The organism is Pseudomonas sp. JY-Q (assembly GCF_001655295.1).
Classification (GTDB): domain Bacteria; phylum Pseudomonadota; class Gammaproteobacteria; order Pseudomonadales; family Pseudomonadaceae; genus Aquipseudomonas; species Aquipseudomonas alloputida.
The window spans coordinates 6,109,794-6,167,464 of sequence record NZ_CP011525.1 but is presented as its reverse complement, the minus strand read 5'-3'; the positions used below and the strand labels follow the sequence as shown (position 1 = coordinate 6,167,464).

The following is a 57,671-nucleotide window of genomic DNA, read 5'->3' as shown; positions in this document are numbered from 1 at the left end:
TGATCGATATCAAGGTCGATGAGCAGAAATTGTTGGTAAAGGCCGGCCGCAGCCGCTTCACCCTGTCGACCCTGCCTGCCAATGACTTCCCGACTGTGGAAGAAGGCCCGGGTTCGCTGACCTGCAACCTGGAGCAGAGCAAGCTGCGCCGCCTGATCGAGCGAACCAGCTTCGCCATGGCCCAGCAGGATGTGCGCTATTACCTCAATGGCATGCTGCTTGAGGTTTCCCGCAACACGTTGCGCGCCGTATCCACCGACGGTCACCGCCTGGCGCTTTGCTCGATGAGCGCGCCGATCGAGCAGGAGGATCGACACCAGGTCATCGTGCCGCGTAAAGGTATCCTGGAGTTGGCGCGCCTGCTGACCGATCCTGAAGGTATGGTCAGCATCGTGCTGGGCCAGCATCACATCCGCGCCACTACTGGCGAGTTCACCTTTACCTCCAAGCTGGTGGACGGCAAGTTCCCGGACTACGAGCGCGTACTGCCCAAAGGCGGTGACAAGCTGGTTGTCGGAGACCGCCAGGCGCTGCGTGAAGCTTTCAGCCGTACTGCGATTCTTTCCAACGAAAAGTACCGCGGTATTCGCCTGCAACTGGCTGCCGGTCAACTGAAGATCCAGGCTAACAACCCTGAGCAGGAAGAAGCTGAAGAAGAAATCAGCGTGGACTACGAAGGTAGCTCGCTGGAGATTGGTTTCAACGTCAGCTACTTGCTGGACGTGCTGGGCGTGATGACTACTGAGCAAGTTCGTCTGATCTTGTCCGATTCAAACAGCAGTGCGCTGCTGCAGGAAGCTGGCAATGACGATTCTTCCTACGTTGTCATGCCGATGCGCCTGTAACCTGTAGCAGGCGAAATGTCCCTTCGACGTATCATGGTCACCGCGGTGCGCAACTTGCACCCGGTGACACTCTTACCCTCCCCCCGCATCAATATCCTTTACGGCGCCAACGGCAGCGGCAAGACCAGCGTGCTAGAAGCCGTGCATTTGCTCGGGCTGGCCCGTTCATTTCGCAGCACCCGCCTGAATCCGGTTATTCAGTACGAACAGGCTGCCTGTACTGTGTTCGGCGAGGTTCAGCTGACGGAGGGTGGTACGAGTAACCTGGGTGTGTCCCGTGAGCGACAAGGGGAGTTTACTATCCGCATCGATGGGCAAAATGCGCGCAGCGCCGCGCAATTGGCTGAGTTACTGCCGCTTCAGCTCATCAACCCAGACAGTTTCCGGCTGCTTGAAGGCGCCCCCAAAATACGCCGCCAGTTTCTGGACTGGGGGGTGTTCCACGTGGAACCTCGTTTTCTGCCAGCCTGGCAACGCCTTCAGAAGGCGCTGCGGCAGCGGAACTCATGGTTGCGTCATGGTACACTTGACCCAGCTTCGCAAGCCGCCTGGGACCGGGAATTGTGCCTGGCTAGCGCGGAAATAGATGAATACCGTCGCAACTACATCAAGGCCTTGAAGCCCGTCTTCGAGCGAACCCTGAGCGAACTGGTCGAGCTGGACGGGTTGACCCTAAGCTACTACCGAGGCTGGGACAAGGACCGGGAACTGCAAGAAGTGCTCGCCTCCTCCCTCCTTCGCGATCAGCAGATGGGCCATACCCAAGCCGGTCCGCAGCGTGCTGATCTGCGTTTGCGGTTGGCTGGCAACAACGCAGCCGACATCCTGTCGCGTGGTCAGCAAAAGTTGGTGGTATGCGCATTGCGCATTGCCCAAGGCCACCTCGTTAGTCAGGCTCGCCGCGGTCACTGTATTTATCTCGTGGATGACTTGCCGTCCGAACTGGATGACCAGCATCGCCGCGCACTGTGCCGCTTGCTTGAAGAATTACGCTGCCAGGTGTTCATCACCTGTGTAGATCACGAATTACTGAGGGAAGGCTGGCAGACGGAAACGCCAGTTGCTTTGTTCCACGTGGAACAAGGCCGTATCACCCAGACCCACGACCATCGGGAGTGAAGGCATGAGCGAAAATCAAACGTACGACTCCTCCAGCATCAAGGTGCTGAAAGGTTTGGATGCCGTACGCAAGCGTCCCGGCATGTACATTGGCGACACCGATGATGGTAGTGGCCTGCACCACATGGTCTTCGAGGTGGTCGACAACTCGATCGACGAAGCCCTCGCCGGTCACTGCGATGACATCACTGTCATCATCCACCCGGACGAATCTATCAGTGTGCGCGACAACGGTCGCGGCATTCCGGTCGATGTGCATAAGGAAGAAGGCGTTTCCGCAGCCGAGGTCATCATGACTGTGCTGCACGCCGGCGGTAAGTTCGACGACAACTCCTACAAAGTATCCGGCGGTCTGCACGGTGTAGGTGTGTCGGTTGTGAACGCCCTGTCCGAGAAGCTGGTTCTGACCGTTCGCCGTAGCGGCAAGATCTGGGAACAGACTTACGTTCACGGTGTTCCACAAGCGCCTATGGCGGTTGTCGGTGACAGTGAAACCACGGGTACCCACATCCACTTCAAGCCATCGGCTGAAACCTTCAAGAACATTCACTTCAGCTGGGACATCCTGGCCAAGCGCATCCGCGAGCTGTCGTTCCTCAACTCGGGCGTTGGCATTCTGCTGAAGGACGAGCGCAGCGGTAAGGAAGAGTTCTTCAAGTACGAAGGCGGTCTGCGTGCGTTCGTCGAGTACTTGAACACCAACAAGACGCCGGTCAACTCCCAGGTGTTCCACTTCAACGTTCAGCGTGACGATGGCGTGGGTGTTGAAGTCGCCCTGCAATGGAACGACAGCTTCAACGAAAACCTGCTGTGCTTTACCAACAATATTCCGCAGCGTGATGGCGGTACCCACCTGGTGGGCTTCCGTTCCTCGCTGACCCGTAGCCTTAACAGCTACATCGAGCAGGAAGGCCTGGCCAAGAAGAACAAGGTGGCAACCACTGGCGACGACGCCCGTGAAGGCCTGACCGCAATCATCTCGGTGAAGGTACCGGACCCGAAGTTCAGCTCGCAGACCAAGGACAAGCTGGTCTCCTCGGAGGTGAAAACCGCCGTGGAACAGGAGATGAACAAGTACTTCGCCGATTTCCTCCTGGAAAACCCGAACGAGGCGAAGGCCGTCGTTGGCAAGATGATCGACGCGGCTCGCGCCCGTGAAGCCGCCCGTAAAGCCCGTGAGATGACCCGCCGTAAAGGTGCGCTGGATATCGCGGGTCTGCCGGGCAAGCTGGCCGACTGCCAAGAGAAGGATCCTGCTCTCTCCGAACTGTACCTGGTGGAGGGTGACTCTGCGGGTGGCTCGGCCAAGCAAGGCCGCAACCGTCGTACCCAGGCAATCTTGCCGCTGAAGGGTAAAATCCTCAACGTCGAGAAAGCGCGCTTCGACAAGATGATTTCGTCCCAGGAAGTGGGCACGCTGATCACTGCGCTGGGCTGTGGTATCGGCCGTGAAGAGTACAACATCGACAAACTGCGTTATCACAACATCATCATCATGACCGATGCTGACGTTGACGGTTCGCACATCCGTACGCTGCTGCTGACCTTCTTCTTCCGTCAGCTGCCGGAGCTGGTCGAGCGTGGCTACATCTATATTGCCCAGCCGCCGCTGTACAAGGTGAAACGAGGCAAGCAGGAGCAGTACATCAAGGACGATGAGGCCATGGAAGAGTACATGACCCAGTCGGCTCTGGAAGATGCCAGCCTGCACCTGGACGAATCGGCGCCAGCAGTTTCGGGTGTGCAGCTGGAAGCGCTGGTGAATGAGTTCCGTAGTGTCATGAAGACTCTCAAGCGCCTGTCGCGCTTGTACCCGGAAGAGCTGACCGAGCACTTCGTCTACCTGCCTGAGGTGACCCTGGAGCAGTTGGGTGACCACGCAGTGATGCAAGCCTGGCTGGCCCAGTTCCAGGCGCGTCTGAACTCCAGCCAGAAGTCTGGCCTGGCTTACAACGCCAGCCTGCGTGAAGACAAAGAGCGCAACGTATGGCTGCCTGAAGTGGAAATTACCTCTCACGGTCTGGCCAGCTACATCACGTTCAACCGCGATTTCTTCGGCAGCAATGACTACCGTACCGTAGTCAACATTGGTGCCAAGCTTTCGAGCCTGTTGGGTGAAGGTGCGTACGTGCAGCGTGGTGAACGCCGCAAGGCAATCGTCGAGTTCAAAGAGGGCCTGGATTGGCTGATGAACGAGACCACCAAGCGCCATACGATTCAGCGATACAAAGGGCTGGGTGAGATGAACCCGGACCAACTGTGGGAAACCACCATGGACCCGACCGTTCGCCGTATGCTCAAGGTCACTATCGAAGATGCCATCGCCGCTGACCAGATCTTCAACACCCTGATGGGTGATGCAGTCGAGCCGCGTCGTGACTTCATCGAAAGTAACGCGCTGTCGGTGTCGAACCTGGACTTCTGATCAGGTGTAGGTTCACAGAAAAGCTGCACGCTTTCACAAATAGATGACCGGCCGGGCTTCAACCATGGCCCCTGTCGGTCACCATCAAGCCCGCCTTCGCGGGCTTTTTTTTGCCTGGAATTCCTGCCGGGGCGCCCTACTCCGCTCATTGGAAAATGATGCAGATGGGGGGATTTGAGGAAGTGATTTGATGGGGCGCTGGAAGTGCTGAGAGGGTCGGCGGGCGGATCTGAGCAGCAGAGAGATTGAGAGGACTTTAAAACTAATATTTGAACACCTTAATAGTTAATTAAGCGTACGTGTTAAGTATTAATTTGAACAATTTAGTATGGAAATGGAATTTGGTGGAAGTTGCCATTTTGGATTTTTTGTAGATTTCGAAGGGATGTTGGAATAAGATCTATGACCAACTTTTCCGCTTTGCACTGAAGATTTTCAGCCAAATCAGCTGTTTGAAGCGAGAGCTTCAGACCTGATCCAAATTGCTCCAGCGATCACGAAGTGGCCGTTTAGAAATAAAGAGAGCAAGCCGATTGCTTTAGATTCTGATCAGTCATGAGAGTCATGACCAATGAGAGAAAAGGAGACCTGAAAATGTAGAAAAACGCGATCAATCCCGAGAGGACTGACCGCGCTTAGCGAAGCAGACTTGCGTCCTCAGAACCCGCAATGTCTGCTTTTTCGAAGCGACTGTCAATCCTCTCCCATTTTTTCGACCTTAGCGAGGTTACTCGACGGCACAGTGTTGCCTGTCGAAAGGCCTCACTTCGCCCGCCCTGCGCCTTGATTTTTTGGCGCAGCGTCGGCGCTCGTTTCGAGATTTTCGGAGGTGTTTCATGACAGTACGAAAGGTGGTCACGCGGCGGTCCAACCATTACCGCGGCTACTTCCCATCGCTCAAAAATAAAAAGCCTGTGCCCTGGGAGTCCCAGCTCGAAGGCGCTCTTTTTCGGCTTCTTGAGCTGTCTCCTGCGGTCATCGGCTACGTCCCGCAGCCCAGTGAGGAACGTGTTCCATCGCTCCAGGGCTACTTCAAATATTACCCAGACGTACAGGTTTTCCTCGCGGATGGGCGCGAGTGGTGGTTTGAAGTGAAGCCTCACGACCGACTGAAGATTGCCAGCGTCAGGCAGCGACTGGATGCCGCTGAGCGCTACTTCAACGCCACTGCCCGTAACTTTTCGGTGATCACTGAAAAGTTAATTGAAGCTGAACCCCTGGCTACCAATCTTAGAAGGCTGATGTATCACCGGCGCGGTCCAGAGCTTTCGCATCAGGCGTTGGAGGAGGTAATGGCGACCTTCAACGAATGGCCGCCTATGACCGTTGCAGATCTGCTCTACGTGGTTGGTGAGGGGAAAGCCTGGCGCTTGTTAGGCCTTGGGGTGGTGGGCATTGACCTTGATAGGTCAATTGACACTGACTCCCCGGTCTTCCTGCAAGGGGGGCACCGTCATGCAAACCTTTTCCCTTAGGGTGAAATTGGTCGTCATCGTTCGTGGCGTACTGATGGTGCTTGAGAAGAGGCTTATTGACCGGAAGCTGCTCTTTTTCGATGAGCTTGGTGAGCCCACGAAGCTATCCGAGAAGGAGTTCTATGAGGCCTACGAGAAGCGCGAGATCGAGATCTCCGCTGATCAGCCATACCTTGGGAAGGTTCCGTATGTGCGGAACGTCCCTCCAGATATTTCATGCTTCCCCAAAAAACATGGAGATGAGGCATTGCGTCGACGCAAGTATCTGGACGACCTAACTAAGCGCGGTAAATACAAGCTACCGGGTGACGAAGACATGATCAAGAAACTTAGAGATATCGCCAAAAAGATTGGGGATGCGTGCGCACCCTCGGTTTCCACTATTCGACGTTGGGCAGCCAAATACATTGGCCAGAACGTAGTAAAGCTTATCCCTCAGCATGCCAAAAAGGGTCGGGCTGCCGCGATACAGGGAGAGCTCGAAGTTATTCTTGAAGGGGTGATTAATAAAACCTACCTGCAGGATACGATTCCAGCGGTCAGCGTGGTCGTTTCAGAATTCGAAGATCAGATAAAAGAGAGGAACAAAAGTCGTTTGCCTTCGGATCAGCTCAAGATCCCAAGCGGAATGACTGTCCGAAGGTACATCGCCAAGCTGGATCCGTACCTTGTGGATAAGGAGAGGCTCGGAAAACACGCAGCAGACAAGAAGCACCGTGTTGCGGCGGGTGTCCTACGTGTCCATGAGATTTTGGAACGTTGGGAAATTGATCACACCTTGTTGGACGTCCAGCTTGTGGATGAAACCTCGGGGCTGTGCATTGGGCGCCCCTATCTGACGATCGTCCTCGACCGCTTCTCTCGAATGGTGATGGGATATTTGCTCCACCTGTCGGCGCCAAATACGGAAACCGTGCTTCGTGTGATCGAACGCTCAATCCGTCCAAAAGCCGAATTGCTGAAGCGCTTTCCGAAAGTGAGAAATGAATGGTGGGCACGTGGGCTGCCGGCTCGAATAGTCCCAGACAACGCAGCGGAATTTCACGCGGGCGATCTCATCATGGGATTCAACGAGTTGGGTATCGAGATCATGTATCCCGCTTCAAGGGCCCCTCAAAGGAAAGGTGCCGTCGAACGCTTTTTCAGCACACAGAACCTGGGGCTTATCCACAACCTCCCGGGTACCACCTTCTCGAATATCCAGCAGCGTGGCGATTACGACTCGGAGAAGAATGCATGTTTCACGCTCCCTCAATTGGAGGCGGTGGTAGTGAAATGGATCGTCGATGGTTACCACCAGACTCCTCATCGGGGGCTGGACAACAGAACACCGGCTCAAGTCTGGGGGACTAGCGAGGCGAACCATGTCATCAGCCTTCCCGTCGACCTGGACTCGTTGGAGTGCATTCTGGCCAAGCGGGCCTCGGTGAAGGTTCACCATTACGGCATCGAGGTTGCCAAAGTGGGCTACCACTCTACGGAACTTGCTGAGCTCCGTATGCGTTTGGCAGACGGAGAAAAGGTAAACGTCCGCTATCGAGACGAAGCCGGGCACGTTTGGGTTCACGACCGCTTCAGAAACTTGTTCTTCAAAGTGCCCGCCAAAGATGAGCGAATGGCCGGTAAGAGCAGGGAGGTGTGGAAGGCTGCCGAGAAAGCGCTGCGAGAAAAATATAATGAGCAGCCTAGCTTCGAGGCTACGCACAGGTGCTACCAGGAAATTATGGAAGATGCAGACGAGGCCCGCCGTTCGCAGACGCTCAGAAAACGACGCGCAGCTGCCATAGCGAAAATCGACAAGGAGGGTCGAGTGACCGAAAGCACGCCTCCACCCAAGGTACTCGCTGAAGTGGAATGGACCGGTGACTCTATTCCTAACATTCCGCCAGCAGCCTTCAAGGTCTCGGTTCGTCGCCCTGCTGGGAGTTCTAAGCCATGAACGCCATCAATCTGTACGAATGCTACGAGCATGGTGAATACAGCTTTACGCTCCGCGATCGTTTTATTCACAGCCCTCAAGTCGAGCGAGCGTTGACGCGACTAGGCGATATCCACGGCGATAGTCGGCGTACCAGAGCAAGTAAAGGGTTGCTGATCCAAGGTCCAAGCGGAGTGGGCAAGAGCACATTGGTCAAGGAGTACATTCGGTCATTGGAGGAATTGGAGAGCCATGACCCACAGAAGCGGACAGTTCTGTTCGTCGAGATGCCTTCGTCTCCAACCAAAAAGAACCTGGCAGCAGCCATTTTGGCAGAGCTGAAGGATCCCTTCGCAGAGGCACGAGGACATTCGGCAGAGGTTAAATTTGCGCGAGTAGTCCTGCTGCTGAAGAACCTTGGCGTGGAGATGTTGGTCCTCGATGAGGCGCAGCACCTGGTCGATTATCGTCGTAATGGTGCGTATGAGGCAGCAGACTGGATCAAGAGTCTGATGAATGAAACCAGTATCGCGTTTGTTCTGATTGGGCTGAAGCGCACCGAAAATCTCCTGCTAGCAAACGAGCAACTGCGACGCAGGTTTTCGGCCACGGTGGCATACGATCGCTTCACCTTCTCCGCTAATACGTCTCTTCATTTCGTGATGTTGTTGCAGGCAATCGAGGGCGAACTGCCTGTTCAAACCATCAGTTTTGTAGAGCCAGCGATGATTAAACGCTTCTACCTGGCTTCCTATGGATTGATCGACTACCTCATCAAGATTGTGGACAGGGCTGTTTGGCTGGTTCAAGTCCAGGACCTTGTCGGGATTGAACTTCCTGTGCTGGCCCAGGCTTTTGAAGACGAGGTTTGGAGCTACGCCACCGAGGATCGAAACCCCTTCAGTGCGAGCTTCAATTTCCAGCCTCTGTTCGGGAAGCGGGAGCCGTTTGAGACGTTCGAAGAGAGCAGTACCTGACGGCCAAGGGCCGGGCTTATCGGCCCGGCTCTACTCCCCTGATTTTTATGTCTTCGATTTCATGGATGTGTAGGAATGTTTGGTCTTTTAATCAACCCACGACCACACCAAGACGAAAGTCTTTTGGGGTACCTGCAGCGCCTGGCGAAAGCCAACGGATTACCCAGAAAGGAACTGCTCACCGCCTTTGCACGAGCCGACGAGACCGATGTTGCGGACTGGCTGCAGATGATGGAAGGACCACTGAGCTGGCCTGCGGTATCTGCTGAGTTTCGTGATCCAAGGCCCAAGGGGGTCAAGTTATGGACGACTCATCACGCTCGTTACTGTCCGATCTGTTTGGGCGAAGCCGGTTATTGGAGAGAAAGCTGGGGCTTGACCCTGGTTACGACGTGTTCTGTCCACGGCACTGAACTCCACGGGCGGTGCCCCAACTGTCTGAAGGAAACCGATCCAAGCGCAATGAGTGCGAATAGTTGCCAAGCGTGTGGCACCTCATTGAGTGGGACCAATTTTGAGATCGCGCCGGCGAGTGATACGGCCGCCTGGCTCACCTCTGGCTTTGAAGATAGGTTTTACGCCGACTCGTTGCCAGCTGACGCGGGATTGGCGGCCCTCACCTACGAACAGTTTCACGAGTTGTCATCGCGTCTCGCTGTCAGAAGTTTGCCTACGGAAAGAACCCAGCCGCTGAAGGTTGCTGATTCGGGTTCGCTAGAGATATCGCGGCTTATGGCAAACGCGGCGGGCGTGGTTCTCATGAACTGGCCTCTCGCATTCAGAGAACTGCTGAGTGGCCTCAAGGCAGTCCATTCCGATAACGAACATTGGACGCTCAGCAGATCGTTCGGCCCGATATACCACGACATCCACCGTGATCTGGATGACTCTTGTTTTGACTTTCTTCGTCGAGAGTTCGAATCATTTCTGCAGCATGCGTGGGAAGCACCGTTAGCGAAGCGAAATCGCAATTTGAGTGAGGAGACGATTGAGAGACATCGTTGGGTGTCGTTCGATTCTGCTGCTGAAGCTTGTGGTCTCGGGGTATCAGTCATAAAACGCCTTCATCAGGAGGGACAAATCGCCTATCGGGAGAAGGTCCATGAAGATCGAGTCTTTACGGTCGTGGACCTGGATCATTTGAAGGCAATCTCGCAGCATCTCCAGGGCGTGGCTGATATGAAAGAAACCTCGACTTTGCTAAGCCTCTGTCGCAATCGGGTTAGGCAGCTGCTAGCTGGTGGTACCCTCCAGTTCTTTGGTGGAGAACCGCGCCCAGGCGAAAGGTGGCTGATTGACTGCCGCTCGATCAACGAATTGATTGATGAGAAGCTGCCTACCAGCTCTGACCAGAGCCTGGTGTCGATCAACTACTTGGCCAAGCATTCTCTGCCCAAGGGGGGTGGGTTGGTCGAGTTGGTTCAGGCAATACGTGCAGGTGAACTTCGCGCTTACGGCCCAGCTGAGAATGGCTCGGTTGCGGTAGGGGCGTGGTTACTCAAGCCGCAAGATTTTGCAGCGTGGCAACAAGCCCGAGCTGAGAACAAGAGTCCGGTCTTTCCCGGCCTGTCGGTAGTCAAGGCTGCTGCGCTGTTAGGCGTCAAAGAACAATGCGCATACGCGTTCGTTCGACTGGGTCTGCTATGGAGCACTGCTGTCGAACGAGGCCGGCGTACGCAATTGATGGTTAAGCCTCAAGCCATCGACAGATTCAGGCGTGGCTATATCTTGGGACCGGAGATTGCGGTGTATTTGGGGAAGTCGACCAGGGAGGCGTTCAAGCACCTTTGGGAGGCCAGGTTTCGCCCCGTTGCGGGGCCATCCATTCCAAACGCGGCTTGCCGGCAGTACGTTTGGGTAAGAAGCAAAAAGCTGATCGATTACCTCGCAAGTGAAGCCGCCCAGATCGACGATCCTGAAGCCATCACGTTTTTATCCACACCGATCGCTCAGCCTCGTGATTGCCGATTCAGGCATGTGGGATCAAGATAGTTAGCACGCTTTCTTTCTTGATTGCTAAAATCATCGAACCCATTTTGGAGAATCTTATGTCCCGTCTCGCTGAATTCCGCCTGCTCGAACAACAGCTCGCAGCCCAACTGGCGGAGCTGGAAGCGCTGAAAAATGACTCTGCCCTGAAGCAGGAAATGGAATTTGAAACGAAGCTGCGCAGTTTGCTCAACGAGTATGGCTACGGCCTGCGCCAAGTGGTGCTGATCCTCGATCCGCAAGCGGTGGCTTCCACTGATATGGCCCCAAAAACCTCTCGGAAACCACGCGAAGTAAAGGTCTACAAGAATCCACACAGCGGAGAGGTTGTTGAGACCAAGGGTGGTAATCAGCGTACGCTTAAGGCCTGGAAAAACGAGTATGGCGCTGAGGTAGTCGAGTCTTGGCTCGCCAATTGATTGCACTGCAGGCGGCTTCTGGCACGAGATGAATCGTGGTGCGCCCCGAATGCAAATTCCCATTCTGGGGCGTGACGAAATTTTCTGCGGGTGGTGGTGACACACAGTTTATGCGCATTAAATAGAGGTCCACTTCAAAAAATGGACTCTCCAAAATGCGGAATGCTCTCGTCTCAATCTCAGTGAACACCATCGCAAGCCTCCTGACTGCGCTTGTGCTTCACTGGATCACCCGTCCTCTTTCCGACCTCTCCATTCAGCCAATCACGGCCTCAAACTCTGGATCCAAGAGCTCTTCGTGCTCTTCGTAGATGAGAAATCTGGACCAGACAGCACGTTTCTGAACCACCCCATCAGAGCAAGCGTTCCCCTGGATTGAGCTATCTGGTGACGATTCGTTGAGTTTCTTCTCACTGCTAGGAAGAGCTCTGATTAAAAATTCGTGCTTCCTCAGAGGCTTAGCGATGGTGTCTGTAGAGGCTTTTCTGGAATGACGAGTAAGCTCCTGATGGAGGCGTTTTCTGCACTCCATCCCTCACGGGGACCGCTTGTCAAATCGAAAGGCCCTGCTATACAGTTCTTGTCAAAGGATTTGTCAAATGATGTAGAATCCGGTCCCTCGTTGGGCGCGGTGGAGGAGTTAACATGTCAGAACGCGAAGGGGTCTTAGCAAGGGCGCCGCTTATCTATGCGTTGAGCGTAATCAGATTTGCCCCGATTCTTAAGCTGCCAAAGCTGATCCCAGACATTCAGCACACGATCCGTCAGAGCCTCCCGGGCTTCTTCCAGATGGTCAAGGGCGTGCCGCCTGGGGTGATGCACAGCGGAGAACCGAATTCTTGGGCGTTCCTTAATCGGGATGCTGACTACGCGTGCGTGCTGGCCATGGATCACATGATCCTGCAAAGCACAAATTATCTTCATTTTGATAACCACTTAGCGCTTTTCCGTGAGTGCATTGAGGCGCTGGTAGGGCAAGCAGGTGCATTGGATATCACCGCTATCGGGATGCGGTACGTCGATAAAATTGAACCAGCTGAAGGTGAGACCCTAGCCGACTACCTTCCGGAAGCCATGCTCCCACTTAAATGCGATGAGCTAGCGGCGCATGGGAAAGTCCCCAAGGAGCAGCTTGGAATCTCTACTACCACCTACCATCTAGATCCGGAGTATCTGCACATCAGATGCTGGCGGCAGACTGGTATGTGGATACCGGAAGATTTGGTCGAGCCGGCCATGGTTTTCGAAATTGCTAAGCAATCGAGGAATTCATCCAAGCATGGTGCTCCTCTGCAAGGTGCATTTGTGCCTGTTAGCGAAAATGGTGCTCTTCTCGATACGGATGCGCATTGGCCGCTGCAGTTAGCCGAACGACTGGGAACCGAGGAGATCTGCACGAGACTCGACGGTTTGCATAAGACTGCTAACTTTGCTTTTAGGACAGTCGCGAAAGATCATGCCTTTGAGGTTTGGGGGAAGGCGAAATGACTACAGCAATGAATGGGCAATGGATTGATCCTACCGGGGCTGCTGTAAGCAGATCTTCTACTTGGGAAAACCCTGAAATTGCTCCGCGTGTAGGTAGCACGACAGCAAACCCTGTATTGGCGATTGCTTTCACAGCGATGCTGGCCGTTTCGGTAGTAGTCGCTCCTGGGACTGCCTCCCTGCCCTATCCACAACTTATCGGCTCAGCAGGCATGAGCTTTCATGGCGTGCATGCTGGTGCCTGGACCGAGGTGGACACCAGCCAGGATGCCAATGTTACCGAAGACGTAGCGCCGGCCTTAATCGAGGAGCTTAGGAGCGACTTCAAGTTGTCAGATAGCTCCATCGCGCAGATCTTCAACGTGTCTCGTCAGACCGTGTACAATTGGCGGACTGGAAAAACCGCCACTGGTTTTCCCGAGAGGCTTGCGGCTTTAACTGAGGCGTTGCGCCAAGTTAACGCCGAAGAAGCGCAGTATCTGCATCGGGTGCTTTTCTATCCAACCGCCGATGGCCGCCTGATTCAGGATGCGCTTTCGGATGAAGCGTGGAATCGAAATGGCGCTAAAGGTGTGTACGGAATGGTTGCGGAGTTGGCTGGCAAGGCGCAGCAGCTACGTGATAGGGACCTCAAAACCATCGCCAGGTTAGAAAAATCGGGCGGTTCGAATTTGGTTTGATTATGGCTGATACACCTGAGCAAGAGATCGTAAGTGCCATTAGCGCTGCTGGTTGGCTGCAAGGAGATACCGTCTCAGGTGACGCCTTGATTGAACACATATCCGAGGAGGTCCTGAAAGGCCAATTCGAGGGGGTGGCTCCAGCTTATTGGATGTTGGCCTCCCATTCCTGCACGGTGCATGCACGCAACCTTTGTGATGCGCCGTGGATAGAGTGGATTGCCGTTAAGGTAAAGAAAAAGGCCTTTGATAAGCAGCTGCACGCCCTCAATCCACGTACGCTGCACCTGCAGCACGCGGAAAAGCAGGTTTTGGAGCTCAAGATTCACAAGCGTGTGTGGACCAAGAGAGCCGTGCTTCCGACGCTCCACCGAAATCCGGTAATCACGCTGAGCGAAGAAAACGGTCAGTATTTCTCATACTGGATGTCCCACCATTACAACCGTATTGCGATGCCGGACGAGTTGGTCAACCGCCTGAAGGCAGACCAAGGTGACGACGGCATGAAGGGCATCGCCGTGCTTGTCGACGATTTCCTCCATCAGAACAACCAATTTTTCGCTAGTGCTTGGGTTTCCTTCAACCCCAAGGGCGAGATTCGCGACCCGGCTGAGCCCTACGAGGTGGTGTTCCGGTTTTTGACCAAACGAGAGCACGCCAGGCGCGCAAATGAGCTGCACGACCAGCTGAATGAATTGCTCGGGGTGGCCAGAAATCTCAACGATGGGCTGTACTTCGGTGGAGCAGACGTCACGGTGCTCCAAGACTTTACCATGCTCGATGCGGAAGACTTCGTGCGGTACAACCTTCACGACTGGCTCAGTGTTGGGGATACCGATGAAGATGAAGAAGGTGCCGATGATGCTGACTGAGCTGCTATCGGCCTCCCCTTTAGGATCTGGGTTTGACCTTAGCTGACCGGCTGCTCTACAAACCAATTGATTTTCTCCGGAGCCGGTGTCACTGTCGCTCCAAGAATAGCCCCCACGCCTCGGGCAGGTCCCAGACCTGTACTGCGCACCAGGGGGTTAGTTGTTTCTAGGGCCCGCCCAGGTCGATCAGGCATGCTTTGGGCGGGCCTCAAACCAGTGGGTGACCACCAAAAGGGTCAGTTAGGCCTACTGCTGCCTATCCTCGCTCGTTACCATCCAGAGACCCTCTATTGATACGGTTTCAGCAAAGATGGATGTCTATAAGGTCCGCATCGAAGACACAGAAAGCAAGATCATCGACAAGGAAGGTTTCGAGGCCGAGACCTTCCGCAGAGATCCATGGTACCAGCCTGGAAGTGCCGGCAAGCTAGCTCAGTTTGCTGTATGCCCGGCATGCGACAACCCTGTCCAGCTGGTTGGGCTGTATGAGCTACCGCCTAACGTGAAGAACCCATTCGGGAAACATGCTACTAAGAGCATTCGCGGCATCGCTCCATTTGATAGTGAGGCCCGTAACGATTGCCCGTACTTCCAGCCTCGCCAGCACAAGAAAACAGAACGAAAAACCAGGTTTGACGGCGTCCCACGGAAGATTCTCAAGCTATTGATCGAACAGTTCGATCGCGTGGTTTACATCCTGGAGAAAGAGACCCAACTGGTCCTTTCCGAGAACGCGTTGAGAGGCATGCTGCAGCGTTACAAGGGAGAGCGTGGCTACCTCTATACCGGCGCGACGCTTCGCAATGTGCCATGGATCTTTGCTTACATGTCGGACGCCACCCGCCTGTTTGGCCAGAAGGTCATTGGAAATGCTGAGCTGGTGAAAGCTATTGCCGCTGAGGTGCCAGGGGCGGAAATCAGCAGCACTGGTCGGCTGGAATCGAAGAAGGTGCCTGGTTCGAAGGCGGCATATTTTGATCTCAAAATGAGTTTCATCCGCCATCGAATCGTCAAAGACAGTGAAGCGTCCGGCTTGGTTGAAAGCATGGAGTTTGTAGTGTCACAGCCTCGCGGAGGTGAGCTTGAGCACATTCACAAGGAAGTCATCAAATTCGATTCGGCTTGGTTCGAATCCCTTATCCGGATGCCGGTTGATCATCCTTATCGCAGAATGGATAGAGTGAAGATGGCCCGGGAGGAACTGGGCGATCTGCTGGAGCTGACTCAGGCCTGAGGAGGCCTGTTGTAAACCACTTTTTTTCACTGTAACCACAGTGGTTTACAGTGAAAAAAAGTGGTTTACAACGTAGCTACGACACGCGCCCTGGCCACTCCCCAGGCCAGCGCGCTCCTCATTGATTCGTTCAGTCGGGCGTCGAACACCTATGCTGCTCGGGGCCTTGCCACGCCGCGGTGTCCTATAATTCATCTTCAGCTGAATGGAGCAAAATGTTGTGAAGCGCACATTCATTGGAATGGTCGAGGCTGGTGAGCCACTGATGAGGCAAGCGCTTGAAGCTATCCGACAGGCCCACGAAGCGGAGGCTGCTGGATTGCCAGACCTTGAGGTACAGCGTCTTCACCCATTGGCAGATTCGCTCTATCAGGCGGTCATTGATTTTCAGCTCCTCAAAGCAGGTAAACCACCGTCGACTATCCAGTGAGGACCTGCCGCTACATGACGAAAAAGATGCCAGCTCTTCTCCCCGACCACCCCATGTATACCGACGCAGTGGATGCGATGAAGCAATACCACGAGGCGCAGGCTTCTGGCTCATCTGCCGAAGAGGTTGAGCGCCTGCGTCAAATCGCAGAATCACAATTTCGGGCTGTCAGCGAGTATCAGCTCAACGCTCTGGGATATCAGTCTCGTCGTCCGCACTGAAGGGATAACCGATCCGGAGGTAGCTTCAGAATCCATCAAGCCAAGCGGAAGACTCACGACGCGGTCCGATTGATCAGCGAGACGGTCGGGAGGGTTTGCACACAGCCCCAAAAAAAAAGCAGCTCCCGAGAGCTGCTTTTTTCTTACTCCCCCTTTTTGTGCTTGTGGGGTTTCAGGTCCGGATGGTCCTTCTGCTTTTCAGGGGTGACTCGCTGCCTTTTGTCCGGAGTGCCATCTTCATTGGTGCGCTTTGGGCCTGGCTTGATGCTCATGCAAAACTTCCTTTTCCGCTTGGGTTGTTGAATGCAGCTATGTAATTAGTCCAGCTTCTCTCAGCTGTCAAAGCAGGCTGGTGCAGAACCGCCTGGCCGATGATCCGGTCCACATCGAACATTCAGAGGCCAGAATAAGAGCCTCCGACAAAGGGCTTACAAGGGGCAGTGAAATCCAGCGCTGAGCGATACGAAGACGTCTGGACGTTCATCATGCCGAGCACGGTGTGGAACAGGTTGTCGTGGCTCAGCGGGGACGTGGTTTGAGCTTTCAAACAACCCACGTTGACCTTTTCGCTCTTCGCGAGCGAGTCAGACATCCAAAGTACCAACGGCACCTTTGTTTGCTCGTCAGGAGCCATCGCGTAAGGCAGCCCGTGTAGATAGAGCCCACCCTCCCCCAGCGATTCGCCGTGGTCCGAAACGTACATCAGCGCAGTGTCGAACTTGGTGTTGGCCGCCAGGATATCGATGAGATTTGCAGTCACATAATCGGTGTAGAGGATTGAGTTGTCGTAGGCATTGACCACCTCCTCCTGCTTACATTTGTCGAGCTCGTTGGTCTCGCACACCGGTGCGAATTTCTTGAATTGCGAGGGGTAGCGCTTGTAGTAGGCCGGGCCGTGACTGCCTTTGTAGTGGAGCACCAGGACAGCATCGCCTTCCTGGCGCTTGATGAAGTCTTGCATCTCCGTGAGCAGCACCCCGTCCTTACACTCCTCGCTGGTGCACAGTTGGGAATCCGCGTGAGAGGCAGCCTTGTGGTTGGGAACCCTGTCGCAGACCCCTTTGCACCCCGAGTTGTTGTCAGTCCACATGACACTGATGCCAGCGCGTTGAAGCACGTCGAGCAGCCCTTCTCGGCTCTTGGCCAAGCCATCTTTGTACTGGGCCTTACCCACGTCCAGGAACATGCATGGCAGCGAGACCGCGGTAGCGGTACCGCAGGAGCTCACGTTCGTGAAGCTAATGACATTTCGCTTTTCTAGTTCCGGATTCGTTTCACGGGAGTAGCCGTTGAGGGAGAAGTTGGCGGAGCGAGCGGTCTCTCCTACTGCCAGTACCAGCAGCCTGGGTTTACGAGCCGCACCCTGTCGATTAACTACCGCATCAGTACCAATGGCCGTCAGCGTTTTAGGTGAGGCCAGCTGACGCTTCAGGTACCCATGGCCAGCCGCAAACAAGTTGGTAGGTACCAGAATCAGCCGGATCTCCCGATTGTTGCGCAGCAAGGAGGCATACGACTGGTACTGACTCAACGCGATGCCAGATAAGGTCAACAGAGCGAGCGACAGAGCAATGAACCTGCTGACCAAAGCTTTGGCCCAAGGCTTGCGCCGGAGGGGAACCCGGGCAATCAGGTAGACGGGCAACACCCCAACCATTGCGACCCAAAGACCGAGCTTCCAATTCAGCAGCTCGGTTGCCTCAGCGACGTCGGTCTCCACAACGTTGGTGAACATTGTGTAATCGATCACGATGCCGTAGGCATTCATGAAGTAACTCGCAAAAGACGCGCTGATCAGTACCAGGCACAGTATGGGTTTGGCCAGCCGCCCCCATGACAGCAAGCTCAGAACGGTAAACACCCATGCGAATACTATGACTGGGAGGCTAGCCGCTAGCTGCCAGTTCACTTCATCGGTTTTGAATACCAGCTTCCAGAGCACGTTCCAGAGCTCAGCGTTCGCGAATAGCAGTAACCAAAAAGTCACCAGGCCGATTAGCAAATTAGTACTGATGCCTTTCTGCCGCGCATTGCGAATAGCAAAGATCCATTTGCTTAACAGGGTGTGAACAATGGATTTGGAAGGTGTCATTATCAAACTCTGGAAGCTGCTTATCCATGGCGGTAGCTATGGAGTTAGCGGGAGCTACAAGGCAAACCGTCGACAGATGCTGAGCGATTGCGCAATGTGCGGAGCGTCAGAGGCCTTAGGCCCCTAGGCGTTGGGGACGCTTAGTATGTGTGAGGCATAGGGATAAAAAGAGAAATGAATCTCGCTGAGCGCATTATTTCCGGGACCTGATAACGACACGATGACCTCGGGATTACAATGCTGACAGAAATCCAATTACTGCTGTTTTGATTGTCATTGATCACGCTATGATCAAAATTAGGGGAATACTACCCACCAAAAGCAATGCTCCGCTCAGCTAGATAAATTTAATTTCACAAACAAAACGGTTTCGTTTTGTCGTAGGCTAATTTTGAACTTTCAATTCAACTTACAAGTCTTTCTCGCGAGCAGAACATAATTTTCAACTTTTGCTCGTTAATATGTCACCCATCAATGAGGGGCGAATACCATGAGCTTTTTCAAAAACATCCTGGGCGGGCACCATGGCCGTGGAAACCACGGTGGAGGCAAGCACCACAGCGGGGGACATGGGGCCGAGCAATATGATCGCCATGGCCGGCAGCAGGGCTGCGACGGCGGTAATCAGGTGTATGACGGCGGGCGCCCTCCCACTCCTGCCCCCATCAAAGATCTGCAGGGCTGCAGGCAGTGCCGGACGGCCAACGATCCGTCAGCACGCTTTTGTCTAAACTGCGGAACACCGCTATCGAGTGGTTGCACCGCCTGCGGCTCGCTGCTGAGTGCAGGAGCAAGATTTTGCAGTCAGTGTGGCCAAGCGACGCTCTAAGGCTAGGTAGACAGGAAGGCCAACGAGACCACAACCCTGCGCAAGGAGAAATACGTGGGTTCAAATCATGACCATGGCAGCGCTGCAGTACGCGAGGGGCATCAGAAGAAGCTAATCATGGCGCTCGGCTTGACTGGCAGCTTCATGATTGCAGAAGTGATCGGTGCGTGGATTACCGGCAGCCTGGCGCTGCTGTCGGACGCATCTCACATGTTCACAGATACTGCCGCCTTGGCGATCTCACTGATTGCACTTCAGATAGCCAAGCGGCCGGCGGATCAGAAAAGAACCTTCGGCTATGCGCGCCTGGAAATTCTGGCTTCGACGTTCAACGCCGTGCTGCTCTTCCTGGTGGCGATGTACATCTTGTATGAGGCCTACCAGCGCTTCTTCATGCCGGCGGAGATCGCTACCGGAGCGATGATGTGGATCGCAATCGCCGGCCTGATCATCAACCTAATTTCGATGCGCCTTCTGGCATCTGCGAGCAACGAAAGCCTCAACGTCAAAGGAGCCTACCTCGAAGTTTGGAGCGACATGCTCGGCTCGCTTGGCGTAATCATCGCGGCACTTATCATCCGCTTCACCGGCTGGACCTGGGTCGACACGATTGTCGCTGTGGCGATCGGCCTTTGGGTTCTGCCGCGGACGTGGCAGTTGCTTCGCGAAAGCCTGGGGATCCTCATGGAGGGTGTCCCGAGGGGGCTCGACGTTACGGCAATCGAGGCCACCATCCTCGGAGTAGATGGCGTGACGGACGTTCATGACTTGCACGTGTGGGCTGTCAGCAGTGGCAGTAACGTGATGACGTCGCACGTAGTGGTTCGGGATTCTGCAGATGGGGATGCTGTGTTGGCGGCCGTCGTGGATGCTGTCAGCGATGCATTCGAAATCCATCACTGCACCATCCAGATCGAGCGGGCAGCTTTCCACGAGAGCGTTCCCTCACCCTCGCACTGACCGATCGGTAAACACCATGCAAACACATCACCCTCCTGGCTGAGGGTGATGTTGCAAAAAAAATGCGGTGAGGGATGCCGTAAACGGCAGGAGCGCTTCAAGGGGGTTGGTGAATGGCTTCGCCTGCCCTCGTCAACAACCTCCAGAAGGCTCAGCGATGGCCTGGATCATCACGAAGTACCTACTCACTGCCGGTATAGTGATTCTCGTGTCAGAGCTGGCGAAACGCAGCGACAAGCTGGGCGGCTTGGTCGCCGCCCTACCCTTGGTCACGGTCGTGACGTTGGTCTGGCTCTATTTAGAGAACCAGAGCATGGAGAAGATCTCCAACCATGCTTGGTACACGTTCTGGTACGTGCTTCCGACCCTGCCGATGTTTATTGCTTTTCCATTGCTGCTACCTAAGCTCGGCTTTTGGCCGACACTGATCAGCAGCATCCTCATCACAATGGCCAGCTTCGGAGGCTTCGCCATACTGCTGCGCCGGTTCGGCATTGAGCTTCTATGATCCGGTGGCCGCAGGGATCATCTTGATGAGTCTTAACGGCTATTAACACACTCGCCCTTCACCAGGTAGCGAACCATGTGCAGTTCGCCTTTCGAGTCTTCGTAGGTCATCATGCTTCTTACATTACCGCAGTACCGCACATTGGGTGATACATACACCAACTTACCAACGTCCAGGTCCATGCCATAGGCGTAGTCTTCTAGTTGAGGCATGGGCTTTTTTACGCGTTGAGCATAATCCGCTGTAGCCTCTCTAGCAGTACGCTCGATGTGTTTATTGATCTCCATACCGCTTTGGGCATTGGCTGTTAGTGATGTAAAGAGCATAAACACGGCGATCGCTGATACAGTAGTGTTCATAAGAAGTCCCTTAATAAAAAAGCGCCCGTAGGGGGGCGCTAAAATTCACCTACCAAAGGAGCGTATGGTTTACAGGTGAATGCACTGGCGCGAACAACTGCTCGGTGCTCTTGCCAAGCTGCTTTGAAATGAGACAATTTCCAAAGCAGCGATGCCTCTTCCGCTGCCCTTAAACTAGCAAAGGAGGCTAACACCAAGATGATCGTGCAATTACAATTTGGACATGTAATAGATTGTAAGATAATTATTCGAGAGAATATCGAGCCGCCACGTGAACTAATTTGCAGAAAGGCGCTGCGGTTTGCGGCCGTGCATGGGGTCTGCCTGCGTGGCGCCCTCGATCCAAGGCCAGTACCAGTCCTTGCAAGCTAACGACCGAAATGCTGCCTGTCCTGGCCGATTCCACCTGCCAGGCGAATCTGTCATACACCGCCGCAGGCCCCAGAATCCGCTATGCTTAGGGGTGGAGCCTGCATGACTGTCAGAAATCTTGCGGCTACATTACAAATTTGTAGGATTTCGCCGCGGCCAGCTTCTTCGCGTTAAGATTCAAGCGTCCTCAGGTGACCCGGCGTATGGACAGAGGTAGGGAATCTCCGAACAAGCCTTCAGTTATGCGAGAATCCCCGCAACACCTGATCCGAGCCGCCCATGAGCCAGATGAGCTTTTCCGACTTTGAGTACGCCGGCAAGCGCAAGCAAACCCGCCGAGAGCGCTTCCTCGCCGAAATGGATCAGGTGGTGCCCTGGGCAGGCCTGCTGGAGCTGATCGAACCGTTCTACCCCAAGGCCGGCGGCGGTAGAAAACCCTATCCTCTGGAAACCATGCTGCGCATCCATCTGTTGCAGAACTGGTTCTCCCTGAGCGACCCGGCCATGGAGGAAGCGCTCTACGAAATCACGCCCATGCGCCAGTTCGCACGCCTGACGCTGAGCGCGCCAATCCCCGAAGACACCACGATCATGAACTTCCGGCACTTGCTGGAGAAGCATCAGCTCGCACCGGCAATCCTTGCGGTCATCAATGGTTATCTGCAGGAAAAAGGCCTGTCGCTGCGCCAAGGCACCATCGTCGATGCCACCATTATTCATGCCCCCAGCTCGACCAAAAATAAAGAAGGCAAGCGTGATCCCGAGATGCACCAGACCAAGAAAGGCGGTCAGTATTTCTTCGGGATGAAGGCGCACATCGGTGCCGATGTCGAGTCCGGCCTGGTGCATCACGTCCATGGCACCGCTGCCAATGTGGCCGATGTCACGCAGGTGGCTGAACTGCTGCATGGCGAAGAAAACGCCGTGTATGCAGATGCCGGTTACACCGGTGTCGAAAGGCGCGAAGAGCATGAAAATCGGGGGGTGATCTGGCAGATTGCAGCGCGTCGCAGCACCTATTCCAAGCTGAACCAGCGCAGCGTACTGTACAAAGCCAAGCGCAAGATCGAGTTCTGCAAGGCTCAGACACGGGCCAAGGTCGAGCATCCGTTTCGCGTGATCAAGCGGCAGTTTGGTTACGTGAAAATACGTTTTCGTGGGCTGATGAAAAACACGGCTCAGTTGACCACGCTGTTCGCCCTGGCAAACCTGTGGAGGGTTCGAAAACAGCTCATGGGTATGGGTGAGGTTCGCGTTTAACACGGAGAACCGGTCGAAAAAGCTCTCCGTACATGATTTTTCGGTCACTTTTCGTCCAATGACGCTGTAGGTGCCTGGAAAATTGCAACTTGCCGCGGCTGCACGACAAGTTGATCGGAGCATCCGTAGCGACTACCACATGCCATACCCTCAGCCAAACTTTCGAACAGCCTGCAACCATAATCTTGGCGGATTAGGCCAACTCCTTCCTCACACCTTGAGATAAGTTATGCGCGTTCTAGTTGTGGAAGACGAAATTAAAACTGCCGAATATCTTCAGCAGGGCCTATCCGAAAGCGGGTATGTCGTAGATATCGTGCACAACGGTGTAGATGCTCTGCACTTGTTCAACACTAATGTCTATTCGTTGGTCCTCCTGGACGTGAACCTCCCGGGTATCGACGGCTGGGACCTGCTGGAAACCATCCGTAAGACCAGCCGGGTCCGCATCATCATGCTGACCGCCCGCGGACGCATCAATGACAAGCTCAAGGGCTTGGACGGCGGCGCGGATGACTACCTTGTGAAGCCATTCGAATTCCCTGAGCTGCTTGCTCGCATCCGTTCGCTGCAACGCCGTGGTGATGAGTTAGTCGAGAAGAGCTCGCTGAAAATTGCCGATCTGGAACTCGACTCCGTCCGCCATCGCGTCTTCCGCGGTGGCACACGCATCGATCTCACCACCAAGGAATTTGCGCTTCTGCACCTGCTCATGAGCCGAACGGGCGAAGCGCTGACTCGCTCTCAGATCATCTCGTTGGTCTGGGATATGAATTTCGATTGCGACACCAATGTCATCGATGTAGCCATCCGGCGCTTGCGCTCGAAGATCGATGACCCGTTTGAAACCAAGCTCATTCACACGCTTCGTGGCGTTGGGTACGTTTTTGAGGAACGCGCATGAGGCCATTCAGCCTGGCTGCAAAGCTGGGGTTAAAAGTTGGGTTGATGAGCGCAGCGTTGCTGCTTCTGTTCGCCACCTTTGGCTATCTGATGGTAGGCAAGGCTCTGGAAAGAAATGCCAGAGCAGACCTGGAAGTAAAGATGGCGGGGATGGCTCACAACCTGTCCACCATCCCGGACATCTCCGGCGTCAACGCGGATGCGCATCAGCTTGTCGATTTGGTCATGGGCCACAACAACCTGTATGTGAGCATATTCGATACCTCACAGAATCAGACTCCCCTGCTCTCGATTGGCTCGAAACAGGTCAATCTGGAGGTGCACAAGTTTCAGCCGGCGGCCCAGCCCAAAGAGCACGAATGGCGTGATACGCAGGACCGTCCTCTGCTGAGTGCTTCTCGAATCATGCGTTTGGGCGATGGAACAGAGGTCAGCGTCTATATGACCATGGACCAGTCATCCAGTGAGGCGCTGCTCGATGCGTTGCTGACCTGGGCCTTGATGATGTCCCCCGTCATCCTCGCACTGATCTTGGCCATTGGCTGGTGGACTGTGCGCAGAGGCCTGCTACCACTGACCAAGTTCCTCAAGATCGCCTCGAAAATCTCAACCGAGAGCCTCGACCATCGCCTTCCAACTGATGGGATGCCGGCAGAACTCAAAATGCTCGCCGACGGCATCAACATCATGCTGGCTCGCCTGGATGATGGGGTTCAGCAGCTCTCGCAGTTTTCTGACGACCTTGCTCACGAACTTCGAGCACCGCTTTCCAACCTGATGGGCAAGGCCCAGGTTGCCTTGACCAGAGAACGATCGCTTTCCGAGTACCGGGAGGTTCTGGAGTCGTGCACAGAAGAGCTGGACCGCATGAGCCGCATGGTTTCCGACATGCTGTTCTTGGCCCAGGTCAGTCATCCAGCATCAATGGTGGAGTTCGAATCCGTCTCCTTGGTCGACGAGGTTCAGCGAGTGTGCGATCTCTTCAGCATTTCAGCAGAAGAAGGCGAGATTCAGCTGCAGATCTCCGGCAGTGATGACGTGGTGCGCGGGAATCGCCTGATGGTTCAACGTGCCGTCTCGAATCTGGTCTCGAACGCGATCCGTTACTGCCCTCGCGGCCGCACGGTCTACGTTAAGGTGCAGCATAGTGCGAGCGGTACGACGTTGAGTGTCGGCAACCCCGGCCGTGGTATTGCCAAGGAACACCACGCGCACTTGTTTGAGCGGTTCTACCGTGTGGACAAGAGCCGAGCACGGAGCGAAGGCGGTACCGGTCTTGGCTTGGCCATTGTGCAGTCGATCATGAGTCTGCACCAGGGATCGGCGAGCGTGGAGGTGACCGAAGAAAACTTCACCTGGTTCCACCTTCACTTTCCGGAAGCCCAGCAAATGCAGCCGGCAATGACCGCCGCTTAAATTGCGCAGACACGATTAGGCCCGTCAATCGACGGGCCTTTTGTTTGCCTCAATGCATCAGTGCCGAAGGACCACAGGGTCCATGGGCGACCGCAGAATCACCGACTTAATAATCTTCTGTTCGTCAGGATTGGCGTTTTTCCACAGGTGTGAGAAGTACTGAGCATTCACTTTCTCTTGAGCACTTACGCTGCCGGCGGCATCGATCAGGCGCATGGTCGAGTAGACACAGATCAGCGCCAGAATGAAGAACGCCGTGGCGACCACCATCACATAACGCTTGGCCAGCACCGGTGCCCGCTTGAGCTCCTGGATAGAGGCGTCCGCCGCCTTTGTCGCTGCTGTAAGCTCCGAGATCAGTGGCTGGATGGCGGTGTCGACTCCGCGGCATGCAGCTGAATACGCTGATGCAGCGGCGCGCAAGGCAACCTCCTCCGCGTTCGACCAAGCCTTCTCCGCCTTTCGCACCTCCTCCTGAATCTGCCGGCCGACAGCGTCCACCTGCTCCACCAGTTCGTTCGACCTCTCCAGAACAGCGCTGGAGGTGCGCGTCTGCGAGGTCAGCTCATCGAGCTGGACAGTGAGTTTTTCAGTGCAGCGGCGAAAGTCACCGATAGCAACTGCCCAGGGCTCTATGTCATTCATGGCTATCTCCTAGGGCGGCCAACAACGCCGCGCTGAATTAACGCGCTAGATATCAAAATTGTAATTTAAGAGAAAATTCGAAGTCGCCCTCGACAGTGCCGAGATAGACATGATCCTTCCAGATTTGAAGATTTAACGCATCCTATCTGCAGCCAAAATTACGGAATTGTAATTATTGACTCACCTTGTCGTTAGCTTCGCGTTCCTAAACTACAAACCAACAAAGGCCGCTAATCAGGTTGGCCTAGTATGAACCGAGGTTCACAATGAAATTTGTCAAATCTATCGCTATTGGCAGCCTGCTGCTGGGTCTCATGGGTACCGCTTACGCTGAAGGCGGCTTCGAGCGAACGAAACAGTTCAACGAGAACTTCCGAACCGAACAGGCTCGCCTATGGAGCGATGACTCTTCGGACCAGAACAAACAACAAGTCGCTCAAGAGCAAAAGAAAGAAAGCAAGGATGGTAAGGAACAAGCCGACAATTAATCGGCGGTTAAATAGGACTTCAAATGACGAAAGAAATCGACAAAAAAGCCAGGGTAAAACCTGGCTTTTTTGTGCTTGGAATTTAGCCTTCGTTCTTGCGAGGCGTTTCCGCATTGCTTTCTCCGGCCAGACCCTCGGCACCTTGTGCGGGGCGTTTCCAATGGCACAGCAGGAGCTGGCTGGCGTTCGCTTCGGTGATCGATGTGCAAGCTAGATCAGCGGGCAGACCATCCTTGCTGTCTCGCAAGCGCCTGGACAGATAGAACGAGCCATCCCGCGGCCACTTGGCAGGATCCTTGATGTTCTCGGACTTCCCGCTGCTGTAAAACTCCGACGAGTATGAGCGGCGGCCAGGATAGATCAGGGGAGCGGAATGAGCAGACTGCACATTGAGCCAGGCTTGAACCACATCCCGCTGATTCTGAGGGCGCTCCTCTAGTACCCCGGCGTAGATGATGCCCGCACCGATGATTGGCAACACCAATGCGCTCGCAGCGGCAGCCCAGGTGGTCTTCGGGCCAACTTCGCTGACCCGTGCAGACAGCAGCAATGCCCACGCTGGCAGCGCGGGTAGCAGGTAGGTCCACAGAATGTTGCCTGCAAATGTGAAGAAGACCGGTGTCGCCAAGGCCCACAGCCAGAGGTAGGCTTTGAAGCGCTGCATCGATCCACGCTTGCGGATCAACAGTGGTAGAAACAAGGCCCATGGCAGTAGCGACAATCCGAGCTGGATCCAGATGCTGCCGTACGGCTTGGCATGAGCACTACCATAGAGGTCCCCTGCCCAGTTACTGACGACGTAGCGGCTCCAGTGCTCACCAACGAAGAAGTACTCCATGAAGCCGGGCGTTTTCATCTCGGCCGCGACATACCATGGCACGGATATACCGAACATGAGTACAAGGCCGCTAATCCAGGGAAGCCTCAGTACCCGTCCCCATTCCTTGTAGATAACGAACCAGGCGAATGCCGGCGCCCCCATAAGCACCAGGGTCAGCGGCCCTTTGGCAAGCAAGCCCAGCCCGAGACCTGCGAACATCAGGTAGGCATCCGCCTTGCTGGCGCACTTCATCCAACGCCAGAAACCGTAGCTGGCCAGCAGAATCGAGAACGACAAAACAGGGTCAGTCAGCACAACACCGCTGGAGACCAGGCCAAGTGTGGTGCTGGAAAAAATAATGGCAGCCCAGATGCCGGCGTTACGAGAAATCTGCTGCGTGCCGAGTTTGATGATGATGAAACAGCTTGCCAGGTGGAGTAGCCACGCTGGGAAGCGCGCAGCGAACTCGTTAACGCCGAAGACCGTCATGCTCGCGGCCTGGGTCCAGAAGGACAACGGAGGCTTGCCCCAGAACGGTACCCCGTAGTCGAACATGGGCGTGATCCAGTCATTCAACTCGACCATCTTGCGAGCCATTTCAGCGTAACGGGCCTCAGATGTGTCCATCAGCGGGTAGATGCCCAGCCCCACCAAACGCAATAGCAAAATCGAACCCAGGACCCACCACAGCGTCCTCTCGTTCTTCAGGTTCAGCATTTCTTACCCTCGATCGAAGCCATCGAAGGGTGGAGTGACACGGGATCTGCCTTGTTGCTGTGCTTCAGGAAATAGAGAGGCCGGCGCTTCACTTCCGCGAGTGTCACGCCCAGGTACTCCCCCACCATGGCGACACCGACGCACATGAATGAAGCCATTCCGACGATCAGGTGATGGATGTCGAAACTGCCTGCCACAAGCGACGCAAGCATGTAGCAGATGCTGGAGACGAAAAGACCGAAACTGATGAGGCTGAAAATGCGCAGTGGTTTGCGAGAGAAGCTGACGATGCTCTCGATGGCCAGATTGAACAGGCCAGCTGCATTCCATTTGGTGCTCCCGGCATGGCGAACAGTGCGATTGTAGGGCAGTTCGATGGTACGAAAGCCTACCCAGCCGATCATGCCTTTGAGAATCCTGGAGCGTTCATCCAGGGCCCGCAGGGCTGCCAGCGGCGCAGGCCCAATCAATCGGAAATCGCTGACATCGGCCGGCATGTCCACCTTCTCCACCAGGCGCTGCATGACCCAGTAGTAAGCCCGGGCACTCATGCGCTTGAACCACGAATCACCGATTCTCAGGTTGCGCTGCATGTTCACCACGTCGTAGCCGCGTTGCCAGTAGTCCACCATGGCCGCGATGAGCTCTGGTGGATCCTGCAGGTCGACATCAATGAAGATCAGCGCACTGCCACGGGCATGGTCTATCCCGGCGCTCAGTGCAGCCTCTTTGCCGAAGTTGCGACTCAGGGACAGGCAACGTACAGATGACCCATCCTGATAGTGGCGAAGAATGTCGGCCGTCCGGTCATTACTGCCGTCGTCGACATAGAGGATTTCGCAGGAGACGGGTAAGCGCTTCACCACGCGGGTGATTCGCTGGTGGAACTCGGGGATGGTTTCCTCTTCCTGGAAGCAAGGGACCACGATGGTTAACAAGGGATCAGGGCGCTCGGGAAAGCGATGTAATGTCTGCATGATTGAATGTCCAAAAACGATGTGCAATGAATCCAAGTGCAGTGAGGCTTAAGGTCACTACGACTTGGGAGATGAGCGGTGACAGATTCGACTTGATGAGGAACCACATACCCACGCCATTGCCGAAGTTTGTGGTTAACGCGACCAGTGCAAACCTGACAGGCTGAAACTTACGAGAGCCATCTGCCACAAAACAGAGCGCCCTATTTCCAATGAAGCTCGCGATTGCGCCAACCATGCCGCCACAGATACTGGCCAGTAACGGAGTAACGAATTCTGTCGTAACCAGCAATAGGAACACCGCATAATGGACTCCCGTTGCTATGAAGCCGATCCCCAGATAACGAATCAGTAAGGTAGTAAGAGGTGGGGTTTGATTTTCCATGCCCAAAGCCTATGGAGGCAAAGGTGAAAAAATAGTGAACTAAATGTAAATGCGTAATTAGCCGAATCTATATATGGTAAGTAACAAGTCGGCGCACTAGGCTAGCACGCTACAATATCAGAGGGATTGCCTGAAAATTACGCTTTCGAAATAAAAGCCTTCCGATAACGCATGCATGACCCGTGGATTACAATGTTGACAAGATAAGGAAACACCGGGTGGCATTGAGATAGATTCCCCGAATTAAGGGGGACCTAATGGTTACACAAAATGAAACATATACAAGCACCGTTGTTCCTTACAGCCCTGACATATTGGATGATTTGCCAATTGATGATCAGCTGGCCGTAGAGTTTTTCGCAACAGCACGTTGTGCCAGTTTCAAACAGGCTGCCCGAGGGCTCAATGTGCCAGTGGTAGGCCTGCGGAAACGCTTGGAGAAACTGGAAGAGCACATTGGTGCTCCCGTGTTTGTCTACAAACACAACAAGCTTGCCCTGACCCGCACAGGCGAGAGGGTCAGCCATTACCTGTGCCAGCTCTTCGGCCCAGACGGCCTTGGCAAGTCCGGTGAAAAGGAAGTCCCCAGGCTTACCATCGCGATCACAGAGCCAGTGCTGAACGACATCGTAAACCGCGATCTAGTCGCCTACGTGCGTGATCATGCCGAAATGCAGCTGGAAATCCATTCAGAATGCACAACGCAGATGCTTTCTGAGTGTGAAGTCGATGTGGGTATCGCTTTGGTGAGCCCAGATGATAAAGGCGCGCTTGATCGCCATCCTACGTATAGGTTTGAACGGCTTGGCCGGATTGGGCACGCCCTGTTCATTTCCAGCCGCTATTCAAGAAGCGTCACCCTTCCAGTGGAGAGCTTGGATTTGCACAACTTCATGCTCGTTGTCCCTTGGGATGAAGAGATCTTGGCGGGCTCACGAAAGTGGGCATCGATAATGGCTGAGCATCAGGGCGGTACCACTCGGGTCAAGAGCTACAACCTATCACGAGGCCTTGTCGTTGGCGGTGCGTGTATTGGAGTGCTGCCCGACTACAGCCGAAAACTGGAGAGAAATATCCTACCCGTGCCGGGTTTCCTGGACGACCTGGAGGAGAAAGATGTCTATCTTGTTATCAAAACGAAGCTTGTCCGCAATCCGCAGGTTTTGGAAATTCGAAGATTGATCAAGAAGAGCTTCTTTGATAAGAAGGACTGGCTTGTTCGGTAACAGTTTTGTTAGGTTTGAAACTCCTCCGTTAACACTACAGAAACACAACTGTCATATTCGCTTGCAACCTAGTCAGAGTGCTTAGAACAAAGGCATCTTGTTACAGCAGGTGACAACCGTGGCCTGCTCCCATCTGCAAGATAAATTTAGGCCGGCGCAGGGCGAAATATAACGTCGGTAGCTAAGCACTTAACATACGAGAGGCAAGCAATGATCCGTTCTTCGAACATGCGGGAAAAGCTGTTGGCTGCCGCAATAATAGGCACATTTTCCTCGCAAGCATTCTCCGGAACAGTAACCACTGACGGAGCTGACATCGTTCTGAAGACCAAGGGCGGTCTTGAAGTATCGACTTCTGACAAGGAATTCAGTTTCAAACTGGGCGGCCGAGTTCAGGCCGACTACGGCCGTTTCGATGGTGTCTTCACCAAGAATGGCGATACCGCTGACGCAGGCTACTTCCGTCGCGCCTACCTTGAGCTCGGTGGCGTGCTGTACCGCGACTGGAAGTATCAGCTCAACTACGACCTTTCCCGCAACACGGGCAACGACTCCGACGGCTACTTCGACGAAGCCAGCCTGACCTACACGGGTTTCAAGCCGGTGCAACTGCGCTTTGGCCGTTTCTACACCGACTTCGGTCTTGAGAAAGCCACCAGTTCGAAGTGGACCACCGCCATGGAGCGGAACCTCTCGTACGACCTGGCGGACTGGATCAACGACAACGCCGGCATGGGTGTTCAAGCCACCAGCACCATCGCTGACATGGCTTATGTTTCCGGTAGCGTTTTCAGCGAAACCAATAACAACTCGGATGGCGACAGCACCAAGCGCTACAACGTACGTGGCGTGTTCGCACCGCTGCACAGTGATGGCAACGTCCTGCACGTCGGTGCTCAGTACGCTTACCGCGACCTCAAAAACAGTGCGGTCGATACCCGGATTCGTTCGCGTCTGGGCGTCCGCGGTGTAGATACCAATGGCGGCGGCGATGCCGGCACCAACGGCAACCGCATGCTGTTTGGCGGTGCTGCTGCACAAGATGGCCTGTGGAAGGACGACTCGGTCTGGGGTCTCGAAGGTGCCTGGGCCACCGGCCCGTTCTCGGTTCAAGCGGAATACCTTCGCCGCAAGCTGAAAGCTGACCAGGCCAACAACGACATGAAGGCCTCCGGTTACTACGCCCAGATGGCTTACACCCTGACCGGCGAGCCGCGTATCTACAAGCTCGATGGTGCCAAGTTCGACACTATCAAACCAGAGAACAAGGAACTGGGGGCCTGGGAAGTCTTCTACCGCTTTGACGATATCAAGGTCGAAGACGGCAACCTGGTCACCGCGGCGGACCAATCGAACGAGCGCAAGGCCAAGAGCCACACGGTGGGTGTGAACTGGTACGTCAACGAGGCGGTGAAAGTCAGTGCCAACTACATCAACGTGCGCACCGACAACAACGAGAACACCGTGGGCGACGACAGCGGCAATGCCATCGTGACCCGCCTGCAATACGTCTTCTGATCCCTCTCATCAGTCTGACGTGAGAAAGCCGGAAGCGCTCAACGTGCTTCCGGCTTTCCTGTTTCTGGAGGTGATCAAGCATGGAGCGCCCTCCTCCTACCTGCTTTCGCTTACCGATGACCGCTCTTGCCAAAGCTCGGCGAATCTGATGTGATTGCCGCGTCGGGCTTTGCATGGTGGCCGTGCAAGCAAATCAAACCTGACTCCTATTCATGATTGAACCTGATTCGACGTCCAGCTTCGCGTCTAACGGCCCTACAAGCGCAGCTACCCCAACGTCGCTCATTAGGGGATAGTCATGCCTGCAAAAAAGCTGCTTCAACCTCTCGCTGCTCAGCTGCACGCCTCGTTCTCGGCTTCTGGCCGCCCGTACTCTCATCTGCACCTCCACCAGCTGTTCCACGCGGCCATCGGCTCCGTTGCACCGCAAGTTGCCATCCAAGACAAGCTGCCAATTCAGGTCTGTCGTGACAACGAGACACGGCAGTACAACCTCTACGCGGCGGTCGAGCGGGCGAAAACGTGCTTAGGATTGACCGATCTTCAAGCAGTCGGTGTGGCTGAAGAAGTCATTGAGGTGCTACGAACTGCGGGAATCGGCGTGAACCAGGTTCGCCTGCTCCTTGACCCCTCCTTCAGCTCGAAGACTCGCAAAAAGGCCTTCAAGGCTCTCTGCAAGAACCTGGATCTGAACGAGCTAGGCGATCGCTTCGTCCCCAAGACTGCCACGTTGGCCATCGCTGCTGGTATTGCGCCGCCTCCCAAAATGTCGTGGAAGGATCGCTTCGCCCTGGCTGCAAATTCCCCCATGCGGGGGCCAAGCGAGCTCATCAGCATGGTCAACCGGGATGAGTGTTATCTGTGGGTATTCCCACCGACTGACCATCATGCGACGGCTCCAGCGACGCATGACCGTTTCTTTGGTGAAAAGACCCACCCGAGCGCAGAAATGGGCATGGGGTTCAGCATCATCGATTCCGGCTGGACCCGCCCCAAGTACCCGCTATCCAGGCAGTCACAAGAGACCTTCATCCAGTATTCGCTTTCTGCGCCGATGTGGTCCTGGCGCGCACAAAGTGACACCTGGCGCCTGGGAAACATCCTGCGTTCAAGAATCCTTGACGGGGCTCCTTGGCATAACGAGCCTCTGAGTGACGTGCTTCCGAGCGGCCTTAAATCCCTGCCCCGGATCTATGGGTGCGAAACCTGCCGAACGCTGTTCATTGAGAATCACAGCGACTACCCGGATGTACCCACTCAGTGCCAATGCGGTGAGGCGAGCAGCACGGGTGACCAAAACGAGTCATCTGCTCTCAATAGCTGATTTTCCTTACGGTGGCGGGCTGAGCCCCCCGTTAGGGATTGGCTATGGGAGCGGGATTCGCTCACCCCAAACCTGAAGGCGCCGCCACCTAACCGAGCGATATGAGCTGAATGCTCGCGGAGTAGATATGCAAAAGAGTAAAAACAAACAGGACACCCTGGCGGCGATCAATGCGCTTGTCGAGATTGCGTATGATCAGGGATTTGCGGACGGACACGGAGTCGGCAATCAAGTCGGTTTCGTAGCCGGTGTCATGAGCCTCAAAGCTGCATTGGCCTGCGGCTTACGGCATGGCTCACCTGAGTGCGGAAAGGCCCTTGAAAGCCTCAAGCGCATCGGGATCGACGAGTGAGAGAAAAGTACGGGTCGTGCGCTGATCGCGCACGACCCGTACTTCTACTTCAGGTCATTTCCCTGCTTAGCTTCATGATTGAAGCTCAGGGATCAGGTGCTTCTGCGGTAGGCCAACAGGCGCAAGGCGTTGAAGACGACCAACAGTGTGGAGCCCTCATGGATCGCAACAGCGGCACCAATGCTCAAGCCCATGATGGTGGACGGAACCAGGATGGCCACAATCCCCAAGCTGACGAACAGATTCTGGTGGATGATCGATCGCGTGTGACGGCTCAGCCCCACCGCAAATGGGAGTTGCCTGATGTCGTCAGCCATAAGCGCGATATCAGCCGTTTCCAGGGCAACATCAGATCCAGCAGCCCCCATTGCGATACCAACGCTCGAACTGGCCATGGCAGGGGCATCATTGACGCCGTCACCCACCATGGCCACCTTGGCGCTAAGGCGCAGGTTTTTGATGGCCTTGACCTTGTCTTCCGGCATCAGGTCTCCCCACGCTTCATCTAAGCCAACTTGTTTGGCTACAGCCTCTGCAACGCGGTTGTGGTCTCCAGAAATCATGACCATGCGTTCGATGCCCATCTCTCTAAGCTTCTGGAGTGCCTCTTTGGCCCCCTCCCGGGGTGTGTCCAATAGCCCGATAGCGCCCAGATCCTTGTCAGCACGCCGTACCACCATGGTGGTACGGCCTGACTGACGTAGACGCTCCGCAGCCTCCAGGGCTGCCTTGCTGAGTGCGGGAATACCATTGGTACCGAACATCTCGACCTTGCCAATCCAGACGAACTGCCCATCAAGCTCAGCACGCACGCCGCGGCCAATCATGTTGCTCATGTTCTTGGCTTGGAATCGGCGCCGTGTGCCAATCATCTCTTCACCGTCACGCACAATTGCCGCAGCCAGCGGATGGTCGCTCATCGACTCCACAGCGATGGCGACGTTTAGCAGATCCTCGATCTGCGTGCCGCCTATGGGTATTACATCGGTGATACGTGGGCGCCCTTCGGTCAGGGTACCGGTCTTGTCGAATGCCATGGCATTCAATGATCCAAGCTCTTCAAGTGGCGCACCGCCCTTGATCAGCACGCCACCTCGGGCTGCCCTGGCGATGCCAGAGAGAATGGCGCTTGGTGTAGCGATCGCGAGCGCGCAGGGGCTGGCTGCAACCAGTACGGCCATCGCCCGGTAGAACGAGTCACGGAACGGCTCGTCAAGGAAAATGCCGGCAAATAGCAGCCCGACTACCAGCAGTAAAACCAACGGGACGAATATGCGTTGGAAGCGGTCCGTGAATCGCTGGGTCGGTGACTTCCTGACTTCGGCTTCACTGACCATCTTGATGACCCGCGCCAAGGTACTCTCCGTAGAGCGCCGGGTTACCTCAACCTCGATGAGCGTTTCGCCATTGATGGTACCGGCGAAGACTTTCGAGGCTGCATCCACTGCATCTGGCTTGCTGCGTGCGAGTTCGGCATCAGGAACAGGTTGCTTGTCCACGGGGACGCTCTCACCGGTTACTGGCGCCTGGTTGATACTTGAGGAGCCTACGACTACAAAACCATCGGCCGGCAGGCGGTCATTGGGGCGCACGATGACAACGTCACCGGGAACCAGCAGCTCCACGGGCATCTCCACCGTGCCATTTGCTCTGCGTACGATCGCGGTGGCTGGTGCGAGCTTGGACAGTGCCTCAATCGCTTTCTTGGCCCGCCCCATCGCGTAGCTTTCAAGGGAATGCCCCAGACTGAACAGGAACAGCAGCAGAGCCCCCTCCGCCCAGGCGCCGATGCTCGCGGCACCGACTGCGGCGAGAAGCATCAGCGAGTCGATCTCGAAGCGTTTCTGACGGATGTTGGTAACCGCTTCCTTAGTGGTGAACCATCCACCGAACACGTAGGCCGACACGTACAGAATCAGAGGCAGACGATCAATCAGGCCAAGTTTTCCTGCGAGAGCTCCGGCACCCAGGAGAGCACCACAGATCAGCGCGAAAATCAGCTCTGTGTTCATTCCAAAAATGCCGCCATGCTCATGGCTATGACCTTCATGCCCGGCTTGGTCATCAGGGCGTTCAAGCAAACTCTTCATAACTCGTCCCTTCTGGGGTCAAGGCTTCCAATTGCCCTCTGCAGTTGGGGAGCCGTCTCTGTTGGTTGGCTAAGATCTATTGCACGGTTTGCCCGAGCCCAGGCGTTAACATTTCGAAGCTATGGGGTATCGGGCGTAATAAAAAATGCCAGGCACTGCCTGGCATTTATGAATTCTCTAATTGTTCTGTTCAAATCGTTTACTACTTGTTGTTGATGCATTGCGAATACATCGAGTAACGAACAGTCTTGAGCGTGCCCTGGGAGTCCTCGAAGGTCATCAACCGTGGATAGACCTGGCAGGTACGGGGGTCCTGCGACTGACGTACGAATTTCGCAACGTCTATCTTCATGCCATATTTGTAATCCTGAATCTCTGGCATTGGCTTGCCATTTTTCTCCGCGTACTTGGCCACTGCGGTCTGGTGTTCCTTGGTGTATTGAAGCTGCTTGCTCTCGGAGAAAGTGTTGGCCTGCGAAGCCACCGAGAAAACAACAAGTGCAGCAGCGATAATTAGCTTTTTCATAAAACCCGGCGGTTGCAGGAGCTGAGTGCAACACGGTTATTGAATTGAAACCGGAGCATCATGCCGCATTGCCATGGCATTTTGCATGACCTCTCCCATCACCTCGATGGGGCATTTGAAGTCGAAGCGCTTGCGCGGTCGCATGTTCAGTTGCAGCGCAATGGCGTCCAGCTCCTCCTGGCTATGTACCGACAGGTCTGTGCCCTTGGGCAAGTACTGGCGAATCAGGCCGTTGATGTTTTCGTTGCTGCCGCGCTGCCAGGGGCTGTGCGGGTCGCAGAAGTAGATCGCCACGCCGGTTCTTTGGGTGATCTCGGCGTGTCGCGCCATCTCCCGGCCCTGGTCGTAAGTCATGCTCTTGCGCATCTCCAGCGGCATGCTATTGAGCGCGGCGCTGAAGCCTTCCAGCGCCGAAGTCGCCGTTGCGTCGTTCATCTTCACCAACATCAGGTAGCCACTGGTGCGTTCCACCAGCGTACCGACGGACGAGGCGTTGGCCTTACCCTTGATGAGGTCGCCTTCCCAATGCCCCGGCATCAGCCTGTCTTCAATCTCCGGCGGGCGCACATGAATACTGACCATCTCGGGGATCTGGCCGCGCCGATCCACGCCACCAGAGCGCGGCCGGCGCGTCGTCTTGCCTTGGCGCAGACAGATGATCAGCTCCTTACGCAGCTCACCCACTGGCAGGGCATAGATCGCGTTGTAGATCGTCTCGCGACAGACGTAGGCATCTCGCAGGTTGGGTATGTTCATGCTGCGCAGCTTGCCGGCAATCTGCTCGGGAGACAAACGCTCACGCAGCATATGGGTCACCAGTTCGAAGCGCTCGCTACCCGGCAACAGTTTTCGCATCGGTCGACAAACCTGGCGGCGGGCCTGCATTTGCTGCTGAGCCAGACGGGCCGAGTAGCCACCGCAAGCACCTCGGTTACGGCGCAGCTCACGGCTGATGGTCGAAGGGGATCGGTTGATCAAGCAGGCAATCCTGCGCAGGCTGAAGCCTTGGGTACGACCGATTTGAATGGTGGCGCGCTCTTCAACGCTGAGTTCGGTATAAGACATAGGGGCAGCACCGTACCGGAAAGGTCAGGTGTTGCACTCAGTTTTTGCCGCCGCCCCCTCTCAATTTCAAAACTTCTCGGGCGTAACCTTAGCAATGCATAGGCATCACCGGCATGACGAGAAACTTACAATTTTGAAAGGTAAGTGCATCTACTTCACTTTAAACAAAAAAGCCCACAACACGTGTTGTGGGCTTCTCTTTAGCGGAGGCTGTTAGCTAACCACTTCGGCCTCGTCGCCGTCTTCATCCTTGCGGTGTGCCCAGTGATACAGGGCAGGCAGTACCAGCAAGGTCAGTGCGGTGGAGGACAGGATCCCGCCAATCACCACCGTCGCCAATGGCCGCTGAACTTCGGCACCGGTGCCGGTGGCCAAAGCCATCGGGATGAAGCCCAGGGACGCTACCAAGGCTGTCATCAGAACAGGTCGCAGACGGGTCAATGCACCTTCATCGACTGCCTGTCTGAGCGTTCGTCCCTCCTCCCTTAGCCCGCGGATGAAGGCAATCATCACCAGGCCGTTCAGTACTGCAACGCCGGACAGTGCAATGAAGCCGACACCTGCCGAGATCGACAGTGGGATGTCCCGCAGCCACAACGCCACAACACCACCGGTGAGTGCGAATGGAATACCGGTGAAGACCAGCATGCCGTCCTTCAGGTTGTTGAACATCAGGAACAACAAGGTCATGACCAGCAGCAAGGCGACTGGAACAACGATCTGCAGGCGTTTGGCAGCCGACTGCAGCTGCTCGAACTGGCCCCCCCAAGTCGTCCAGTAGCCCGCAGGGATTTGCACCTTCTTGTCCAGCGATGCGGTCGCCTCCTCAACGAAGGACCCCAGATCGCGGCCTCGAACGTTGGCGCTGACGATAACCAGACGTTTGCCGTTCTCGCGGCTGATTTGGTTCGGGCCCAGTTGCAGGTCCAGATTGGCGACCTGGGACAGCGGGATGAAGCCGATCTGATTGGCACCCTGTGCCGCATTGGCAGGTACCGGGATCAGCAAGCTGGACATACCCGCTACGTCGGTGCGAACGGTCTCTGGTAGGCGTACTACCATGTCGAACCGACGGTCGCCCTCATACAGCGTGCCGGCCTGACGGCCACCCACGGCGATAGCGATCGAGTTCTGAACATCCGCGATGTTCAGGCCGTAGCGTGCTGCTTTTTCGCGGTCAATGTTGATGGTCAGCACCGGCAGGCCGGATGTCTGCTCAACTTTCACTTCCGATGAGCCCGGGACCGCTTTGAGCGCTGCCGCGATCTTGTTGGCGGTGTTGTTGAGCACGTCCATGTCATCGCCGAAGACTTTCACAGCGACGTCACTACGCACGCCCGAAATCAGCTCGTTGAAACGCAGTTGGATTGGCTGCGACAACTCGTAGTTGCTTCCTGGAACACCCGCTGCGGCCTTCTGCACTTCAGCAATCAGCTCATCACGAGGCTTCTTCGGGTTAGGCCACTGATCCTGAGGCTTGAGCATGATGTAGGCGTCAGAGGCGTTCGGCGGCATCGGGTCAGATGCAATTTCTGCGGTACCCGAGCGTGCGAACATCCGCTCAACTTCAGGCACCTGCGCAATCACCGCTTTCTCCAGACGCTGCTGCATCTCGACAGATTGAGTGAGGCTCGTTCCAGGCACACGCATGGCCTGCATCGCAAAGTCACCCTCACTGAGGCTTGGGATGAACTCGCTACCCATACGACTTGCCAGCAAACCACTGAGCACGACCAAGGCTACTGCGGCCGAGAAAGCGATGTTCCGATGTCCCAGCACCCATTGCAGAACCGGTTCATAGCGCAGTCGAGCTGTGCGCATGACCACGCCTTCCTCTTCCTTCACCTTGCCAGTGACGAACATGGCAATAGCTGCAGGAACAAAGGTAACGGACAGGACCATTGCACCCAGCAGCGCCATCACAACGGTGAAGGCCATCGGGTGGAACATTTTGCCTTCGACGCCGGTGAGGGCGAAGATCGGCAGGTACACCACCATGATGATCAGCTGACCGAAGATCAGCGGCCGGCGAGCTTCTCGCGCCGCGGCAAAGACCTCGTGGAAGCGTTCGGTTTTGGTGAGCATGCGGCCATGCTTATGTTGCGCATGAGCCAGTCGACGGATCGCGTTTTCTACAATAACCACGGCACCGTCGACGATGATGCCGAAGTCGAGTGCCCCCAAACTCATTAAGTTGGCACTGACCTTGTTGTTGAACATGCCTGTGAAGGTGAACAGCATGGACAGCGGAATCACCATCGCGGTGATCAGAGCCGCACGGATGTTGCCGAGGAACAGGAACAGAATGGCGATAACCAGGATCGCGCCTTCCACCAGGTTCTTCTTCACCGTCGCGATGGCTTTTTCAACCAGGTTGGTACGGTCGTAAACAGTCACAGCCACCACGCCCTTTGGCAGGGTGCGGTTGATGTCCGCCAATTTGGCGGCGACAGCTTGAGATACGGTGCGGCTGTTTTCACCAATCAGCATGAACACGGTACCGAGCACGACTTCGCGGCCGTTCTCAGTAGCAGCACCTGTACGGAGCTCTTTACCGATGCTGACGTCAGCAACGCTGCTGATGCGAATCGGTGCACCATCCACACTGGTGATCACGATGTTGGCGATGTCTTCGATATTGCCTACCTGACCCGGTGCACGGATGAGCAACTGTTCACCATTACGCTCGATGTAGCCGGCACCGACGTTGGCGTTGTTACTTTCCAACGCTGCGACCAGGTCATTGAGTGTCAGCTTGTAGGTAGCCAGGCGCTTTGGATCCGGCGCAACCAGGAACTGCTTGGCATAACCGCCGATGGTATTGATCTCGGCCACACCCGGGACGTTACGCAGCTGAGGCTTGATGATCCAGTCCTGGATCACGCGCAGGTCGGTCGGGGTGTACGGCGTACCGTCCTCTTTGACCGCGCCATCTTCGGCTTCAACAGTCCACAGGAAGATCTCGCCGAGGCCGGTAGATACCGGACCCATGACGGCCTCTACACCTTCTGGCAGCTGTTCCTTCGCAACCTGCAGCCGCTCGTTGATCAACTGGCGGGCAAAGAAGATGTCAGTGCCATCCTTGAAGATCACGGTGACCTGAGACAGGCCAGAGCGAGACAGGGAACGGGTCTGCTGAAGGCCCGGGAGACCGGCCATGGCCGTTTCAACTGGAAACGTGATCCGTTGTTCGGTTTCCAAGGGCGAGTAACCAGGCGCTGCAGTGTTGATCTGCACCTGGACGTTGGTGATATCGGGTACCGCATCGATGGGCAGCTTTTGATAGCTGTAGATACCGATACCCGCCATGATCAGAACGGCGATCATTACTACGATGCGCTGCTCGATGGCGAATCTGATGATACGTTCAAACATGAGAAATCATCCTGTCAGTTCGCATCAGTGACCGTGTTCGGCAGAAGCTTTGCCGAGCTCGGACTTGAGTGTGAAGCTGCCACTGGTTGCTACCTGGGCGCCGGCTTCAATACCGTCGATGATTTCCACGTACCCATTGTCGCGGCGACCCAGTTTTACCGGGCGGGTGTCAAAGCCATCTGGGGTGCGTACGAATACCGAAGGTTTGTCTTCAACGGTCTGCACAGCGTGCTCAGGGACCGCTACGGCAACTCGATCGGTCTGGGAGGTGACCGCAATGTTTACGAACAGGCCTGGACGCCAGGCGCCGTTGGGGTTGGTCAAGGTGACGCGGACAGTAGCTGCACGGTTTTGCTCGCCCAGCAGGCTGCCGACATAACCCACCTTCCCTTCGACCTCGACGTTCATGTCAGGCGAAGAGACTTTCACTGCACGGCCAGTCGTGACCTTGCCCAGATCTGTCGGCGGAACTGCGAAGGTCGCCCAGACCTGATTCAGGTCGGAAAGGATGAAGGCGTTGGTCGCCTCGCTGACGACTTCGCCGACGGTCAGGTGTTTCTCCACTACCACGGCGTCGAAGGGAGCGCGGAGCTCGTAACGATTACCGCCAACGGAGTTAACCGAGGCACCGATTGCGCCGACCTTCTGCTTGGCGTTGGCCAAGGAGATCTCCGCTTCTTGCAGCGCTTGGCGTGCTTGGAGGTAGTCTTGCTCTGCAGAGATCTTGTCCTGCCACAGTTGCTTCTCACGTTCGAAGGTCACACGCGCCAGTTCGACGCGACGCTGTGCGGCCTGTTGTTCGCTGCGCAGGTCAGAGATCTGCTGGCTGGCGATTACCGCGAGGACTTGCCCTTTCTTGACCGTCTCGCCCAGGTTGGCCTGGACAGCCTCAACAACGCCAGGAACACGAGGAACCACGTGGGCAGTACGATCTTCGTCGAAGCGAATTTCGCCAGGGAAGCTCACGACGGTACCGAGGTCACGAGGCGCTGCAGCTTCCAGGGCAACACCAGCGGCCTTGATCTGTTCAGCGCTGAGCGTCAGCTTGCCCTCTTCTTCACCGCCCTCTTCGCTGTGGCCTTCTTCACCATGGCCCTCATCACCTTCCTCTTTGGCGGCAGATGCGGCTTTCTTTTCGTCGCCATGGCCATCGTTAGCGCCATGCTCGGCAGTACTGGCGGCCTGCTGTCCGGAACTGTTGTTCCAGGCAAGGCTGCCAAATCCGAGGGCTGCCACAGCGGCTACCGCGAGGGCGATCTTGCGTTTGTTATCCATTGCTACTCCTGCTGATCGTAGGCACCGGCTTGTTCAAGGCTGTGTGCCGAAGAAAATGTTTGGCCCGTTCAGCGAGTGCCGGCGGTTGAGCCGACTTCGCCATAAACCCTTTCCACCTGCGCACGCGCATTGGTCGCCGCTGCCAACGATTCGAGGTATTGGCCACGAGCGACGATCAAGGTGCGCTGGGCATCCAGCACTTCGATGAAACCGAATTTGCCCATCTCGAAGCCGCGGGTTGCGGTCTCTACGGCTTGTTGGGCTGAAGGCAGAATGGTCTTGTCGTAGGACTCGACCTCCTGCATGGCGGTGGACCATTGGTTCAACGCGGTTTGGGTTTCGGTGCGCAGGCGCAGCTCAACAGCATTGCGCTGGTCCCGGGCCTGATCTGCACGACGAGAAGCGGAAAGAATGTTGCCCTGGTTACGATCGAACAGCGGCAAAGGCATAGACAGGCCCACAGTGTTGACCCGCTCGCGCACAGAGCGGTCGTACTGGCTACCTACACTGACAGTAAGGTTCGGGATACGCTGAGCTTTCTCTGAGCCGAGCGAGGCATCGCTCTTGTCTATCTGCACCACGGCCTGACGCATTTCTGCTGTTTGGTCGAGCTTAGCCAGCAGATCTTCAGTGCGAGGTGGCAAGCCCGGGGAGAGGGTTGGCGATTCGAGTCGATCAAACACGGTGACTGAGCTCCCGGTAATTTGAGCGAGCTGTTGGTAAGCGGTCGCTTTTTCCGTTTCTGCACGTCGAACTTGCAGCTGGGCTTCGGCCAGTTGCACTTGAGCGCGGGTCGCCTCCACTGGGGACGACTTACCTGCGCGAACACGGCCATCGACGATGCGAAGACCGCGCTCAGTCAGTTCGAGAGATTGCTTGGCCAGGTCGAGACCTGTCTGGGCCCGCAACGCGGCGTAAAAGGCTTGGACGACATCTGCACGCAGGCCGTTAACGCGACGGTCTAACTCAAGCTGTGCGGCGGTCTGCCCGTATGTGGCGACGTCAACACGAGCCCCCCGCTTACCGCCCAGCTCAAGGGTCTGGCTGAGAGAGACAGTCGTCTGGCTGGTGTTACGACGGGTGTCTTCCACGTCATACGAGATTGTGGGGTTGGGGATAAGCCCGGCCTGCTTGCGAGCACCATCAGCGATCCCAATTTCTTGCCTGGCCGCGGCCAGGTCTGGGTTGGCATCCATGGCCGTCGAAAGCGCCTGGGGCAAGCTGATGCTTTGGGCAAGGGCTGCAGGCGCCATCAACCCAGAGATGACTGCACAGAGTGCAGCGATCTTCCAGGGCGAGACGGGGGTCTTGGGTAAGACATTGCGGTTATACCGGGGCACTTTGATGGTCCTCGTGCACAAACTTCGATAAAGCTTGGCGAGAACGCCGAAACAGCTGCCAAGCCCCACTTGATTAGGTGATGGCACTCTAATGAGCGGTAGCTATCAGAGGGGTGGCTAGAAAATTACAATTTCGTAAGAAAGCTTTGTAATGCCCGTAAATACTGGGAAACCCAACCCGACACGATGATTTCGATACAAGCAACAGAGATGGCAAACACGCGGTGCGAAGGTGCCGAATAACAGGTAGATGACGAAATTGTAATTGTCCTATCACCCTCCCGTTATCTTCGGCCTGCAAATATGAGCTCGCGCTACGCTAGGCGCGCCGCCGGGTCAGAACAACTAACGACACCCGCGCCGGTAAACATAATAAAAACTGCCGTGAATCAAAGGAGCATCGGATGAAAATCAAAGTACCACTGTATTTGGCGGCAGTTTCTGCGCTGTCTGGAAGCTATGCTATTTCGGCACAAGCTGAAGACAAGCCAGAAGGCTTCATTGAAGGCAGCAGCCTTACAGTGTTGAACCGTAACTTCTACTTCAACCGTGATAACCGCGACAGCACCGCCCCCACTTACAACAGTGGCAAGGGCAATACGAACGGCTACTCCGAAGCCTGGGCGCACGCGATCATCAGCAAATTCAACTCCGGGTTTACCCAAGGTACCGTTGGCTTTGGCGTTGATGCCTTTGCCATGATCGGCCTCAAGCTCGACACCGGTGATGGGCGCAACGGCGGCCGTAGCTCCTTCGACGTGCTGCCCGTTGATAACAAGGGTGAAGCTCGCGACGAATACACCAAGGTCGGCGGCGCAGCCAAAGTCCGCTTGTTCGATACCATCGTGAAAGTGGGTGATGTCTTCCCATCGACCCCGGTCGTCGCATCGGGTGACTCTCGCCTGCTGCCAGAGAGTTTCCGCGGTGTGACCGTTGAGAACACCAGCATCCAGGGCCTTACCCTCCAGGGTGGTCGTCTGCATGCGATGAGCCAGCCGGTCTCAAGCAACCTGAACGACAACTTCGTGACGTTCTACGGCGGCCCGGTCAACTCGCCATGGATCGGTTACGGTGGCGGTGACTACTCGATCAACGACAACTGGACTGTGAGCGTCTACGCCAGCCAGCTGAAAGACGTCTGGAATCAGTACTACGCCGGCACAAGCGTGGTTTACCCGCTGAGCGACGATCTGGCGCTGATCGGTGGCTTCAACTACTACAAAGCCGTAGATGAAGGTAAGAAGCGCCTGGGTGAATTCGACAACAACATCTGGAGTGCCAAGGTCGGTGTGCGTTACGGTGCCCACACCCTGGCCCTGTCGCATCAGCGCAACAACGGCGACGACGATTTCGACTACCTGCGTCAGTCGGACTCGATTTTCGTCGACAACTCCATCCAGTACAGCGACTTCAACTCGCCGAAAGAGCGTTCCTGGATGCTGCGCTATGACCTGAACTTCACCAGCTACGGCATTCCAGGCCTGACGTTCATGACGCGCTACGCCAGAGGCTCGGGTGCGGATTACTCGAACGCTAACCAGTTCTACATGCGCACCGACGACAACGGCAACCCGCTCGACAATCAGAAGCGTTGGGAGCGTGACGTCGAAGTCAAATACGTTGTCCAAACCGGTCCGGCAAAAGATCTGTCCTTCCGGTTGCGCCAGGCAACCACGCGTGCCACTGCTTTCGAATCGGATCTGGATGAAACTCGTGTAATCATCGAGTACCCGCTTTCGATTCTGTAATTCGCTAACTGGGCCAGTTATCCATTGGCGGGTCCTGTTAGTAAAACGAGCATTACGCATTCACCTTGAGTGGCTTAAGTGCTCCTTTGGTAAAAGGTGGATATTTGGCGCCCATTGGGCGCCTTTTTTTTGCCTAAAATTCAAGTAGGCGTTCGATTGTACGCATCGCATGCCGGTGAAGTTCATGACTACACCAATGACCAGTCTCTTCAATGTGAGCGACCTCGCCGTCATCTGAGCGGAACGAAGCCAGCACAAAGAAGAAAATAACCCAATACTTCATAAGGTCAAATCACCTGCTGGAGAGAGGGCCCGCAACTGTCAAACCCAAACCGCGACAAGATATACCGCCAGACTATCAACTGTATTACCTAGAAATTACAAATCCGTCATTTGAGCCCCGGCACGCTCATTTTGATTTACCATCCCTTTCAATAATGCCGGCGCGCGTGCGCGGTTAATTGCTCAGTGATATCGAGACAAAATCCCATGCGAATTCTGGTAATTGAGGATGAAGTAAAAACTGCGGAGTATGTGCGTCAAGGTCTGACGGAATGTGGCTATGTCGTAGATTGCGTCCACACCGGGTCAGATGGATTATTCTTGGCTAAGCAGCACGAATATGAGCTGATTATCCTGGATATAAATCTGCCAGAGATGGACGGTTGGCAGGTCCTTGAGTTGTTGCGTCGTAAAAACTGCCCTTCCCGTATCATGATGCTGACGGCGAGAAGCCGGCTGGCGGATAAGGTCCGGGGGCTGGAGAACGGAGCAGATGACTACCTGATCAAGCCATTTGAGTTCCCTGAGCTGCTGGCCCGGGTTCGCGCCTTGATGCGCAGGTCAGATCACCCTGCATCCGTAGAGGTCATTCGCGTCGCTGACCTGGAGCTTGATCAGAGCCGGCACAGGGCATTCAGGGACGGTCAGCGCATTGACCTGACCACGAAAGAATTCGCGTTACTGCATTACCTGATGCGTAATACCGGTGTGGTGCTGAGCCGCACCCAAATTATTTCGCAGGTTTGGGATATGAATTTTGACTGCGACACAAACGTTGTAGAGGTGTCGATTCGAAGACTCAGAGCCAAGATAGATGACCCTTTCGAGACCAAACTGATACATACGCTTCGGGGCGTAGGGTATGTGCTTGAAAAACGATAGTTGCCAAGCTCTCTAGTACCGAAAATCCGCTACATGCTCCCGTCGCTTGCGAACTTGAGGTTTCTGTTTACGATCCGCGGCGCTGATTCCTCACTCAACAAATGAGGTAGGCTGTACATGAGGTATAGCATTGATTATCAGCAGGTTTCGCAAGGACAATCCGATGCCAGCATTGATGCCTGTCCAGCTGACATTGTCTTCAACAGCGACCATGGCCTAGCTCTTATCCCGTGCGTTGGCGATGTTATCAACCTCCCCTCTACGGCGGTCAAAGAAGGGGTTTGCGGCATCGTTAGATCAAGGATTTTCAATTATCTCAGAGGTCCTGAAGAGCTGTACTGTCACGTCAATATTCTCGTTGAGGAGGCGGACATCAATTTCGAAAGTCTCATCTCGGAATACATGCGCAATCAGTCACGTGCTCGCTCGCCTTCTTCATAAAGTCGAAGGCGGGCCAGTCCATTAATGGTTGTGTATGGGTGAGGGTTCAGCAGAGCGAGCGCCTACTGAGCACCAGAGATGAATAGTCACAGCCTAGTGGTTTAACGCGGTACTGCTGGTGTACGCAGGGCCGGACTCATTGTTTTTTGAATGGCGCATTGCAGCACATAGAAATATAAAACCCCGGAAGCAAATACGATTGCGGACAGATAAGCAAACTCAGAGTCTAAAACCCCGGAAACCATATACAATTTAATCGTGATAGAACCCATAATAATTCCGGTACAGTACATGACGCCTGTGAACTGATTGCCCAAAAAACTCAGTATGCCGCTGAAGGCATTGTTCGCACTCAACAGCATTGCTTTCAGTATCGTCCAGCCGAGAACTGGCAGAAAAGCCTTGATCATGAAGGCGAATAACATCGACGATGCAAACAGTTTTATCGGGGTTTCTGCCCACGGCTTGATGGTGCCGTCTACTTCAACGCCGGTATACAAGATGATATTCAGAATAATCGCCATAAGGGTGCATATGCCGAGGCGTATCATTTCCCGCTTAAGCGGGGCCATCATTATCACTGCGTGAATCTTGTTTCCAAAGTATCGTTTTAGTCCTTGGATCGACATTTTTCTTCCTATGCTCTCGGGTATGACGCTGTTGTAGCGTTGTATGACGGTCATGCTTTTACCCGAAGAGAGGTGACGCTTCAACGGTCCTGAATTGCGCAGGGGATCTCATGTCCTTCCCCTGGCTGGGTAGCTTGCTGAGAAATTCTCATCTACCTGCGTGGCAACGATGCGGCCACCCCGCCGCCGTCAGAGCTCTGGAGGACTGGCTGCTGTCAGCAACTCATCGAGTGACGGAACCTTAGCGTTTGCACTGAGGACGAGTGTTCTGGATCGGAGTATGGATACATCAAAGAAAGATTCGCACTCGACTCTTCCGTTTACTTCTCTCCAGTGGGTGACTTCTGGTATCAACTCATTAGGCACCGGGTATAGTGCCATAGGGTTATGGAATACCTCCACTTCAGCAGACCACGGCTCGTAGCCATATTGCGGCCAGAGCTGACCGTAGTCGCTGGACGCTACATCCAACAGAAATGGGATACCTCGTGATGCTCCCGGAGAACGGTCGAAAAACTCACCAAACCGCAAGTATCGGTACCCGTCTAGATGAGCTCCACCTGAGATCGGCACTCGGCTGAGCTTTGGCACTGTGCAGGCATTGGTGAAAATGACCGCTGAAAGATGGGCATTTTCCATTAGCGTAAATAGGCCGTTGGGGCGCCCTGATAGCAGAGATGTCTCTTCCTCCACAGTTATCAGGTGCGTACCACGATGCGCAGATGAGTGAACTGCAAAGCCATAGAGATAGCTGATGAGCGACTCCCTGCTCCACAGCATTGAACTGGGCGCATGGAAATCGGCTAAGGCCAGAATGAGCGGCTTACCCTCCACGTGCGGTAGGGATTCGTAACGCTTGTCCAATTTGTTTTGGATGGTCCTCGCAAACCTTTCTGCAGCCGCTCCTAAGAAACGCTCATGTCGGTCAGCGGGTGGGGGGACCGGCGAGGCGCCAAAATGCTCATACCGCTCTTCCGGGTTGGCTGTCACTGCTTCAACCCAGGCCTCATCTCCCAGCCTATTCTCGATGTGAAAATCGGGTGATTCTTTAGGCTGGGTGACCAAGAGTCCCTGTTCACGAAAAATCGCTAATAGGTGGGCTTCCCAGAGGCGGGTGTGAAAATTCTCAGTCTGGCAATCGGGAACCCAATTTCTGTCTGGGGATGGCAGTGCGAGATACAGTTGATTCAGCGCCCACGCCCCAATACGGCGGCTTGGATCAAATAGTGATTTGAACACCACGCTTGGTGTGCGCTTACCCATTCTGCTTAGAGGAGCACGTCGTCGTTCACCTGAAGGGAGTGGAAGCGGATGGGCTTGGGTATAGAGAAAATGGCTGATTGAGGCGCGGGCTTCGGACTCGCCAGTGGTGCACTCACCATGGCTGAGGAGCACCCACACGCTATCGACACGACGCCGCAAGGTGACAATTCCGAAGCTGCCGGAATTGATATTTCGGGTTAGAGCGGCACAAGAAATTCCGTCCTCACTAAGCCATGCCCCTACTGGCGGGCTGTCCCCAAACCCCAACCCTCGTGGAAGCGACAAAGCGATTAGATCGAACATCGGCGCAGCAATTTCTTTCATTCGCTGATCTCGGCAGTCGTCAAAATGCATTCCATCAATGCCTCGGAGCGTGCCCGCCGGCGATGGCATCGGTGGAGGTACCTATTGAAGAAGGGGGCTTTGCTCCACCAGGACGTCTCGGTTGGTGAAGATGGTCTCAATGGTTGCAGCCTCGGCAGCCACATGAGTCTTTCGCGTGATCTCTTCAAGGGCCAGTTCGAGCCGGTAGTCTTGGAAATACTCGTACAGCTTTTCAGAGCTCTCGGATATCTCCTCCCCACCATTTTTTGCGAACAAGATGTGGATGATCGCTGCGAGTGGGAGGGAGATGTCGAGATCCTTCTCTTCTGCATCTGACTCCGAGTTCAAACCGTCGAAATACCTCTCCAGATGATTCTGGAGCTCCTCAAGCCAGAACTGAGATAGGTTGCTAGGTAGGGAGCTTTCAGGCCCGGTCAGAAGGACTTCATCTCTGAATAGAGCCAGCAGATTGGGGTTTGCCATGGAGGACCTCACGATTAGATTTGAGAGCAACTGGTCAGCATAGTCCACCTCAAGATGACCACCTCCTTGACGCCCATCCTGGTGCTCCTGAGCATCAGACGAGTGAATCGCCCCGAAACCTGTAGATACAAAATGACCGCTTCTCGCCGTTAGCTGCCTTTCTTGAAGGACAGCTTTGGGTCGATAGCGGCCTTCGTGGAGGTTGGTGTCTACGGGGTCGGTTTAGTCATTCTGAATCTCCGGTTTCACCTCCGTGAGGCCGGCCATCGTCATGCATCAGATCTTGATTGACACGCGTGCCGCTTTGGATAGCCTTGCAATTGAGGGCTGCAACTGCGCATTTGTCGGGCCTGGGTACCAGCATGAGCCCCCGCAATTTTGGCAGCAGAGGAAGCTGGTTCCTCTGAAGTAGTGACGGCGGGCATTGCCAGTCGGATTCTGAACCCAAGGTCGCCAGACTAGGAGCTAAAGGATCGCTGCGACTACTCCTCATCCCTTACCGAAAAGTCACGCGTCGGTCGTAAACGGCCCTTTCCAGGCCAATCAACTTTTGTGATTGGTGAGTAGGGATTTCTCGGCTTTTCTGTGAAAAGCACCCCTTCATTTCACAAAAAAATGGCGAAGATTCCAATTTCACGGGGTCTGGCCTATCACCTATTTTGTGAACCTACATCAGGTGTAATTCGCCAGACACTAAAAAGCCCGCTGATGCGGGCTTTTTAGTGTCTGCAAACAATCAGTAGCCGGTGAGAATGTTCACGATCACACCGCTGGCAATGGCCACCAGCACATAGTCGCCATTCACATACAGCCAACGATGATCACGAGGTGGCGCATACAGGTGGCGCGCTTTCCAGTCAGTTACCCAGTAACGGTCACCACGGTAATGTGGATCAACGGCATGACCACGCTGCCACTGCTTATGAGGTATCGGCATGCCTTGTTGTGGGCGGAAGTTTGGATCACGGTAAGCAGGACCGCGGCCATTGTCATGTCGGCCCTGGTGCTGTGGTTGACCCTGTGGCGGGTTGCCTTGGTGCGATGGGCCGCCATCATGCCGATCAGGCGGGCCCGGTTGCGCGAAGCTTGCCAGCGGTGTGCTGAGCATGAGCGCGGCGCAGATCACGGTTAGGGTTTTCTTCATTTGATGCGGTCCTCTGCCTGTAATCGCCTGGCAAGTATTGATTGCCAGGTTCGGTTAACTGATCAGACCACGATTTTTCCCTTTCAATGTCAGGGCGCAGGTAAAGGTCCGGTAAAGTCTGGCGTTCTTTCAGTTCAGCCCGAGCGCTTTCAAGCGGCGATACAGCGTGCGTTCACTCATGCCAAGATGACTGGCCAGTTCACTGCGCGAGCCTTTGAACTGCTCCAGCGCCTGCGCCAGCTCACCCAGGTCATTGCGACGGCCGCTTCCTTTAGCCGCGCCAGCCAGCCCGGTGTCTTCCGGTAAATGCTCTGGCCTGATCACACCGTCATCGGCAAACAAACGCGCGCGTTCCAGAATGTTGCGCAGTTCGCGGATATTGCCCGGAAACGGATGCAACGCAAGTTGCTGCAAGGCGTCTTCACTCAGCCTGGGCGTCGGCTGGCCGGCCATGCGCTGCAGCAGGCTCTGTGCGAGCAGCGGCAGATCTTCCACCCGTTCGCGCAATGCAGGCAGACGAATCGGGAAGCCGCTGATGCGGTAATACAGGTCTTCACGGAAGGAGCCATCCGCGACCATTTGTTTAAGTGGTTTATGGGTGGCCGATATCAGGCGGAAATCCGAATGCACAGTGCGCAGGCTGCCCACGGGACGGAAACTCCCGGACTCTATCAGGCGCAGCAACTTCACCTGCATCGCCAGCGGCACTTCACCAATTTCATCGAGGAACAGGGTGCCGCCATGCGCCGCCTCGGCCAAGCCGATCTTGCGCTGATTCGCCCCGGTGAACGCACCCTTCTCATAGCCGAACAGTTCACTCTCGAACAACGACTCGGTCAGGCCGGTGCAGTCGACCACCACCAGTGGGCCGTTGGCCCTGGGGCTGCCCATATGCACTGCGCGGGCGAACAGCTCTTTGCCGGTCCCCGACTCCCCCTGCAACAACACCGGGATCTGCGCCGGTGCCGCACGCTGCAGGCTGGCCAGCGCGGCCTTGAAGGTTGGCGCGCGGCCGACCAACCCTTGCTCCTGTGGCTGCGCCGAAGCGAGGGTGATGGTGGTGAGGCGTTCGACAAAGGCAACTACCTTGCCCTGCTCATCCAGGATCGGCCGCAACTCCACATCCACATGCTCCGGGCCGCGTGGTGTGTGATGAATGTGCAATACCCGCTCCGGTACCTTGCTGTCCCACGCCTTGCGCATCGGGCAATGTTCGCCAGCCTGGTCGCACGGCACAGCGTAGTGGTGCGAAACCCTGTGGCACTTCTCGCCCAGTGGGGCCTGATCATGCCGGCCAAACTGACGGCGATAGGCCGCATTGGCGGCGAGGATGTTGTAGTCGGTGTCCAACACGATGGTCGGAAGGGCATCGTGCTCGAGGTAGGAAACCAGAGCTAGGATGAGAGGATGGGCTTCAGGCATGTCGGCACCGTATGGATGACCGACGCAGGGTAACAAGGACTGCCAAACACTGCCATTGGCTGTCAGTCGACTGCCACCTGGGCTGCCAGTTTTGCCCGCAGCGGTCTGCAACTGGCCGGTTTTACTGGCCAGTGAGTGGCAAAAAGCCTGGCATGCATCTTGATAAAGCTCCTGTCACTGCCTACGCCTGTACAAGGCGGGGCGGATAAATTGGAGAACGTGATGATCATCGGCAACAACCTTCACGTGGACGCCTTCTATGACGAGGCGACCTCGACCATCAGCTACCTGGTCATGGACCGTGAAACCCGACAATGCGCATTGATCGACAGCGTGCTGGATTACGACCCCAAGTCCGGGCGCACCTGTAGCGCTTCGGCTGATCGCTTGGTCGAGCGTGTGAATGAACTGAATGCCAGCGTGCGGTGGGTGTTGGAAACCCATGTGCACGCTGACCACCTTTCAGCGGCTGCCTACCTGAAAGAAAAGCTGGGCGGCCATACCGCAATTGGCGCGCACATTACCCAGGTGCAGAAAGTGTTTGGCGCCTTGTTCAACGCAGAGCCCGGCTTCGCCCGTGATGGCAGCCAGTTCGATGTGCTGCTCGAAGATGAGGAAGGTTTCCGTATTGGCAACCTGCAGGCCCGTGCGTTGCACACGCCTGGGCACACACCCGCGTGCATGAGTTTCATGATCGAAGATGCCGGCGAGATCGCGGTGTTCGTTGGAGACACCTTGTTTATGCCCGATTACGGCACCGCCCGCTGCGACTTCCCCGGGGCCGATGCCCGCACCTTGTACCGCTCAATCCGTCGCCTGCTGGCTTTCCCCGACCAGACTCGGTTGTTCATGTGCCACGACTACCTGCCAGGTGGCCGCGACATGCAGTACGTCACTACTGTCGCCGAGCAGCGCGCCAGCAACATTCACATCCATCAGGGTATCGATGAGGACAGCTTCGTTGCCATGCGCGAAGCCCGCGACAAGACGCTCGAAATGCCTGTGCTGATCCTGCCTTCGGTGCAGGTGAACATGCGTAGCGGCCAGCTACCCCCTCCAGAGGCGAACGGCGTGAGCTATCTGAAGATCCCGCTGAACAAGCTGTAACCGCCCTGCCCCCATAATCAGATTTCCAGGATTTGCCGCCATGCCTGCCTTGTTGTCCCCTGCCAATACCGACCACCACAAGGTGGTCATCGTCGGTGCCGGTGCCGCCGGTATCGCCACTGCTTCCAGCCTGATCAGCCGCGACCCATCGTTGGACGTGGTCTTGATCGACCCTGCCGAAGTGCACTACTACCAACCCGGCTGGACCATGGTCGGTGCCGGTGTGTTCAAGGCACCCAGCACTGCTCGCACCATGGCGTCGACCATTCCTCGCGGTGTGCGCTGGGTCAAGGCGCGGGTAAAGGGATTCGACCCGTTGGGCCAGTTGGTCATCCTCGATGATGCTCGCGCCATCAGCTATGAACAGCTGATCGTCTGCCCCGGCCTCAAGCTGGACTGGGCGGCCATCGATGGGCTCAGCGAGACCCTGGGCCGCAACGGTGTCACCTCCAACTATCGCTACGACCTGGCGCCCTATACCTGGGAACTGGTGCAAAAGCTCAAGCAAGGACGCGCGCTGTTCAGCCAGCCGCCCATGCCGATCAAGTGCGCCGGTGCACCACAGAAGGCGCTGTATCTGTCTTGTGACCACTGGCTGCGCCATGGCCATTTGGGGGCGGTGAAAGCCAGCTTCTACAATGCGGGTGCCGTGCTGTTCGGTGTCGCGGACTACGTGCCCGCGCTGATGAAGTACATCGAAAAATACGCCGTCGATCTCAACTTCTCTCACAGGTTGGTTGCCGTAGACGGCCCGGGAAAGCGCGCTACATTCTTGCGTACCTTGCCCGATGGCAGCAGCGAGACGCACATCGAGGTCTTCGACATGCTGCACGTGGTACCGCCACAGGTGGCGCCAGACTTCATTCGCGAAAGCCCCTTGGCTGATAGCGCCGGCTGGGTTGACGTCGATCCGCATACCCTGCGCCATCGCAAATACACTAACGTTCATGCCCTGGGTGACGTGGCTAACACCAGCAATGCCAAGACCGCCGCTGCGGCCCGCAAGCAGGCACCGGTGGTCGCCAACAATGTGCTGGTGGCGCTGGGCAGGCTGGCGACCCTGGCCCAGTACGACGGCTATGGCTCGTGCCCGCTTACCGTCGAGCGCGGCAAGATCGTCCTGGCCGAATTCACCTATGGCGGCAAGCTGGCACCGAGCTTCCCCAACTGGTTACTCGATGGCCGCAAGCCGACACGCCTGGCCTGGCTGCTCAAGGCACAGGCGCTGCCACCGTTGTACTGGCAAGGCATGCTCAAGGGGCGCGAGTGGTTGGCACGCCCGCAGCTGGTAGCCGAGGGTGGGCAGTGATCGAGCATCAACTGTTAGGGGCGGGCCTGGGCGCAATCATCGGCGCGGTGCTGGCGCTGACCGGTGCAGGCGGTGGCATTCTCGCAGTACCCTTGCTGGTGTTCGGCCTGGGGCTATCGATGGTCGAAGCGGCACCGGTGGGCCTGTTGGCTGTAGGTTTGGCTGCAGCGGTTGGCGCAGTGCTGGGCTTGCGCCAAGGGCTGGTGCGTTATCGGGCTGCGCTGTTCATTGCGTTGATTGGTGTGGCAGCAGCGCCGTTCGGGCTGATGCTGGCGCACCGCCTGCCGAATACACCGTTGCAGTTGGTATTCGCCGGCGTGCTGGTTTATGCCTGCCTGCGTATCTGGCGCAAGGCGGCCAAAGAACTGCGTGGCGAAGCCAATGACGCTCATCGCTTTATCGAGCCGTGTGTGCTGAACCCGTTGCAGGGGCGTTTGCGCTGGACCCTGCCCTGCGCGCGCGCATTGGCATTCACGGGTGCCTTGTCCGGGTTGTTGTCCGGCCTGCTCGGCGTGGGTGGGGGGTTCGTCATCATCCCTGCCCTGAACCGCTACACCAACCTGCGCATGGCCAGCATCGTTTCCACTTCGCTGGCGGTGATTGCCTTGGTCTCTACCGGCAGTGTGGTCAGCGCCAGCCTTGCGGGCGTCATGCACTGGCAGGTTGGCGCCCCGTTTGCCGTCGGCGCGGTGCTTGGCCTGCTGCTGTCGCGACCCTTGGCAGCCAGGTTGGCCGGGCCGCGTCTGCAGCAGATGTTTGCCGTGGCAGGTTGGGCCGCTGCCCTGTTGTTGGCCGGCAAGGCACTACTCGGCTAGCAACTCGCTTTGTTCGGCCGCGCACAACGCCAGCAGGTAGTCCCACACCACCCGCAGGCGCACAGACTTGTGCAACTCGCGTCGGGTGCAGATCCAGTAGCTGCGCTGGATGGTTTCTCCCGGCAGCACGCGCACCAGTGTCGGGTCGTGGCGGGCCATGTAGTTGGGCAGCACGGCGATGCCCAGCCCGGCGCGGGCGGCAGCTTGCTGGGCGATCACGCTGGTGCTGCGAAACACCACGTTGGGTGCTCGGCAGAAACTGTTGAGAAACAGCAGTTCCTGGCTGAACAGCAAATCGTCGACGTAGCCGATCCAGCTGTGCCGGGCCAAGTCTTCGCGGTTGCGCAGTGGCGGTGCGCGGTCCAGGTAGTCCTGGCTGGCGTACAGTGCCAAGCGGTAGTCGGTGAGTTTGCGGGTGATCAGCAGATCGGCGTTGGGTCGCTCCAGATGGATGCTGATTTCTGCCTCGCGGTTGAGGATGCTGACGAAACGCGGCACCGCTACCAGTTCCACCTCCAGGCCGGGGTAGCGCTCGAACAACGCGTTCATGCGTGGGGTGAAGAACATGATGCCGATGCCTTCGGTTACCCCCAGGCGAATCTTGCCCAGTGGGGTGATGGCCTGGGTGATTTCCTCCTGTGCCAGCAAGGCGACGTTCTCCATGGCTTCGGCATGCTTGAGCAGGGCTTGGCCCGAGGGGGTCAGCTCGTAGCCCTGGGCATGCTGCACGAACAGCGCGGTCCCCAGGCTCTGCTCGATGCTCTCGATATGCCGGGCCACGGTGCTGTGGGTAGTGTTCAGGCGCTTGGCGGCGGTCAGCAGGCGGCCGCTGCGCTGCAACTCGAGGAAAAACCGCAGATCATTCCAGTCGAACATGCTTGTCCTTTATGGCAGTTCGTTCCGGCCTCTTCACGGGCATGCCCCACAGGTGCGGTGAACACCCTGAAGGTAACGTGATCCCTGAGGTGCGGGCGAGCCCGCGAAAAGGTCGGTACAGGCTTGCCACTGTGCTAAAACGCACAGCGGCTGCGCGAAATCTCGTGTTTCATCCACGAAATTACTCACTAAGATGGATCGGGACAAGAATAAAAAACAGGCGCGAGGTTGCACATGCCATCAGCCGATTCTGTCTTCGACTACGTGGTCGTAGGGGCCGGTCCCGCCGGATGCCTGCTGGCCAATCGTTTGTCCGCCGACTCTTCCTGCCGCGTGCTGCTGCTGGAGGCGGGTGGCCGCGACAATTATCCCTGGATCCACGTCCCCGTCGGTTACCTCTACTGCATCGGCAACCCGCGCACAGACTGGTGCTTCAAGACCGAGGCACAGCCTGGCCTCGGCGGTCGCGCTTTGGGTTATCCAAGGGGCAAGGTGCTAGGTGGCTGTTCGTCGATCAACGGCATGATCTACATGCGGGGCCAAGCCGCCGACTATGACCATTGGGCCGCGCAAGGCAACGACGGCTGGGCGTGGAAAGATGTGTTACCGCTGTTCAAGGCCAGCGAAAACCACTTTGCCGGCGCCAGCGAGCACCACGGCGCGGAGGGCGAATGGCGGGTCGAGCGCCAACGCTACAGCTGGCCGATCCTTGATGCTTTCCGTGATGCCGCCGAGCAGAGTGGTATTGGCAAGGTCGACGATTTCAACACCGGCGACAACCAGGGTTGTGGATATTTTCAGGTCAACCAGCGCAGTGGTGTGCGCTGGAACGCTTCCAAAGCTTTCCTGCGGCCGATCAAGGATCGCGCCAACCTCACTGTGCTGACCGGCGTGCAGGTTGACCAGGTACTGCTCGACAACACCCGCGCACGGGCGGTGAAAGCGCTCTGGCAAGGGGCCTGGCATGAGTTTGCGGCGCGCCGCGAGATCATTCTCTGTGCTGGGGCGGTTGGTTCTCCGGGCATCCTCCAGCGCTCCGGCATCGGCCCGCGTCAGTTGCTGGAAAGCTTGGGTATTGGTGTTCGCCACGATATGCCAGGCGTTGGTGGCAACTTGCAGGACCACCTGCAACTGCGCCTGATTTACCAGATCCGCAACACCCGTACCTTGAACCAGATGGCCAACAGCCTGTGGGGCAAGATGGGCATGGGCCTGCGTTACCTCTACGACCGTAGCGGGCCGCTGGCCATGGCGCCGAGCCAGTTAGGCGCGTTCGTGCGTTCAAGCCCTGAACAGGCCACCGCCAACCTTCAGTATCACGTGCAGCCGCTGTCACTGGAACGCTTCGGTGAGCCGTTGCATCAGTTCCCGGCCTTTACGGCTTCGGTGTGCAACCTGCGCCCGGTCAGCCGCGGGCGCATCGACATCTGCAGCACCGACATGAACAGCACGCCGCTGATCGACCCCAATTACCTCAGTGCTCCGCAGGACTTGCGGGTTGCTGCCGATGCCATTCGCCTTACCCGGCGCATCGTCCAGGCCCCTGCCCTCGCCGCTTTCGAGCCCAAGGAATATTTGCCGGGCCCAGCGCTGCAAAGCGAGGAAGAACTGTTCGAGGCCGCTGGCAAGATCGGCACCACCATCTTCCACCCGGTCGGTACCTGTCGCATGGGCAACGGTGCCATGGACGTTGTGGATAACCAGCTGCGCGTGCATGGCATCCCCGGTCTTCGTGTGGCTGATGCTTCGGTCATGCCGCAGATAACGTCCGGCAATACCTGTTCCCCCACCCTGATGATCGCCGAAAAGGCGGCGCAACTGATCCTCAAAGGAGCTGCTACCCAGACCTACCTGAACGAAGACGCGTTACCGACGCCCTGACCCGGGTGCGTGCAGTACCGGCGGCTTGCGGTCAGAAGTCGCCGACAGTGGAACAACAAGAATAATCACTGTGGCCTAAGGGCCGAGGACAGCAACGATGTCGGATTACATCCAAGAGCAGGGTGCGGCGGCCAGCAGCTCCAGCCGCCGT

52 protein-coding genes (2 of these 52 cut by a window edge) are annotated in these 57,671 nt (G+C 56.0%); 33 read left to right on the top strand and 19 right to left on the bottom strand.

The features are described 5' to 3' along the window. The 14 genes from dnaN to AA098_RS27570 all read left to right on the top strand — a co-directional run. Window positions 1-845 carry the 3' portion of a DNA polymerase III subunit beta gene (dnaN, locus tag AA098_RS27635; protein WP_003253156.1) on the top strand. The gene continues 259 nt to the left of window position 1, outside the view, so only the last 845 of its 1,104 coding nucleotides appear in the window; the start codon falls outside the window, past its left edge; its stop codon occupies window positions 843-845. A gap of 15 nt (window positions 846-860) precedes the next feature. Beyond that, window positions 861-1,964 carry a DNA replication/repair protein RecF gene (gene recF / locus AA098_RS27630; protein ID WP_003253154.1) on the top strand — a complete coding sequence of 368 codons (1,104 nt, stop codon included), beginning with the start codon at window positions 861-863 and terminating at the stop codon, window positions 1,962-1,964. A 4-nt stretch (window positions 1,965-1,968) separates the two neighbouring features. Next, window positions 1,969-4,389 (top strand): DNA topoisomerase (ATP-hydrolyzing) subunit B, encoded by a 2,421-nt coding sequence (gene gyrB, locus AA098_RS27625; RefSeq protein ID WP_003253152.1) that lies wholly within the window; start codon window positions 1,969-1,971, stop codon window positions 4,387-4,389. An 836-nt stretch (window positions 4,390-5,225) separates the two neighbouring features. Next, window positions 5,226-5,864, top strand: coding sequence for a TnsA endonuclease N-terminal domain-containing protein (locus AA098_RS27620; protein WP_011953077.1), 639 nt, complete (start codon window positions 5,226-5,228; stop codon window positions 5,862-5,864). Continuing rightward, entirely contained in the window at window positions 5,845-7,803 is a 1,959-nt protein-coding gene (locus AA098_RS27615; protein WP_016497347.1) for a DDE-type integrase/transposase/recombinase, read from the top strand. The genes AA098_RS27620 and AA098_RS27615 overlap by 20 nt, the downstream gene beginning before the upstream one ends. After that, window positions 7,800-8,759 carry a TniB family NTP-binding protein gene (locus AA098_RS27610; protein WP_010951429.1) on the top strand — a complete coding sequence of 320 codons (960 nt, stop codon included), beginning with the start codon at window positions 7,800-7,802 and terminating at the stop codon, window positions 8,757-8,759. The genes AA098_RS27615 and AA098_RS27610 overlap by 4 nt, the downstream gene beginning before the upstream one ends. Before the next feature lie 75 nt (window positions 8,760-8,834). Continuing rightward, window positions 8,835-10,751 carry a TniQ family protein gene (locus AA098_RS27605; protein ID WP_010951430.1) on the top strand — a complete coding sequence of 639 codons (1,917 nt, stop codon included), beginning with the start codon at window positions 8,835-8,837 and terminating at the stop codon, window positions 10,749-10,751. A gap of 56 nt (window positions 10,752-10,807) precedes the next feature. Continuing rightward, window positions 10,808-11,167, top strand: coding sequence for a histone-like nucleoid-structuring protein, MvaT/MvaU family (locus tag AA098_RS27600; RefSeq protein WP_010951431.1), 360 nt, complete (start codon window positions 10,808-10,810; stop codon window positions 11,165-11,167). A gap of 645 nt (window positions 11,168-11,812) precedes the next feature. Beyond that, window positions 11,813-12,655 carry a TIGR04255 family protein gene (locus AA098_RS27595; RefSeq protein ID WP_010951432.1) on the top strand — a complete coding sequence of 281 codons (843 nt, stop codon included), beginning with the start codon at window positions 11,813-11,815 and terminating at the stop codon, window positions 12,653-12,655. After that, complete coding sequence (locus tag AA098_RS27590) at window positions 12,652-13,335, top strand: transcriptional regulator (protein WP_126404318.1); 684 nt, start codon at window positions 12,652-12,654, stop codon at window positions 13,333-13,335. Before AA098_RS27595 ends, AA098_RS27590 begins: the two co-directional genes overlap by 4 nt. Before the next feature lie 2 nt (window positions 13,336-13,337). Beyond that, window positions 13,338-14,207, top strand: coding sequence for a hypothetical protein (locus AA098_RS29630; protein WP_016497350.1), 870 nt, complete (start codon window positions 13,338-13,340; stop codon window positions 14,205-14,207). Window positions 14,208-14,517: 310 nt separating this feature from the next. Continuing rightward, window positions 14,518-15,441, top strand: coding sequence for a hypothetical protein (locus AA098_RS27580; RefSeq protein ID WP_010951435.1), 924 nt, complete (start codon window positions 14,518-14,520; stop codon window positions 15,439-15,441). Window positions 15,442-15,661: 220 nt separating this feature from the next. Further along, a complete protein-coding gene (locus tag AA098_RS27575) occupies window positions 15,662-15,871 on the top strand; it encodes a hypothetical protein (protein WP_003298409.1) in 210 nt (69 codons plus the stop codon). A 14-nt stretch (window positions 15,872-15,885) separates the two neighbouring features. Further along, entirely contained in the window at window positions 15,886-16,092 is a 207-nt protein-coding gene (locus tag AA098_RS27570; protein ID WP_003298411.1) for a hypothetical protein, read from the top strand. Between the two features lie 143 nt (window positions 16,093-16,235). On the opposite strand, the gene AA098_RS30010 is transcribed toward AA098_RS27570, so the two are convergent. Next, window positions 16,236-16,364, bottom strand: coding sequence for a hypothetical protein (locus tag AA098_RS30010; RefSeq protein ID WP_003253468.1), 129 nt, complete (start codon window positions 16,362-16,364; stop codon window positions 16,236-16,238). A 122-nt stretch (window positions 16,365-16,486) separates the two neighbouring features. Further along, entirely contained in the window at window positions 16,487-18,184 is a 1,698-nt protein-coding gene (locus AA098_RS27565; protein WP_003298414.1) for a phosphoethanolamine transferase, read from the bottom strand. A gap of 490 nt (window positions 18,185-18,674) precedes the next feature. Between AA098_RS27565 and AA098_RS29045 the strand changes: the two genes are divergently transcribed. The 3 genes from AA098_RS29045 to AA098_RS27550 all read left to right on the top strand — a co-directional run bounded on the left by AA098_RS29045 (window position 18,675) and on the right by AA098_RS27550 (window position 20,481). Then, window positions 18,675-19,013 (top strand): zinc ribbon domain-containing protein, encoded by a 339-nt coding sequence (locus tag AA098_RS29045; protein WP_079732563.1) that lies wholly within the window; start codon window positions 18,675-18,677, stop codon window positions 19,011-19,013. Between the two features lie 54 nt (window positions 19,014-19,067). Next, complete coding sequence (locus AA098_RS27555; protein WP_010951438.1) at window positions 19,068-19,973, top strand: cation diffusion facilitator family transporter; 906 nt, start codon at window positions 19,068-19,070, stop codon at window positions 19,971-19,973. Between the two features lie 157 nt (window positions 19,974-20,130). Next, the gene (locus AA098_RS27550) at window positions 20,131-20,481 is read left to right on the top strand and encodes a DUF3147 family protein (protein ID WP_011953105.1); all 351 of its coding nucleotides are present in this window, start codon (window positions 20,131-20,133) and stop codon (window positions 20,479-20,481) included. A gap of 32 nt (window positions 20,482-20,513) precedes the next feature. Here the strand turns inward: AA098_RS27550 and AA098_RS27545 are convergent, their stop codons facing one another. Beyond that, window positions 20,514-20,840 (bottom strand): DUF2790 domain-containing protein, encoded by a 327-nt coding sequence (locus tag AA098_RS27545; RefSeq protein ID WP_010951440.1) that lies wholly within the window; start codon window positions 20,838-20,840, stop codon window positions 20,514-20,516. Window positions 20,841-21,491: 651 nt separating this feature from the next. Between AA098_RS27545 and AA098_RS27540 the strand changes: the two genes are divergently transcribed. The 3 genes from AA098_RS27540 (at window position 21,492) to AA098_RS27530 (ending at window position 24,791) form a co-directional block, all read left to right on the top strand. Then, on the top strand, window positions 21,492-22,472 hold the full coding sequence (locus AA098_RS27540; RefSeq protein ID WP_003117291.1) for an IS5-like element ISPa41 family transposase: 981 nt from the start codon (window positions 21,492-21,494) through the stop codon (window positions 22,470-22,472). A gap of 229 nt (window positions 22,473-22,701) precedes the next feature. Beyond that, window positions 22,702-23,376: a heavy metal response regulator transcription factor gene (locus AA098_RS27535; RefSeq protein WP_003253457.1), complete on the top strand. Its 675-nt coding sequence runs from the start codon at window positions 22,702-22,704 to the stop codon at window positions 23,374-23,376. Beyond that, window positions 23,373-24,791, top strand: a complete 1,419-nt coding sequence (locus AA098_RS27530) for a heavy metal sensor histidine kinase (protein ID WP_010951441.1) — start codon at window positions 23,373-23,375, stop codon at window positions 24,789-24,791. The genes AA098_RS27535 and AA098_RS27530 overlap by 4 nt, the downstream gene beginning before the upstream one ends. A gap of 57 nt (window positions 24,792-24,848) precedes the next feature. Here AA098_RS27530 and AA098_RS27525 read toward each other — a convergent pair whose 3' ends face one another. After that, window positions 24,849-25,436, bottom strand: a complete 588-nt coding sequence (locus AA098_RS27525; RefSeq protein ID WP_010951442.1) for a hypothetical protein — start codon at window positions 25,434-25,436, stop codon at window positions 24,849-24,851. Between the two features lie 266 nt (window positions 25,437-25,702). On the opposite strand from AA098_RS27525, the gene AA098_RS27520 reads away from it, so the two are divergent. Continuing rightward, window positions 25,703-25,924, top strand: a complete 222-nt coding sequence (locus AA098_RS27520) for a hypothetical protein (RefSeq protein ID WP_010951443.1) — start codon at window positions 25,703-25,705, stop codon at window positions 25,922-25,924. Between the two features lie 82 nt (window positions 25,925-26,006). On the opposite strand, the gene AA098_RS27515 is transcribed toward AA098_RS27520, so the two are convergent. The 3 genes from AA098_RS27515 to AA098_RS27505 are packed head-to-tail and all read right to left on the bottom strand — an operon-like array spanning window position 26,007 to window position 28,823. Then, window positions 26,007-27,461, bottom strand: a complete 1,455-nt coding sequence (locus AA098_RS27515) for a phospholipid carrier-dependent glycosyltransferase (protein ID WP_010951444.1) — start codon at window positions 27,459-27,461, stop codon at window positions 26,007-26,009. Further along, complete coding sequence (locus tag AA098_RS27510; RefSeq protein ID WP_010951445.1) at window positions 27,455-28,438, bottom strand: glycosyltransferase family 2 protein; 984 nt, start codon at window positions 28,436-28,438, stop codon at window positions 27,455-27,457. Before AA098_RS27510 ends, AA098_RS27515 begins: the two co-directional genes overlap by 7 nt. After that, the gene (locus AA098_RS27505) at window positions 28,404-28,823 is read right to left on the bottom strand and encodes a GtrA family protein (protein WP_010951446.1); all 420 of its coding nucleotides are present in this window, start codon (window positions 28,821-28,823) and stop codon (window positions 28,404-28,406) included. The genes AA098_RS27510 and AA098_RS27505 overlap by 35 nt, the downstream gene beginning before the upstream one ends. A 257-nt stretch (window positions 28,824-29,080) precedes the next feature. On the opposite strand from AA098_RS27505, the gene AA098_RS27500 reads away from it, so the two are divergent. From AA098_RS27500 to AA098_RS27485, 4 genes are all read left to right on the top strand, one after another. After that, complete coding sequence (locus AA098_RS27500) at window positions 29,081-30,049, top strand: LysR family transcriptional regulator (protein WP_010951447.1); 969 nt, start codon at window positions 29,081-29,083, stop codon at window positions 30,047-30,049. Between the two features lie 210 nt (window positions 30,050-30,259). Beyond that, window positions 30,260-31,567 (top strand): OprO/OprP family phosphate-selective porin, encoded by a 1,308-nt coding sequence (locus tag AA098_RS27495; protein WP_009395904.1) that lies wholly within the window; start codon window positions 30,260-30,262, stop codon window positions 31,565-31,567. Window positions 31,568-31,865: 298 nt separating this feature from the next. Beyond that, complete coding sequence (locus tag AA098_RS27490; RefSeq protein WP_010951450.1) at window positions 31,866-32,891, top strand: hypothetical protein; 1,026 nt, start codon at window positions 31,866-31,868, stop codon at window positions 32,889-32,891. Window positions 32,892-33,018: 127 nt separating this feature from the next. Further along, window positions 33,019-33,243 carry a hypothetical protein gene (locus tag AA098_RS27485; RefSeq protein ID WP_010951451.1) on the top strand — a complete coding sequence of 75 codons (225 nt, stop codon included), beginning with the start codon at window positions 33,019-33,021 and terminating at the stop codon, window positions 33,241-33,243. 92 nt (window positions 33,244-33,335) lie between these two features. Here the strand turns inward: AA098_RS27485 and AA098_RS27480 are convergent, their stop codons facing one another. The 6 genes from AA098_RS27480 to AA098_RS27455 all read right to left on the bottom strand — a co-directional run bounded on the left by AA098_RS27480 (window position 33,336) and on the right by AA098_RS27455 (window position 42,914). Next, the gene (locus AA098_RS27480; protein ID WP_010951452.1) at window positions 33,336-35,333 is read right to left on the bottom strand and encodes a heavy metal translocating P-type ATPase; all 1,998 of its coding nucleotides are present in this window, start codon (window positions 35,331-35,333) and stop codon (window positions 33,336-33,338) included. A gap of 202 nt (window positions 35,334-35,535) precedes the next feature. Beyond that, on the bottom strand, window positions 35,536-35,859 hold the full coding sequence (locus AA098_RS27475) for a DUF2790 domain-containing protein (protein ID WP_003253432.1): 324 nt from the start codon (window positions 35,857-35,859) through the stop codon (window positions 35,536-35,538). Window positions 35,860-35,895: 36 nt separating this feature from the next. Then, complete coding sequence (locus AA098_RS27470; protein ID WP_011911495.1) at window positions 35,896-36,924, bottom strand: IS30-like element ISPsp7 family transposase; 1,029 nt, start codon at window positions 36,922-36,924, stop codon at window positions 35,896-35,898. A gap of 213 nt (window positions 36,925-37,137) precedes the next feature. Then, window positions 37,138-40,299: a CusA/CzcA family heavy metal efflux RND transporter gene (locus tag AA098_RS27465; protein WP_010951454.1), complete on the bottom strand. Its 3,162-nt coding sequence runs from the start codon at window positions 40,297-40,299 to the stop codon at window positions 37,138-37,140. Window positions 40,300-40,323: 24 nt separating this feature from the next. Beyond that, complete coding sequence (locus AA098_RS27460; protein WP_010951455.1) at window positions 40,324-41,574, bottom strand: efflux RND transporter periplasmic adaptor subunit; 1,251 nt, start codon at window positions 41,572-41,574, stop codon at window positions 40,324-40,326. Between the two features lie 68 nt (window positions 41,575-41,642). Then, on the bottom strand, window positions 41,643-42,914 hold the full coding sequence (locus AA098_RS27455; protein ID WP_010951456.1) for a TolC family protein: 1,272 nt from the start codon (window positions 42,912-42,914) through the stop codon (window positions 41,643-41,645). Between the two features lie 404 nt (window positions 42,915-43,318). Between AA098_RS27455 and AA098_RS27450 the strand changes: the two genes are divergently transcribed. From AA098_RS27450 to AA098_RS27440, 3 genes are all read left to right on the top strand, one after another. Next, the gene (locus AA098_RS27450) at window positions 43,319-44,662 is read left to right on the top strand and encodes an OprD family porin (RefSeq protein WP_003253422.1); all 1,344 of its coding nucleotides are present in this window, start codon (window positions 43,319-43,321) and stop codon (window positions 44,660-44,662) included. Window positions 44,663-45,151: 489 nt separating this feature from the next. After that, the gene (locus AA098_RS27445) at window positions 45,152-45,826 is read left to right on the top strand and encodes a heavy metal response regulator transcription factor (RefSeq protein WP_003253420.1); all 675 of its coding nucleotides are present in this window, start codon (window positions 45,152-45,154) and stop codon (window positions 45,824-45,826) included. Window positions 45,827-45,943: 117 nt separating this feature from the next. After that, on the top strand, window positions 45,944-46,267 hold the full coding sequence (locus AA098_RS27440; RefSeq protein WP_010951457.1) for a hypothetical protein: 324 nt from the start codon (window positions 45,944-45,946) through the stop codon (window positions 46,265-46,267). A 101-nt stretch (window positions 46,268-46,368) separates the two neighbouring features. Here AA098_RS27440 and AA098_RS27435 read toward each other — a convergent pair whose 3' ends face one another. The 5 genes from AA098_RS27435 to AA098_RS27420 all read right to left on the bottom strand — a co-directional run bounded on the left by AA098_RS27435 (window position 46,369) and on the right by AA098_RS27420 (window position 51,532). Continuing rightward, on the bottom strand, window positions 46,369-46,896 hold the full coding sequence (locus tag AA098_RS27435; protein WP_012269855.1) for a hypothetical protein: 528 nt from the start codon (window positions 46,894-46,896) through the stop codon (window positions 46,369-46,371). 189 nt (window positions 46,897-47,085) lie between these two features. Then, on the bottom strand, window positions 47,086-48,483 hold the full coding sequence (locus AA098_RS29040) for a hypothetical protein (protein WP_223296393.1): 1,398 nt from the start codon (window positions 48,481-48,483) through the stop codon (window positions 47,086-47,088). An 81-nt stretch (window positions 48,484-48,564) separates the two neighbouring features. Next, the gene (locus tag AA098_RS27430) at window positions 48,565-48,966 is read right to left on the bottom strand and encodes a hypothetical protein (protein ID WP_153428583.1); all 402 of its coding nucleotides are present in this window, start codon (window positions 48,964-48,966) and stop codon (window positions 48,565-48,567) included. A 736-nt stretch (window positions 48,967-49,702) separates the two neighbouring features. Further along, on the bottom strand, window positions 49,703-50,110 hold the full coding sequence (locus tag AA098_RS27425) for an RcnB family protein (RefSeq protein WP_003253149.1): 408 nt from the start codon (window positions 50,108-50,110) through the stop codon (window positions 49,703-49,705). A 129-nt stretch (window positions 50,111-50,239) separates the two neighbouring features. Next, window positions 50,240-51,532: a sigma-54-dependent Fis family transcriptional regulator gene (locus AA098_RS27420; protein ID WP_054889516.1), complete on the bottom strand. Its 1,293-nt coding sequence runs from the start codon at window positions 51,530-51,532 to the stop codon at window positions 50,240-50,242. A gap of 222 nt (window positions 51,533-51,754) precedes the next feature. On the opposite strand from AA098_RS27420, the gene AA098_RS27415 reads away from it, so the two are divergent. From AA098_RS27415 to AA098_RS27405, 3 genes are read left to right on the top strand one after another with little or no spacing between them, the layout of a single operon-like run. Then, the gene (locus AA098_RS27415; RefSeq protein WP_003253146.1) at window positions 51,755-52,639 is read left to right on the top strand and encodes an MBL fold metallo-hydrolase; all 885 of its coding nucleotides are present in this window, start codon (window positions 51,755-51,757) and stop codon (window positions 52,637-52,639) included. 40 nt (window positions 52,640-52,679) lie between these two features. After that, on the top strand, window positions 52,680-53,948 hold the full coding sequence (locus AA098_RS27410) for an FAD/NAD(P)-binding oxidoreductase (RefSeq protein WP_064615150.1): 1,269 nt from the start codon (window positions 52,680-52,682) through the stop codon (window positions 53,946-53,948). Continuing rightward, window positions 53,945-54,763 (top strand): sulfite exporter TauE/SafE family protein, encoded by an 819-nt coding sequence (locus tag AA098_RS27405; protein ID WP_064615149.1) that lies wholly within the window; start codon window positions 53,945-53,947, stop codon window positions 54,761-54,763. Before AA098_RS27410 ends, AA098_RS27405 begins: the two co-directional genes overlap by 4 nt. Here the strand turns inward: AA098_RS27405 and AA098_RS27400 are convergent. Further along, on the bottom strand, window positions 54,752-55,639 hold the full coding sequence (locus AA098_RS27400) for a LysR family transcriptional regulator (protein WP_003253138.1): 888 nt from the start codon (window positions 55,637-55,639) through the stop codon (window positions 54,752-54,754). The genes AA098_RS27405 and AA098_RS27400 overlap by 12 nt on opposite strands. A 234-nt stretch (window positions 55,640-55,873) precedes the next feature. Here AA098_RS27400 and AA098_RS27395 point away from each other — a divergent pair, with 234 nt between their 5' ends. Then, window positions 55,874-57,520 (top strand): GMC family oxidoreductase, encoded by a 1,647-nt coding sequence (locus AA098_RS27395; protein WP_064615148.1) that lies wholly within the window; start codon window positions 55,874-55,876, stop codon window positions 57,518-57,520. A gap of 97 nt (window positions 57,521-57,617) precedes the next feature. After that, window positions 57,618-57,671, top strand: the 5' portion of a protein-coding gene (locus tag AA098_RS27390) for an MFS transporter (protein WP_010951466.1). It continues 1,566 nt past the right edge of the window; only the first 54 of its 1,620 coding nucleotides appear in the window; it begins with the start codon at window positions 57,618-57,620; its stop codon lies off the right edge, out of view.

Bases quoted from the DNA above. Each gene is read 5' to 3' on its own strand.
- recF (WP_003253154.1), top strand. From the start codon at position 861: ATGTCCCTTCGACGTATCATGGTCACCGCGGTGCGCAACTTGCACCCG.
- gyrB (WP_003253152.1), top strand. From the start codon at position 1,969: ATGAGCGAAAATCAAACGTACGACTCCTCCAGCATCAAGGTGCTGAAA.
- AA098_RS27620 (WP_011953077.1), top strand. From the start codon at position 5,226: ATGACAGTACGAAAGGTGGTCACGCGGCGGTCCAACCATTACCGCGGC.
- AA098_RS27615 (WP_016497347.1), top strand. From the start codon at position 5,845: ATGCAAACCTTTTCCCTTAGGGTGAAATTGGTCGTCATCGTTCGTGGC.
- AA098_RS27610 (WP_010951429.1), top strand. From the start codon at position 7,800: ATGAACGCCATCAATCTGTACGAATGCTACGAGCATGGTGAATACAGC.
- AA098_RS27605 (WP_010951430.1), top strand. From the start codon at position 8,835: ATGTTTGGTCTTTTAATCAACCCACGACCACACCAAGACGAAAGTCTT.
- AA098_RS27600 (WP_010951431.1), top strand. From the start codon at position 10,808: ATGTCCCGTCTCGCTGAATTCCGCCTGCTCGAACAACAGCTCGCAGCC.
- AA098_RS27595 (WP_010951432.1), top strand. From the start codon at position 11,813: ATGTCAGAACGCGAAGGGGTCTTAGCAAGGGCGCCGCTTATCTATGCG.
- AA098_RS27590 (WP_126404318.1), top strand. From the start codon at position 12,652: ATGACTACAGCAATGAATGGGCAATGGATTGATCCTACCGGGGCTGCT.
- AA098_RS29630 (WP_016497350.1), top strand. From the start codon at position 13,338: ATGGCTGATACACCTGAGCAAGAGATCGTAAGTGCCATTAGCGCTGCT.
- AA098_RS27580 (WP_010951435.1), top strand. From the start codon at position 14,518: ATGGATGTCTATAAGGTCCGCATCGAAGACACAGAAAGCAAGATCATC.
- AA098_RS27570 (WP_003298411.1), top strand. From the start codon at position 15,886: ATGACGAAAAAGATGCCAGCTCTTCTCCCCGACCACCCCATGTATACC.
- AA098_RS30010 (WP_003253468.1), bottom strand. From the start codon at position 16,364: ATGAGCATCAAGCCAGGCCCAAAGCGCACCAATGAAGATGGCACTCCG.
- AA098_RS27565 (WP_003298414.1), bottom strand. From the start codon at position 18,184: ATGACACCTTCCAAATCCATTGTTCACACCCTGTTAAGCAAATGGATC.
- AA098_RS29045 (WP_079732563.1), top strand. From the start codon at position 18,675: ATGAGCTTTTTCAAAAACATCCTGGGCGGGCACCATGGCCGTGGAAAC.
- AA098_RS27550 (WP_011953105.1), top strand. From the start codon at position 20,131: ATGGCCTGGATCATCACGAAGTACCTACTCACTGCCGGTATAGTGATT.
- AA098_RS27545 (WP_010951440.1), bottom strand. From the start codon at position 20,840: ATGAACACTACTGTATCAGCGATCGCCGTGTTTATGCTCTTTACATCA.
- AA098_RS27540 (WP_003117291.1), top strand. From the start codon at position 21,492: ATGAGCCAGATGAGCTTTTCCGACTTTGAGTACGCCGGCAAGCGCAAG.
- AA098_RS27535 (WP_003253457.1), top strand. From the start codon at position 22,702: ATGCGCGTTCTAGTTGTGGAAGACGAAATTAAAACTGCCGAATATCTT.
- AA098_RS27530 (WP_010951441.1), top strand. From the start codon at position 23,373: ATGAGGCCATTCAGCCTGGCTGCAAAGCTGGGGTTAAAAGTTGGGTTG.
- AA098_RS27525 (WP_010951442.1), bottom strand. From the start codon at position 25,436: ATGAATGACATAGAGCCCTGGGCAGTTGCTATCGGTGACTTTCGCCGC.
- AA098_RS27520 (WP_010951443.1), top strand. From the start codon at position 25,703: ATGAAATTTGTCAAATCTATCGCTATTGGCAGCCTGCTGCTGGGTCTC.
- AA098_RS27515 (WP_010951444.1), bottom strand. From the start codon at position 27,461: ATGCTGAACCTGAAGAACGAGAGGACGCTGTGGTGGGTCCTGGGTTCG.
- AA098_RS27510 (WP_010951445.1), bottom strand. From the start codon at position 28,438: ATGCAGACATTACATCGCTTTCCCGAGCGCCCTGATCCCTTGTTAACC.
- AA098_RS27505 (WP_010951446.1), bottom strand. From the start codon at position 28,823: ATGGAAAATCAAACCCCACCTCTTACTACCTTACTGATTCGTTATCTG.
- AA098_RS27500 (WP_010951447.1), top strand. From the start codon at position 29,081: ATGGTTACACAAAATGAAACATATACAAGCACCGTTGTTCCTTACAGC.
- AA098_RS27495 (WP_009395904.1), top strand. From the start codon at position 30,260: ATGATCCGTTCTTCGAACATGCGGGAAAAGCTGTTGGCTGCCGCAATA.
- AA098_RS27490 (WP_010951450.1), top strand. From the start codon at position 31,866: ATGCCTGCAAAAAAGCTGCTTCAACCTCTCGCTGCTCAGCTGCACGCC.
- AA098_RS27485 (WP_010951451.1), top strand. From the start codon at position 33,019: ATGCAAAAGAGTAAAAACAAACAGGACACCCTGGCGGCGATCAATGCG.
- AA098_RS27480 (WP_010951452.1), bottom strand. From the start codon at position 35,333: ATGAAGAGTTTGCTTGAACGCCCTGATGACCAAGCCGGGCATGAAGGT.
- AA098_RS27475 (WP_003253432.1), bottom strand. From the start codon at position 35,859: ATGAAAAAGCTAATTATCGCTGCTGCACTTGTTGTTTTCTCGGTGGCT.
- AA098_RS27470 (WP_011911495.1), bottom strand. From the start codon at position 36,924: ATGTCTTATACCGAACTCAGCGTTGAAGAGCGCGCCACCATTCAAATC.
- AA098_RS27465 (WP_010951454.1), bottom strand. From the start codon at position 40,299: ATGTTTGAACGTATCATCAGATTCGCCATCGAGCAGCGCATCGTAGTA.
- AA098_RS27460 (WP_010951455.1), bottom strand. From the start codon at position 41,574: ATGGATAACAAACGCAAGATCGCCCTCGCGGTAGCCGCTGTGGCAGCC.
- AA098_RS27450 (WP_003253422.1), top strand. From the start codon at position 43,319: ATGAAAATCAAAGTACCACTGTATTTGGCGGCAGTTTCTGCGCTGTCT.
- AA098_RS27445 (WP_003253420.1), top strand. From the start codon at position 45,152: ATGCGAATTCTGGTAATTGAGGATGAAGTAAAAACTGCGGAGTATGTG.
- AA098_RS27440 (WP_010951457.1), top strand. From the start codon at position 45,944: ATGAGGTATAGCATTGATTATCAGCAGGTTTCGCAAGGACAATCCGAT.
- AA098_RS27435 (WP_012269855.1), bottom strand. From the start codon at position 46,896: ATGTCGATCCAAGGACTAAAACGATACTTTGGAAACAAGATTCACGCA.
- AA098_RS29040 (WP_223296393.1), bottom strand. From the start codon at position 48,483: ATGAAAGAAATTGCTGCGCCGATGTTCGATCTAATCGCTTTGTCGCTT.
- AA098_RS27430 (WP_153428583.1), bottom strand. From the start codon at position 48,966: ATGGCAAACCCCAATCTGCTGGCTCTATTCAGAGATGAAGTCCTTCTG.
- AA098_RS27425 (WP_003253149.1), bottom strand. From the start codon at position 50,110: ATGAAGAAAACCCTAACCGTGATCTGCGCCGCGCTCATGCTCAGCACA.
- AA098_RS27420 (WP_054889516.1), bottom strand. From the start codon at position 51,532: ATGCCTGAAGCCCATCCTCTCATCCTAGCTCTGGTTTCCTACCTCGAG.
- AA098_RS27415 (WP_003253146.1), top strand. From the start codon at position 51,755: ATGATCATCGGCAACAACCTTCACGTGGACGCCTTCTATGACGAGGCG.
- AA098_RS27410 (WP_064615150.1), top strand. From the start codon at position 52,680: ATGCCTGCCTTGTTGTCCCCTGCCAATACCGACCACCACAAGGTGGTC.
- AA098_RS27400 (WP_003253138.1), bottom strand. From the start codon at position 55,639: ATGTTCGACTGGAATGATCTGCGGTTTTTCCTCGAGTTGCAGCGCAGC.
- AA098_RS27395 (WP_064615148.1), top strand. From the start codon at position 55,874: ATGCCATCAGCCGATTCTGTCTTCGACTACGTGGTCGTAGGGGCCGGT.